The organism is Burkholderia sp. BCC0044 (genome assembly GCF_902832955.1).
Classification (GTDB): domain Bacteria; phylum Pseudomonadota; class Gammaproteobacteria; order Burkholderiales; family Burkholderiaceae; genus Burkholderia.
In genome coordinates, this window is the sequence record NZ_CADFDO010000007.1 from 227,947 (window position 1) to 275,029 (window position 47,083).

Genomic DNA, 47,083 nt, shown 5'->3' on the forward strand with positions numbered 1-47,083 from the left:
AACTACTACAAGGTCGTCAGCGAACGCGGCAATCTTTACCTGATGGGCCTCGTGACGGTGGACGAAGGCAATCGCGGCGCGGAAGCCGCGAGCCAGGTGCCGGGCGTCGAGAAGGTCGTGAAGGTGTTCCAGTACGTGAAGCCGCAGGACGCGCAGGCGCTGCAGGACGCGTCGCCCGCAAGCGGCGCATCCGGCGCGCAGGCGGCTGCCGCACCGGCAGACAGCGCGACGGTCGGCGCGGTACCCGACGCGTCGGTGCAGTCCGCGCCGCTGCAGCCGCCCGCGCCGATCTCGAATTCGTCGAACGTGCATCCGGGCAATCCGAAGGCGAAGGCGCAATAACGGGCAGGCAGATGAAGCAGATGAAACGATGGATGGTGCAGGGCGCCGCGGCCGCGGCGCTCGCGGCCGGCACGCTGGGCGCCGCGCACGCGGACGTCGGCGACGGCCTGAAGGTCGCGCGCAGCAACGCGTGCATGGGCTGCCACGCGGTCGACCGCAAGCTCGTCGGCCCGTCGTTCAAGGATATCGCCGCGCGCTACCAGTCCGATCCGCAGGCCGTCACGAAGCTGTCGAAGAAGGTGAAGGACGGTGGCTCGGGTGTCTGGGGCGCGATTCCGATGCCCGCGCATCCGCGCATGAGCGACGCCGACGTCCGGTCGGTGGTCGAATGGGTGCTGGCCGGCGCGCCGTCGAAGTAAGGTTTCAGGGGCGATTCAACCCCCTATTGCCAAGCGCAGAAATGCGTGTGTATGATGCTTGACTGATGGGGCGGTAGCTCAGCTGGGAGAGCGTCGCGTTCGCAATGCGAAGGTCGGGAGTTCGATCCTCCTCCGCTCCACCAACGGAATTTGAAAGGCCTGATCGCGAGATCAGGCCTTTTTGTTTTTGACGCGCCAGATTCCCGGATTTATCTCGAAATACAAACGTATACATTTGCATACGGACGCACTATGCTTTGAGCAAGCGACTCGAAGGATGAACGTCATGCAAACCGTATCGGTAAGAATTCCGGAGGACGATCTCGCGTGGCTGGTCGAACTGCAATTGCCGGATGCGACGAGCCCCAGCGACAAGATTCGCGCGCTGATTGCCGACGCGCGCCGCCGAGTCAAGGGCGCCCATGATTTCGTCCGATGCGCCGCGCTGTTCAGGGAGCAGGTGCGGCCGGTGCTCGACGCGATCGACGCGTACGAACACGCCACGCATCACCGCTCTGAAATTGTGACGCTGCTCGCGTCGCAACTCCCGGAACTCATGGCCAGCCTTGTGACGGCGGCGCCACCGGGCAAGCCGATCGGCGAAGCCGCTGCCGAGCTCGAAGCGCGGCTGACCGCGAAGAGCATGCGCCTGCTGCTCGGCCTGCTTCGTCTTGCCGTAACCGGCAATCCTCCCGCCTATCATCCGGCCGTGCTCGATGCGTACGTGCACGAGGTCAAGGAATTGGCGAATCTCATTCAACCGGCTCAGGCCAATCCGTAATCGGCCCGCGAATCCGGCGTCTGGCGGCTGGCCCGCTTGAATCCCTGAAGGAGTGACACGTCGTGACGACAGAACATTTCGGTATCCGAGTCAAAAGGTTGCTGACTGCAAACGTGCATGCTTTGATCGGTTCGCTCGAAAGCCGCATGCCGCAAGCCATCCTCGAGCAGTACCTGCGCGAATTCGACGAGGTGATCGCACAAGCGCGGGTTGCGCTGGGGCGGCACGAAGCGGCACGGCACCAGGCGGCCAAGGCGATCGCGCGCATCAACAACGAGATAGAGCGGTTGAACGACCTGCTTGGCACCGCGCTGGCCCGCAACGACGATGCGGCCGTGCGTGCCGGCGCGGAGCGGCAGATCGAGCTCGAGGATCAGCTCGGCGTGCTCCAGCAATCGCTTCACGAGGCGAGCGAGCGCGCGCAGGCAGCCGAGGCCGACCTGCTGGGCCTGCGCGCGAAACGCGTGGAGATGGAAGCGGGGCTGCGCGAACTGATCGCGGCGCGTACGGCCCGTGACGGCGAGCGTCCGGCGGAAGGCGCCGCGAGCGCCGATCCGCGGGCGGAGCAGCTCGAACAGGGTTTCAACCGGACGATGGCCGGCGCGACCGGCACGGCAGGGTTGGGCACCAGCCCCTCGTCGGCGGACCCGTCGCTGCTGTATCGTCTGGAAACGCTGCACAAGGAGCAACGAATCGAGGAACGAGTCGCCCGCCTGAAGTCACGATCGGGAACGTTGGCGGACGACATGTCGTGATGATTCGCTCCCGAACCTGAGAGCAAGACAACAATGACTTCTTCACTGATGCTGCCGGGCAATGCACCGTTCGTCGTCGCGATCGGGTTGATGATCGTCATCGGCGTGCTGGAATGTGTGTCGATGCTGATGGGGCTGAGCCTGACCGAGCATGCAGGCAACCTGCTCGTCATGCATTTCGGGCTCGACCACGCGGACGCCGGCCCCGATGCCGGCGTCTTCGGCCAGTTTCTCGGCTGGCTGCATGTGGGCCGGGTTCCGCTGCTGATCCTGCTGATCCTCTTCCTGCTCGGCTTTTCGGTGGTCGGGCTCGCCTTGCAGACCTCGCTGCAGGCGTTGGCCGGCTTCATGATGCCCACGGCGCTGGCCGTAGGGCTGTCCGCGGTCGCGGCACTGCCGTTCGTCCGCCACACCGGCAAGTTCGTCGCTCATTTTCTCCCGCAAAGCGAAACGACGGCGGTGTCCGAAGCCGATTTCATCGGCCGTACGGCGCGGATCGTCACGGGCGAAGCGTCGTTCGGCAATCCGGCCGAAGCGCGGCTCGTCGACGAGCACGGTCAGCAGCACTACGTCCGGGTGGAGCCGGACGAGGCCGGACGGACGTTCGCGAAAGGCACGACGGTCCTGCTCGTGTCACGCGTTTCGGGTTCGCGCTATCACGCCATCGAAAATCCCCGGCCCGAATTGCTCTGAATCCCGTTTCACCAGCCGGCCGCCGTTCCGGGCGACGCGGGTTGGCGCACGTTGCTGTCACCATCCGTACACAGGAGTCGAACAAACATCATGATGAATGCACTCTCATTCTGGGGCGCTGTCGCATTGGCAGTGGTGGTGGGTATCTGCGTGATCGGCATGATATTCGCGCGTCTTTACGTGCGAGCATCCGCAGAGCGCGCGTTTGTCCGTACCGGTCTCGGCGGACAGAAGGTGATCATGAGCGGCGGCGCGGTGGTGCTGCCGGTGTTTCACGAGGTGATCCCGATCAACATGAACACGCTGAAGCTCGAAGTGAGCCGGGCGACGCGTGACAGCCTGATCACGAAGGACCGGATGCGTGTCGACGTGGTCGTGGCGTTCTTCGTGCGGGTCGCGCCGACCGAAGAGGGCGTGTCGACTGCGGCGCAGACGCTGGGTCAGCGCACGCTTGCACCGGAAAACCTGCGTGCCCTCGTCGATGACAAGTTCGTCGATGCGCTGCGCTCGACTGCGGCGCAGATGACGATGCAGGATCTGCAGGACGCCCGCGAAAAATTCGTGCAGGGCGTGCAGAACACGGTCGCGGAAGACCTGACGAAGAACGGGCTGGAGCTGGAAAGCGTGTCGCTGACCAATTTCAACCAGACGTCGAAGGAATACTTCGATCCGAACAACGCGTTCGACGCGGAAGGCCTGACGAAGCTCACGCAGGAAACCGAGCGGCGCCGCAAGGAGCGCAACGAGGTCGAGCAGGACACCGAGGTGGCCGTGCGTGAAAAGAACCGTGACGCGCTGTCCCGCAAGCTCGAGATCGACCAGCAGGAAGCGTTCATGAAGCTCGAGCAGGAGCAGCAGGTCAAGACGCGCACGGCCGAGCAGAACGCGCGGATCGCCGCGTACGAGGCCGAGCGGCACCAGGAGGCCGAGCAGAGCCGGATCGGCGCCGAGCGGCAGATCCAGGAATCCGAGATCGAGCGCGAGCAGGCGGTGCGCACCCGCAAGGTGGAGGCGGAGCGCGAGGTGCGCGTGAAGGAGATCGAACAGACGCGCGTCACGCAGATGGCGGCGATCGAGCAGGCGAAAGTGACCGAAATCGCGCAGCAGGAAAAGGCTATCGTGATCGCAGAGAAGTCCGAGGCACAGTCCCAGGCGCAGGCGCGCGCGAGCGAGTCGCTCGCGGATGCGGTGCGGGCCGAGCAGCAGGTCGAGACGACGCGCCGCACCGCGGAAGCCGATCGGGCGAAGCAGGTCGCGCTGATCGAGGCGGCGCAGGAGGCGGAAACGCAAGCCGTCCACATCACGACGCAGGCACGGGCGGAACGCGATGCGGCCCAGATGCAGGCGGCCGCGATGGTCGAGCTGGCCGAGGCGGCGCGCAAGAAGGGGCTCGCCGAAGCGGAAGCGCAACGTGCGCTGAACGACGCGATCAACGCACTGTCGTCCGACCAGACGAGCCTCAAGTTCAAGCTGGCGCTGCTGCAGGCCCTGCCGGCCGTGATCCAGCAGACGGTCGAGCCGATGAAGGCGATCGACGGCATCAAGATCATCCAGGTCGACGGGCTCAACCGCGGCGGTAGCGCCGTGGACGGCGCTGCGCCTCCTGCGAACGGTAGCAATCTGGCCGAGCAGGCGATGTCGGCGGCGTTGTCCTATCGCGCACATGCGCCGTTGATCGATTCGCTGCTCGGTGAGATCGGGTTGTCCGGCGGCTCGCTGCAAGGGCTGGTGCCGGGTGTCGGAACGGAGATGGCGGCACCGCTGCACGCACCGGCACCCGCACCGATCACCGTCCACTCGGTCGGCGGTGCATTACCCAAAGCCGACGGCGCAGTGGTTTAACGCGTGGGGTATGGGGCACGCCGTCCCCGCCCGGTAGCAGCGGGTTGGATGCAGATGGCGCAGCGTGATGAAGCATCGTCGCGCATGCCTTGAGTTCCCGCCGGCGCCGGACAGGCCCGATCGAGCGATCGGGCCTGTTTGGTTTCAGGGCCCGTCCGCGACGGCGGCAAGCTTCACGTTCTTTGCACCGGCTAGCTCAGCAACTCGTGGGCGGCCTTGAGCGTCGGCACCGATAACGCAGCAAATGCCACCATGATGGCCACCAGAATTGCGGGTCTTTTCCGCAGCAGCAAGCCGATCCCGATTCCCAGCAGATAGAACACCAGCGTCAGCACGATCGTGAGCCAGAGCCATGCGTAACCGGCGCCGCCCTCGAAGTGCGAAATGTCGCGCGTCTTCACGAGCGCGGCGTAGCCCGCGACGGTGATGCTCGCAGGCAGGCACAGCAGCGAGTAGGGGACGAGGACGATGACCTGTCGCAGGCTTGGATCGGGAGACGTCATGGCGAGCGGTTGTTGTTCTGTCGGACGGAGGCGTGCCGAACCGGTTGCAGTGCGGCCGGATTCGGGCAGCCGCAGGATGCGGCCGTTTTCCGCGTTTGGCAACCATCGTCCGCCGCCAGCGGTCCCCTCACCCCCGCCCCAAACTCGGCCGCTTCGGATCATAAGTCCACCCCGGCACCAGATACCGCATCGCCACCGCATCGTCGCGCGCCGTACCACCCACCGCGTTGTACAGCGCATGCGCAGCCTCGACCTGCGCCATGTCCAGCTCGATCCCAAGCCCCGGCAGTTCCGGCACGGCCACCTTGCCTTCGACGATCGCGAGCGGTTCGCGCGTGAGCCGCGCGTCGCCTTCCTGCCAGATCCAGTGCGTGTCGATCGCGGTGATCGTGCCGGGCGCGGCCGCCGCCGCATGCGTGAACATCGCGAGCGACACGTCGAAGTGATTGTTCGAGTGCGAGCCCCACGTGAGCCCCCAGTCGCGGCACAGCTGCGCGAGCCGCACCGAGCCCTGCATCGTCCAGAAATGCGGATCGGCGAGCGGAATGTCGACCGCCTGCAGCCGCACCGCGTGATCCATCTGCCGCCAGTCGGTCGCGATCATGTTGGTCGCGGTCGGAATCCCCGTCGCGCGGCGGAATTCGGCCATCACCTCGCGGCCCGAATAGCCGCCTTCCGGCCCGCACGGATCTTCCGCGTACGCGAGCAGGTGGCCTTGCCCGCGGCACAGCGCGATGGCCTCGTCGAGCGACCACGCGCCGTTCGGGTCGAGCGTCGTGCGCGCGTCGGGAAAGCGCGCCTTGATCGCCGCGATCGCTTCCATCTCGTCGGCGCCCGCCATCACGCCGCCCTTCAGCTTGAAATCGGCGAAGCCGTAGCGCTCGACCGCGGCTTCGGCCTGCCGCGCGATCGCGGCCGGCGTCAGCGCCGCCTCGTTGCGCAACCGGAACCAGGCGTCCGACGCGTGCGCCTCGTCGCGATACGGCAGATCGGTGCGGCGCCGGTCGCCGATATAGAACAGGTACGCGAGCATCGGCACCGCGTCGCGCTGCTGGCCTTCGCCGAGCAGCGCCGCGACCGGCACGTCGAGGTGCTGGCCGAGCAGGTCGAGCAGCGCGGCTTCGATCGCGGTGATCACGTTGTCGAGCCGCAGGTTGATCTCGTGCGGCTGGCGCAGCACGGCCGCCTCGCCGGCCGACGTCACTTCGTGGCGGATCGTACGGCCGCCGCCGGCACCCGCACCGGACAGCGCCGCGCGCACCGCGTTGAGCGTCGCCTGGTAGCGCCCGATCGACTGGCCGACCACGAGATCCGTCATGCGCTCGAGCGCGTGGCGGATGCCTTCGCCGCCCGGCACTTCGCCGACGCCCGTGTGCCCGCTGCTGTCGTCGAGGATCACGAGGTTGCGCGTGAAGTACGGTGCGTGCGCGCCGCACAGGTTGAGCAGCATGCTGTCGCGGCCGGCGACGGGAATCACCTGCATGCGCGTGACGCGCGGGGTGCCGGCACGGCGGGGTTCGGACATCGGTTCGCTCCTGGTTCCGTTGGCGTGCGGGCCGCCGGACGCGCCGGCGCGGCCCGCGCCGTTCATTGAAGCTCGACGCGGCGGATCTCGCCGACGACGAACAGGTAGCAGATCACGGCGACGAGCGCGTGCGCGACGACATAGACGAGCGCGCCGTTGAACGAGCCGCTGCGGTCGACGATATAGCCGATCGCGATCGGCGTCGTGATGCTGGAAAGATTGCCGCACGTGTTGAGCAGCGCGCCGCTCAGGCCGGCGATCTGGCGCGGCGCGGTGTCGGCGTTGACGGCCCAGCCGAGCGCGCCGAGCCCCTTCCCGAAGAACGACAGCGCCATGAACAGCACGACGAGCACGTGCGAATCGGTGTAGTTGCAGACGATCATCGACATCGACAGCAGCATGCCGATCACGATCGGCACCTTGCGCGCGACCGACAGCGAGCGGCCCTGCTTGAGCAGCGCATCGGACACGACGCCGCCGAGAATCCCGCCGAGAAAGCCGCACACGGCCGGGATCGACGCGACGAGCCCCGCGTTGAGGATCGACATCCCGCGCGCCTGCACCAGATAGACGGGGAACCACGTGATGAAGAAGTAGGTGAGCGCGTTGATGCAGTACTGCGCGACGTACACGCCGACCAGCATCCGGTTTCGCAGCAGCGCCTTCACGTGGCGCATCGACGGGCCGCCGTCGCGCCCGCCGGTCGCCTGGTCGATGTTGACGAGCGCACCGCCTTCGGCGAGGTAGTCGAGTTCCGCGCGGTTGATGGTCGGGTGCGCCTTCGGGTCGTACATCGTGCGGTTCCACACCAGCACGAACGCGAAGCCGAGCACGCCCATCACCGCGAACACCGACTGCCAGCCGAACGCGTGCACGAGCCAGCCCATCAGCGGCGCGAACACGACGGTCGCCGCGTACTGCGCGGCGTTGAAGATCGCCGACGCGGTGCCGCGCTCCGAGGCCGGGAACCACGCGGACACGATCCGGCTGTTGGCGGGGAACGACGGCGCCTCGGCCGCGCCGACCAGGAAGCGCAGCCCGAACAGCAGCGCGAACGCGGCCGCGCCGCCGAAGAAGCCGATCCCGCCCTGCAGCAGCGTGAACAGCGACCAGAAGAAGATGCTGAATGCGTAGACGATGCGCGATCCGTAGCGGTCGAGCAGCCAGCCGCCCGGCAATTGCGCGATCACGTACGACCAGCCGAACGCGGAAAAGATGAAGCCCATCTGCACATGGCTGAGGTGCAGCGCGCGGGCGAGGCTCGGGCCGGCGATCGCGATCGCCGCGCGATCCGCGTAGTTGATCGTCGTGACCGCGAACAGGACGGTCAGCACCAGCCAGCGTACGCGGGTGCGCCGGGCCGTTGCCGACGCGGACGCCGGCAGCGCGTGAAGCGGATTCATGACTTGTCTCCTCCGAAGGGCGGAAGGTGCCGCCGGGCGGCTGGCGCATCGGGTGCGCGCATGTTGTGTGTTGATGCCGCCGGCGGGGGCCGGGCACCGGACGCCGAGGCAGGCAGGGCGTCCGGGCCATTCTGTCATGTCGATATTTGCGCTTTCATGCCAATTGCTGACTTGATCGATTCAGCATTTGAATCGATCGAACGCAATGCGCGGTCATGCGTGTGCGTCGTCCGCGCCGCTGCCGTGATCGCGCGCGACGTGCTGCGCGAGAAACTCGACGGCGGCGCGCACGCCGGGCAACTGGCCGCGCCGGTGCGGCATCAGCAGCGTCGTCGTGACGGTGCCGGCGCACCAGCCGGGCAGCACGCGCACGAGCGCGCCGGACGCGAGCGCGGTGCCCGCGATCCAGTCAGGCAGGCACGCGAGGCCGAGGCCGGCCGTCGCTGCCTGCAGGAGCAGTGTCGATTCGTCGGCCTGCAGCCGCAGGCGCGGCGTCACGTCGACGGCGTCGCCGCCGCGCTGCAGCCGCCATGGCTGCGGGCCCGGGTGGAGCCCGTCGTGCTGCGCGAGATCGGCCGGCGTGTCGGGCGTGCCGGCCCGCGCGAGATAGGCCGGCGCGGCCACGACGACGATCGGCGACGCCGCGAGCGGCCGTTGCACGAGCGCGGAATCGGGCAGCGGCGCGAAATGGCTGCGCACCGCGATGTCGAAGCCTTCCTGCGCGATGTCGACGAGGCGGTCGCTCGCATGAATCTGCAGCAGCAGCTTCGGATGCGCGATCGCCAGCGCCGGCAGGCACGGCGCGAGGATGTGCTGCGCAACCGGCACCGAGCTCGTGATCCGCACGACGCCGGCCGGCTCGGCGGCCTGCCGCAGCACCGCGTCGCGCGCGCTTTCGGCCTCGATCACGGCGGCGCGCGCATGCTCGAAGAATTCGGCGCCGACCGGCGTGAGCCGGAAGCTGCGCGACGTGCGATGTACGAGCCGCGCGCCGAGCGTGCGCTCGAGCTCGGCCACGCGCTTGCTGACCGTCGATTTCGGCAGGTCGAGCCGGCGCGCGGCCGCCGACATGCTGCCGGCGTCGACGGCCTGCACGAACAGGTAGAGATCGTTCAGGTTCACTTCCAGCGTCCATATGGGGAAACGACGAGTTTCGATTTTAGCGGCTACTGCGTCATCGTTCGTCGTGGGAGCATGACTGCTCGTTCAACTTCCTCGGAATTCCCCGATGTCCCCGATCCTTCTCTACGGTATTCCCGCCGGCTGCTCGTTCGGCTCGATCGTCGCGCTCGAATGGGCCGGCCGCCCGTACCGGCTGTCGCGCATCACGATGCCGGGCGCCGTGACGAGCGATGCGTTCCTCGTGCTGAACCCCGTCGCCGAGACGCCGGCGTTTGTCACCGCGGCCGGCGACGTGCTGACCGAAAGCATCGCGATCCTCGGCCATATCGGCGCGCAGGCGCTCGATAGCGGCCTCGCGTTTCGCCAGGGCAGCGCGGATTTCGACCGGCTGAACCGGATGCTGGCGTGGCTGAACACGACGTTCTTCAACGCGTTCGGCGCGCTCTGGTACGTGTACGAACACGACACCGAAGGCGCGGAGAAAGCGGCGCTGCAGGCGTACGGCCGCGGCAAGGTGCTGAAGGCGCACCGGCAGCTCGAAGCGCTGCTCGAGCGCGGCGAAGGCCCGTGGCTGCTGGGCGCGCGACGCACGCTGGCCGACGCGTACTTCACGGGAATCGCGCGCTGGGCCGACTATCACGGGGTGTTCGAGCGCGATGCGTTCCCGCGCGTCGCCGCGCTGCGCGCGCGGCTCGCCGACGATGCCGGCGTGCAGTTCGCGCACGCGATCGAGGAGAACCTGCCGCCGCCGGCGTCGTCGGCGTTCGAAGGGCATGTGTCGCTCGACGACGCGCTGGCCAGTGCGCGCGGGATCGTGGCGCCGGCGCGGGCGATCTGATTGGCCGCCATGGTCGCGCCCGCAGGAGGAAATTCGATGAAGATGGCGACAATTTTTACCCGGATAATATTGACATCCAATTAATACCCGGATAAAAATAGCGTCATTCCGATTCCAGCCTGCGGGCGACCACGATGACTTCTTCCACGCTTCTCCCTTCGTACACGGCCTTCGACGGCCATCGGCGGCTCGCATCGGGCCCGCTCGCGACGGTCGCGCTCGCGGTCCGGCAGGCGGCCGGCGACGCGACGCCCGGCACGATCCTGATCTTCGACGACGCGACCGGCCGCTCGATCGACCTCGACCTGCGCGGCACGGCCGACGACATTCGCGCGCGCTATGCGGCTGCTCAGGGCGACGCGTCCGGGACTGCCGGCGAACCGGCCGGCGCGGGCGCAGGCGCGGGCGAACAGCGCGGCCGCGGCCGGCCGAAGCTCGGCGTGGTGTCGCGCGAGGTCACGCTGCTGCCGCGTCACTGGGAATGGCTCGGCGCGCAGCCGGGCGGCGCGTCGGTCGCGCTGCGCAAGCTCGTCGAGGACGCGCGGCGCACGCACGCGGCGGCCGACCGGCACCGCGACGCGCAGGCGCGCGCGTACCACTTCATGTCGGCGATGGCGGGCGACCTGCCCGGTTTCGAGGAAGCGGCGCGGGCGCTGTATGCGAACGATCCGGCACGGCTGGCCGAGCTGATCGCCGATTGGCCCGACGACGTACGCGACCATGCGCTCGCCTTGGCGCGCGGCGACCTGCCGCCGTCCGCCGACGACTGCTGACGGAGCACCGACGCGATGACCGTATTCGACCTGAACCGCGGCGCGCTCGCGCCGGTCGCCGACGAAGTCGACATCGTCGACCTGCGCGTAACGGGCGCCATTCCGCGCGAACTCGACGGCACGTTGCTGCGCAACGGCCCGAACCCGCCGGGCGGCCGCTTCGAAGGCAACGACATGCTGTCGTGGTGGCCGGAGGCCGCGATGCTGCATGCGATCGCGTTCGAAAACGGCCGCGCGGCCGGCTACCGGAACCGCTGGGCGCGCACGCGGCGCTGGGCCGCGGTCCACGCGCCTGGGCAGGCGGCGGATTTGCCGGACACCAATCCGAACGTGAACGTGCTGCAGCATGCGGGCGAACTGCTCGCGCTGGCCGAAGGCGGCGCGCCGCTCGCGATCACCGCCGCGCTCGATTCGTTCGGCGTGCCCGCGCGGCACGCGGGCTTCGGCGGCGCGATGACCGCGCATCCGAAGGTCGACCCGGTGACCGGCGAGCTGATCACGTTCCGCGCGGACTGGCGGGCGCCGTGGCTGCGCTACGGCGTCGCGGATGCGCAGGGCGTGCCGCGCGTCGATCTCGAGATCGACCTGAGCGCGCCGTCGATGATGCACGACCTCGCGATCACCGAAACCCGCAGCCTGCTGCTCGACCTGAACGTCGGCTACGACTTCTCGCTGCTGAAGCAGGGCCACCGGATGCCGCTGCGCTGGCACGACGACCGGCCCGCGCGCATCGGCGTGCTGCCGCGCCACGGCGGCGACGTGCGCTGGTTCGGCGTCGAGCCGTGCTTCATCCAGCACGTCGTGAACGCATACGACTGCGACGCGTCGTGCATCGTGCTCGACGCGGTGCGCTATCCGTCGTTCCTGCGGCTCGACGCGCGCACGGGCCGCTTCGCCGCCAACCCGGTCGGCGAGCTGTGGCGCTACGTGATCGACACGGCGAACGGACTGATCGACGAAGGGCCGCTCGCCGACGGCGGCATCGAACTGCCGCGCATCAACGAAAGCCGGACCGGGCGCGGCTACCGCTACCTGTATGCGGTCGAGCAGCCGAACAACGCGGAAATGCGCGGCGTGATGCGCTTCGACCACGCGCGCGGCACGACGATGCACTACGCGGTGCCGGCCGGCGACCAGAACGGCGAGCCGGTGTTCGTGCCGCGCCCGGGCGGCGCCGACGAGGACGACGGCTGGCTGCTGGTGGTGGTCTACCGCGCGGCGACGGATACGAGCGACGTCGTGATCCTCGATGCGCGCGCGATCGACGCGGGGCCGGTCGCGACCGTGCACCTGCCGCGCCGCGTGCCGGCCGGGTTCCACGGCGCGTGGGTGCCGCGCGAAGGTTGAACGCGAGCGGCGGCGGCGCGCGTCACTGCGCGCGCAGCGCGTCGACGATCTTCAGCCGCGCGGCGCGCATCGCCGGCAGGAACCCGCCGACGAGCCCCATCACGAGCGAGAACACGAGCGTCTTCACGACGATCGCGGGCGTCAGCACGAAGCGGAACGACAGGTCCGAGAAGGTCTGGAAGTTGGTCGTCGAGAACGACGCGAACTGCATCAGCGACGCGCACGCGAGCCCCGCGACGCCGCCGACGAAGCCGAGCAGCAGCGCCTCCAGCAGGAACGCGGCGAGCACGTTGGTGCGCTTGAAGCCGAGCGCGCGCAGCGTGCCGATCTCGGCCACGCGGTTCGCGACCGATGCATACATCGTGATCATCGCGCCGATCATCGCGGCGATCGAGAAGATCGTCGACAGCGTGATGCCGAGGATGTTGATGAACGTCGACAGCGCCTTCGACTGGTCGCCGTAGAACGTCTGTTCGCGTTTCGCCTCGTCGGTCAGCCGCGGGTCGACGTCGATGTCGGCCTTGAAGCGCGTGAAGCCGTCCGCGCTCGGGATGCGCAGCACCATCGACGAATAGCTGGTGCGCCGGAACGACTGCATCAACTGGTCGACGTCGCCCCAGATCTCCGAATCGAAGCCGCTGCCGCCCGCGTCGAAGATGCCGACGATGGTCCAGTCGCGCTGCGCGAAATGCAGGCTGTCGCCGAGCTGGGTGCCGCTGAAGCCTTTCGCGATCGCGCTGCCGACGACGATCTCCGACGAGCCGGGCGCGAACATTCGGCCGGCCACGAGCTTCACGTGCGGCCGCAGCGCGAGGCCGGCCGGCGACACGCCGCGGATCACGACGTTCGACGGCTTGCCGGTCGACGTCTTCACGAGCGAGATCAGCACGACGGCTTCCTTCGACACGAGCGGCCGGCCGTCGGGGCCGAGCGCGACGGCCGGATGCATCTCCAGCGCATTGGCCTGCTGATGGTCGATCGAACTCTGGATCTCGGTCTCGGCGCCCTTGCGGATCACCACCGCGTTGTTGGGTTCGCCGGTCGACACGAGCGTTTTCGTGAGGCCGGCATCGAGCATCTGCACCGTCGCGAACACGAAGATCACGAGCGCCATCCCGCCGGCGGTCAACGCGGTGGTGAGCCGCCGGGTCCACAGGTTGCGTGCGATGTAGGTGAGCGGAATCGCCATGCGCGTCTCTCTACCCGATCGCCCGCAGGCCTTCGACCACACGTACGCGCGCCGCCTGCCACGCCGGCACCAGCGCGGCCGCGAAGCCGACCGCGACCGAGCACGCGGCCTGCAGCGCGACCGTCTCGGTCGACACCTTGAACACCGGGAAGATGCCGCCGGCCGCCTGCTTGAACAGGCTCGCGGCGGGCGGCGTCGCGAGAATCCCGAGCCCGCCGCCGGCCACCGCGATCACGACCGATTCGCCGAACACGATCAGCGCGAGGAAGCCGGGGCCGAAGCCGAGCGCCTTCAGCGTCGCGTATTCGGCCGTGCGCTCGCGGGCGCTCATCGCCATCGCGTTGGCCATCACGGCCATGATGATCAGGATCACCACGTACGACACGAGGCGGATCGCCGCGATGATCTGGTTCGACATCGCGACGAAGCCGAGCTGGAACGCCTGCTCGGTTTCGGTCAGCGTTTCGGCGAGCGAGTTCTTGAACACCGCGTCGACGTTGCGCGCGATCGACGCGCCGTCGTCCGGGTTCGCGACGCCGAGCACGAACACACCGACCTGGTCGGCCTGCTTCGGCGTGCGCTTGCGCACCGTCTCGTTCAGGTAATCCCAGTGGAACACCAGTTGGCGCGTGATCGTCGAATCGTCGCGGCCGTCGAGAATCCCGCGCACGACGAAATCCCACGTGCCCGGATAGATCGTGCCCTTCAGCGGGATCACGTCGCCGACCTTGAAGCCGAACTGCGTCGCGAGCTGGCGGCCGACGAGGCAGCCGCGGCGGTCGCGGTCGTAGTCGGCGCGCTGCTGCGCCGGCAGGATGAATTCGGGATACAGGTCGAGATAGTTGTCCGACACCGCGAAGCTCGCGAAGAAGTTCTTCGGGTCGCGATAGATGCCGCCGAACCAGTTCGAGCGGACCACGGCCGTCACGCCGTCGACGCCGCGGATCCGGTTCTCGTAGCTGACCGGTAGCGGAAACACCAGCGAGATCGCGTTGCGCGTGACGAGCCGGCCGCTGGAGGCTGCCGCCGCGCCCGCGTACCACGCGTCGACCACCGTATGCAGCAGCCCGAACGCAAGCACTGCGATGGTCAGCCCGAGCACGGTCAGCAGCGTGCGCAGCCGGTGCCGCAGCGCGTTGCGCGCGATCAGCTTCAGCACGAACATCGCGCGCGCTCCCGCCGCCGCTCAGCCGGCGTGCCCATCGATCAGTTCCCCTTTTTCCAGATGGACGAGCGAGCGCGCGGCGCCGGCCGCATGCGCATCGTGCGTCACCATGATGATCGTCTTGCCGAGCTCGGCGTTCATCCGCTGCAGCATCGCGAGCACGTCGGTGGCCGACGCGCGGTCGAGGTCGCCGGTCGGCTCGTCGGCGACGATCAGCACGGGATCGGTGATCAGCGCGCGCGATCGCGACACGCTGCTGCTGGCCGCCCGATAGCTCGGACGGGTAATGGCTCGTGCGGTCGCCGAGATTCACCATGTCGAGCACGAGCTCGACGCGCTCGCGCCGCTCGCGGCGCGACAGGTGCGTGAGCATCAGCGGCAGCTCGACGTTCTCGAACGCGGTGAGCACCGGCATCAGGTTGTAGAACTGGAAGATGAAGCCGACGTTCGCCGCGCGCCATTCGGCCAGTTGCGCCTCGGCGAGCTGCGAGATGTCGAGGCCGCCGACGCGCAGCTCGCCGCTGTCGGGCCGGTCGATGCCGGCCACGAGGTTCAGCAGCGTGCTCTTGCCGGAGCCCGACGGTCCCATCAGCGCGACGAAGTCGCCTTCGCCGATGTCGAGCGTGATGTCGGTCAGCACGGGCACGATCTGGTTGCCGCGCCGGTACGACTTCGCGACGTGGCTGAGTTCGACGAGGGGCGGCGGGGAGTCGTTCACGCGCGCTACTTCTTCGCGACGGTCACTTTCGCGCCGTCCTTCAGCTTCGCGCCCGGCGCGAGCACGACCGTGTCGCCGGGCGTCACGCCGCGCACCGCGACGAGCTCGCCGATCCGCGCGCCCTTCGTCACGGCCACCGCATGCACGGCGTCGTCCTTCACGACGAACACGACCGGCCGGCCGTCGCGCTCCACGACAGCGCTCGCCTGCACGGCGGTCACCGGCTGCCGGTCCTGCGCGGTCGCGGGCTTCGACAGGAACGCGATCTTCGCGCTCATGTCGGGCAGCACGCGCTCGTCGCGGTCGACGAAGCGCACCTTCACGAGCACGGTGGCCTTCGAGCGGTCGACGGTCGGCACGATGCGCGACACGCGGCCCGCGAAGCGCAGGTCGGGCAGCGCGTCGAGCTGGATCTCGCACGGCTGCTCGGCGCGGATCTTCGCGATGTTCGATTCGGCGACGTCGGCTTCGACCTCGAGCGTCTCCATGTCGGCGATCGTCACGACCGCGCCCTTGCTGTCCGACGCGGACGAGAACGGCGTGATGTTGTCGCCGACGTTCGCATGCTTCGCGAGCACGATGCCGTCGAACGGCGCGCGGATTACCGTCTGGTCGACCGCGACCTGCGCGGCCTGCGCGTTCGCCTCGGCCGACACGATCGCGGCCTGGTCGCTGTCGAGCGTCGCGCGCGCCTTGTTCACGCGCGCCGTGTCGGTGTCGAGCTGCGCGGCCGGTACCGCGCCTTTCGGCGCGAGCGCGGACGTGCGGCGCAGCGCGATCTCGGCGTCCTTCAGTTCCGCCTGTGCGACGCCGAGGTTCGCGCGGGACACCTGCACCTGCGCGCGCGCCTGGGCGAGCGACGCTCGCACGTCGCTGCTTTCGAGCCGCGCGATGATCTCGTCCTGCTTCACGCGCGTGCCTTCGAGCACGCCGAGCCATTCGACGCGCCCCTGGCCCTTCGACGCGACTGCGGCCTTGCGCTGCGGCACGACGTAGCCGGTCGCGTTGAGTTGCGTGTCGTTCTGGTACGGGTAGGCGGACGTGACAGACGTGGTGTCGACGGTCGGCCGGCCGGTGAGCGCGAGGCCGGCGACGATCGCGACGACGACGAACGCGGCGGCGACCGCATAGCGCGCCCAGCGGCGCCGGCGCGGCACCGGGGCGATCGGACGCCGGTCGATTTTCAGTTTGTCCAGATTGTGATCGGGCAATTTGAGCGCCTCGAGACGGCGGCGGTCGTGCGACCGGCCGCGATCCGGTTTCCGGGGAAGGGGACGGATGGACGCCAGTATAAGCGTCGCCCCGGCGCCGCGCGAGCCGGTTTGCGGGGCCGGGCGGCGGCGGCCTGTCCGGCCTGCCGGCGCCGGCTGACGCGCCGGCCCCCGGGGAAACCCGAGGATGCAAGCAACGTGTCAACTTGCCGCGAACGCGGTGCGTTATGGAACCAGTGCGTCAGGTTTTGTCGCGACGGAACGGCGAAAGCCGGCCTCGCGGCCTGGGGCTCCGGTGCGAATGCCTCGCATCTTTGATTACCGGTACGTTTGATTTTTTCTCCGCTAAAGGAAGAACAATGAAGAAGACGCTCGCTTCGATCATCGCCGCGGCATTCGCGCTCGCATCGGTTTCGGCATTCGCACAGGCGTCCGCGCCGGCAGCCGACACGTCGGCCGCCGCGCCGGCACCGGCCAAGAAGGATCACAGCAAGCCGAAGCATGCGCTGAAGCACCACGGTTCGAAGAAAGGCCAGGCGAAGGCTGCAGCCGCATCGGCCGCCGGCACGAACGACGCAGGCACGCAGAACTAAGCGGTTCTGCCGCCACGGCCGGCGTTGCCGGCCATCGGTCGGCCGACCCCGCATGCTCCGGCATGCGGGGTTTTGTCTTTTCAGCCGCCGAATTCGTCGGGTCCGCCCGGTTCGTCGACCCGCACGGGCGGCGGCATGCGCATCGCGTCGACCGCCGCGCGCATGCGCCGCCAGTGCGAGCCTTCCCAGAACACGCGCCGGCACACGTCGCACGCGGCGAAGCGCCGGTGCCGCTGCCGGACGCCGGCCGGCACGCGCGGCGCGGCGGCGGCCGCGTCAAGCGGATGCAGCGGCGCGTTGCAGCGCAGGCACAGCCGGAACGGCCGCATGTGCGGCGCGAGATCGAGCCGCTCGAACAGTTCGCGCAACTGCTCGGCCGGCTGCAGCGCATGCAGATAGCAGCCGCGCACGACCGCGCGCCGCTTGAGCAGCTCGCGGTCGCGCGTCAGCACGATCCGGTGCTCTCGTTCGGCGAGCGCGGCGAGTTCGTCGTCGCGGTAGTGGTTGTCGTAGCAGGTGTCGAAGCCGGCGAGGCGCAGCAGTTGCGCGAGGCCGCCGAGATGCGCGTCGGCGACGAAGCGCCATGACGCCGGTGGCCGCCCGCTCGCCCCGTCGGCTGCGGCCCGTACGCGTTCGGGAAAGACTTCGACGCGGTCGCCGTCGTCGAGCGGCCGGTCGAGCGCGGCCGGCGCGTCGTTGACGCACAGCCGGCCGATTTCGGTATGCGGGACGCCGAGCGCCTCGATCGCATGCTTGACCGTCGCATCGCGGGCGCACGCATGCGCGAACGCCCGGTCGCGCTGCGGACGCGCGAGAAAGGCGTTCAGTTCGCCGTGAAAGCGGAAGGTCGCGGTCGCCATCCGGGCAGTATCGCACCGCGCCCGGCCGGCGGCAGGCGCTGCAGCGCGCCGGCATCTGTGTTTAACTCGCGGCTTCACGGAGCGAAGGAGCAGGACATGGATCTCGGGTTTATCGGGCTGGGCGAAATGGGGCAGGCGATCGCGACGAACCTGCTGAAGGCGGGCCACACGGTGCGGGTCTGGAACCGGTCGCGCGAGCGGGCCGAGCCGCTCGCGGCATTCGGCGCGCAGGTCGTCGACACGCCGGCCGACGCGTTTCGCGGCGACGCGGTGTTCTCGATGCTCGGCGACGATGCGGCCGCGCGCGCGGTGTTCGACGACGCGCTGCTGGCCCAGGCGCCGCGCGGGCTGATCCACGTGAACATGGCGACGGTGTCGGTCGCGCTCGCCGAATCGCTCGCGCACGCGCACGCGTCGCGCGGCATCGACTATGTCGCCGCACCCGTGATGGGGCGGCCCGACGTCGCGGCCGCCGCGCGCCTGACGATCATGGCGGGCGGCCCGGCCGAGGCGATCGACCGCGTGCAGCCGCTGTTCGACGCGATCGGCCAGAAGACCTGGCGGTTCGGCTCGCTGCCGCAGCACGCGAACGTCGCGAAGATCGCCGCGAACTTCACGCTCGCGTCCGCGATCGAGACGCTCGGCGAGGCGTCCGCGCTGCTCGGCGCGCACGGCGTCGCGATGCGCGATTTCCTCGACGTGATCACCGGCAGCGTGTTTCCGGGGCCCGTCTACGAAGGCTACGGCGCGATGATCGCCGAGCGGCGCTACGAGCCCGCGCGCTTCAAGGCGCGGCTCGGGCTGAAGGACGTCCGGCTCGCGCTGGAGGCCGGCGACGCGACGTCGGTGCCGCTGCCGGTGGCGAGCGTCGTGCGCGACAGCCTGCTCGACGCGCTCGCGCACGGCGGCGGCGACCAGGATTTCGCGGTGCTCGGCGAGGTCGCGCTGCGCCGCGCGGGCCGCTGACACGCGACAGAAGGGCGACCCGCACGGCATAATCGGCGGTTCGTTTTCCCTACATTTCCAGGCAGAGGCAGGCATGAACTTGCATACGTGGTGGCTTTTCGTGGCGACGGTGTTCGTCGTGTCGGCGATTCCGGGCCCGAACATGCTGCTCGTGATGACGCACGGCGCACGGCACGGGCTGCGGCGCTCGTCCGCGACGATGGCCGGCTGCCTGAGCGCGCTGGTGCTGATGCTCGCGGTTTCCGCGGCAGGGCTCGGCGCGGTGCTCGAAGCGTGGCCGGCGACGTTCAATGCGCTGCGCTTCGCGGGCGCGGCCTACCTGATCTATCTCGGCGTGAAGGCGTGGCGCGCCCGCGTGGACGACGCGCCGGCGGCCGACGTCGAGGCGGTGTCGTCGCAAGCGGCATCGGCCTCGCGCGTCGCGCTGTTCCGCAACGGCTTCCTGGTCGCGGGCAGCAACCCGAAGGCGATCCTGTTCGCGGCCGCGCTGCTGCCGCAGTTCATCAACGCGGCCGAGCCGACGCTGCCGCAGTTCGGCATCCTCGTCGTCACGTTCGCGGTGATCGAGGTGAGCTGGTATCTCGTCTACGCGGCGTTCGGCACGCGCATCGGCGCCACGCTGAAGAGTCAGAGCGTCGCGAAGCTGTTCAACCGGCTGACGGGCGGGCTGTTCGTCGGCTTCGGCGCGATGATGGCGCTGGTTCGTCACTGATTCCGACGCGACGCCGGCGCTCCGAACGCCCCGTCCCTCGCGAGAGGGCGGGGCGTTCGGCTTTTTGGCGCTGATTCATCGTCGCTTCACCGCCGCTTGCATCACGCGCGCTCATGCCCGCTCATGTTTGCTCACGCACCCGGCCGATCCCACGCCGCCGCGCCGGCCCCGCGTCCCCCCACCAGCCCGAACACGGCCGCCGCGCCGGCGAACGCGAACCCGACGCCGCATACCGCGCTCCATCCGCCCCACGCCCAGGCGCTGCCCGCGAGCGCCGCACCGAGCGCGCCGCCGACGAAGAACAGCCCGACGAACAGCCCGTTCAGGCGTCCGCGCGCGGCGGGGTTCAGCAGGTTGATCGCGCGGCGGCCGATCGTCTGGTCGACGATCACGCCCGCGTCGAGCAGCGCCGCGCCGCCGGCCAGCAGCGCGAGCGCGACGCCGCGATGCGCATGCGCATCGAAGCCGAACCAGCCGGCGCCGGCGACGCCGAGCACGACGAGCGCCGCGAGCATCGTGCCGTGCGCGAGCCGCTGTGCGGCCGGGCCGTGGCCGCGGTCGCCCGCGCGGCCGGCGAGCGGCGTGACGATCGCGCCGCTCGCGCCGGCGAACGCGAACAGCGCGATGCCGTGCAGGTCGAGCGCGAACGGCGGCTGCGCGAGCCGCAGCCCGACGGCGGTCCAGAACGCGCTGAACGCGGCCATCGCGAGCGCGGCCGACAGCGCATGCCGGCGCAGCACTGGCTCGTCGGCGAGCAGCCGCCCCATCGACGCGAGCAGCGCGCGGTAGCTGGCCGTGATCGACGGCGTGCGCGCCGGCAGGCGCAGCGCGAGCACCACGGCGATCGCCGCGTTCGCGAGCGCGGCGAGCAGATAGAACGCGCGCCAGCCGGCCGACCCGGCGATCAGGCTCGCGAGCGGCCGCGACAGCAGGATCCCGAGCATCAGCCCGCTCATCACGTTGCCGACCGCGCGGCCGCGCTGCGCTTCGGGCGCCATCGATGCGGCCATCGGTACCAGCATCTGGATCACGCTCGACGCGGCGCCGGCCAAGAGCGTCGCGAGCAGGAACACGGTGCCGGACTGCGTGAAGGCGGGCAGCGCGAGCGCGGCCGCGCAGACGGCGAGCGTCGCGACGATCAGGCGGCGGTTCTCGAGCAGGTCGACCAGCGGCACGAGCAACGCGAGCCCGGCCGCGTAGCCGAGCTGCGGCAGCATCGCGACCAGGCCGGCGAGGCCGGGCGGCAGGTGCAGGTCCGCGCTGATCGGCCCGGTCAACGGCTGCGCGGCGAACAGGTCCATCACGATCACGCCGACCGTCGCGGCGAAGAACAGCGTCATGCCGGTGCTCAGTGCGGGCGGCGCGGGCGCGGTGATGGTCGGGGAAACGGGGGCGGAGCAACGATTGGCAGGGCAGTTCATCGGAAATCTGGAGTGGCGATCGAAGGAACTCCCATCGTAGGTGTCCGATGTTTATGCGACAATTGAAATATGTCTAACATGATTATGCGAGTTTGTTTTGAATACGCGTGATCTCCAGGCGTTCGTCGCGGTCGTCGACAGCGGGTCGATGGTCGCCGCGGCCGCGAAGCTCCACCTGACGCAGCCGGGTCTGACGCGGCGCGTGCAGAACCTCGAAACGCTGCTCGGCGTGCCGCTGCTCGAACGGCAGAGCAAGCCGCTGAAGCCGACCGCGGCCGGGCGCGACGTCTACGCGCTCGCGCGCAACGTGCTCGGCGCGGTCGACGAACTGATGGCGGCGGGCGCGCCGGACAGCGAGCCGTCGGGCGAGTTGCGCATCGGCGTGCCGCCGTTCCTGTCCGAACTCGCGCTGGAGCGGCCGATCGACCGGCTGCGCGACGCGTTTCCGCGCCTCACGCTGCGGGTGACGGCCGGCTGGTCGCCGGCGCTGGTGCAGGGCATCGAGCGCGGCGCGCTCGACGTCGCGACCGTGATGGCGCCGGCGAGCGCGGCGCTGCCCGACACGCTCACGGCGACGCTGCTCGCCACGCAGCCGACGGTGCTCGTGGCCGCGCGCGATTTCCCGCTGCCGGACGGCCCGTTGTCGCTCGACACGCTGTCGGGTTTTCCGTGGGTGCTGAGCCAGGACGGCTGCGGGATGCGTTCGGCGCTGAGCCGCGCGCTCGGCGCGGCCGGGCTGCCGTTCGACGTCGCGGTCGAGGCATTCGGCTCGGAGTTGCAGTTGTCGCTCGTCGCGCGCGGCGCCGGCATCGGGATCGCGCCGCCGAACGCGCTGGCGCGCAGCGCGCATCGCGATGCGCTGAGGGTGGTGGAAACGGCGGGGCTGGAAACGCGGATCAACGTGTGGATCGTGCACGGCACGTTGCCGGGCCGGCTGATGCGGCCGGTCGCGCTGCTGCGCGACGCGCTGGGCGAGGTGCTCGACCGGGAGAACGGAAAGGGGTCAGGTGCCGCGACGGCGAACTAGAGGTTGCGTTCGAGGGAAAATCCTTATTTTCTCTACGGAAATGTTGCATTGCGGAAACCGATTCGATATGATTGCACCTGTCTCCTCCATGTCTCCTCTGATATGGATTCAGCCCGCCGGTTAGGCGGGCTTTTTTTTGCCTGCGATTTTGTCGCGGCCATCCATTCGCCGGCTGCCGCCGCGCTCAGAACTTGTACGTCATCCCGACGTAGCTGATGATCGGGTCCGCCTTCAGGTCCGATTTCGACTCGGCGAGCACCGAGCCGTCGGCCGCCTTGATCGTCACCGTCGACGTCGTCTTCAGCGGGATGTAGGTGACCGACGCGACCAGACCGAAGTGTTCCGTCAGGTTGTACTGCAGGCCCGCGTTGAACACCGGCTGCCACGACGACGACGCCTTCGCTTCCACCGACGTGGTCCCCGGCTTGCCCGCGCCCGCCGCGAGAATCGCGCCGAGGTTGTCCTGCGTCTGCTTGATGAAGTTCGTGTTGAGCTGCAGGTCGCTGAACCAGTTGTACGACACGCCGAGGCCGAGGAACGGCCGGAACTTCGCATTCGCCGCCCCGAAGTAGTACTGCAGGATCGCCGCCGGGCTCCACTGCCGCACGCTCTTCACGATCGGGTTGACCGAGGCCAGCCCGATGTTCTGCGTGCCGAGCGCGCCGGCAGGGCCCGGCGGCTTGATCGTGCCCTGGCCCGACACCTTGAATACCGGTGGCACGCCGGCCACCGACGTGACCGCGATGTGATCGGTCAGGAAGTGGCTGACCGTCAGGCCGACGGTGTCGGCGCCGCTCGTGTGCAGCCCGGTGCCCGCCGACGTGAACGACGGCGGCAGCCGCAGCGGCGTGTTGATCGGCGTCGGTGCGACGTTGGTCGTCATCGGCGTGCTGCTCTGCTGCGGCATGATGTGGAACCAGCCCAGCGTGACGACGTTGCTGCCGGCGCTCTGCGCGTGCGCCGCGAGCGGCGCCACGGCGGCGGCGCCGGCCGCCGCGCAGAGAAGGGTTTTTTTCATCACGGCTTTTCCCCTCCGCTTACTGGACGAATGCGCCGATCGTGAAATACGGCGTCGATCCCGCGTTGTCGAGGAAACCGAACACGCCACCCGAGAAGATGAACTTGCCGGTCGGCGACGTGCTGCTCGAACCCGTGTGGATCGTCGTGACCGTGCCCGGCACCTTCTGCGTGTAGTCGAGGTCGAGCACTCTCGTGAGCGACGCCTGCGACGGCTGGAACGGATCGAGCAGCGTGGCCTGCTTGTCGATCAGCGCAGTGGTCCGGTAATCGAACTGGCTGTCGACGCCGATGTATTCACCGTTCTGCGAGCCGGCCGCGATCGCCGTCTGCGGCGCGAGGATCGAGATGCTCGATTCGTCGTCGGCGGTCAGGCCCGGCACGCCGTTGCTGTCCGGCGTCGGGTTCGGGTTCGCGACCCCCGTGCGCACGAGGATCGGCACGAGCTGGTTGCGCAGCTTGCCGACGACCATGAAGCCCTTGCCCTGCGGCGTGGCCGACAGCGTCGGCTTCAACTGGCTCGCGTAGTTGTTCGACTGGAACGCGCCGCTGCCGTCGGCCGACTGCACGAAATTCGTGCCCTGCTGCGTGCACGCGCCGCCGGCGAACTGGCCGGTCGTGTCGCACTTGGTCCACGTGCCGTCCGCGTTGATCGTCACCTTCGCGTCGATCGACGCCGGCCCGAATTTCTGCGACGGCACTTCGCCGAAGCCGATGTGGCTGTACGTGCCCGCGACCTTCGTGATGTCGGTTTCGATCGACGAGAAGCCGATGAACGGGTAGTACGGGAATTTCGTATCGGGCACCGCGGCCTGGCCGAGCACGCCGTCGAACTGGATCTCCTTGCCGGGAATCGTGCCGCCCGCGACGCCGAAGCCGACGAAGATGCGCGCCGGACGCGACGCATCGAGGCTCGCGCCGTTCAGGCGGAATGCGCACTGGTTCAGCTTGTTGGTCGGCAGCAGCGTTTCCTGCGTGAGCGTGCCGCTGTCGACGGTGCCCGCGCGGGTCGGCGTGACGGTGCCGGTCTTTTGCGGCACCGCCGATTCGACGTAGGTGACCTGCCAGGTCATCTTGGTCGTGTCGAGCTGGACCTTCGCGAGTTCGCCGCTGCCCGCACCGCCCGTAAACACGGTGTTGTAGTCGAGCGTGGCGGGGCAAAGCCGGTCTTCGACGAGCGGGGGCGGGTTGTCGCTGCCGCCGCCGCATGCGGAAAGAAGGGGGGCGGCAAGGGCCGCCGCCAGAATGAGGTTGCGCTTCATGTTGCTCCTCCAGATTTGTCTTTGTGCGGCGGCCAGCTCCCTGTCGGCCGCTTCTGTTGGTTGTGCTCGTGCTGCTTGCGCCGTGCCGAGCGCCGTCATGCGTTTCCTGCGTCACGCGGCGGCAGGGCGGCCGCCGCGTCCTCGATCGCTACTTGCTGATTTGCGCGCCCACGCCGAAGTACGGGGTCGACGACGTCGTCGAATTCGCCGACGTCGACGTGACGCCGCCGTTCACCGTGCCCTGGATCAACGCCGCGTACAGCCCGCCCGTCGCGATCACCACGCCCGACGCGGACGGGTAGCTCGCGCCGCTCGGCGGGGCGGTCTTCGCGTTCAGCAGGCCCGGCGTCGTCTGGCCGTAGTCGAGCGTGAAGCCGTCTTCCTCGGCCTGCGTGGACGGGTTGATGAACGACGCGTTGCCGCCGCGGATCAGCGCGGCCGTGTACTTGAAGTTCGAGTCCGCGCCCGCGTAGCCGCCGTCGATCGTGCCCGACGTGATCGCCGTCGCCGCGCCGAGCACCGCGATGCCCGATTCGTCGTCGACCTGCGCGTCGAGGTGCAGCGGCGGCGTGCCGAGGTTGACGTTGCCCGTGCGCACGATCACCGGCACCGTCGCGCCGTTGAGCTGGCCGATCACCATGTGCGCGGTCGCCGACTTGCCGGTCGCGCCGACGATCGGCAGTTGCGTCTGCGGCAGCGTCTGCGGCGCCTTCGTGCTGTCGAAGTAGCCGCCGTTCGCGCTCGTCTTCCACGGATCGCCGGTGGTCTGGCAGCCGCCCGCGCCGCTCGACGTGCACGCGCCGTTCGCGTCGAACGTCTCGCTCGAGTTCGTGCCCTTCGTCGCGTAGTTGCCCGACGGCACGAGGTGGTAGAGCAGCGCGTTGTACGTGCCCGGCAGCTTCGACAGGTCGGTCGTCGTGTTCGCGAAGCCGAGGAACGGATAGAAGTCGAAGTGACGGTTCGGCACCTGGCCGACGTTCTGCACGACGCCCGGGATGATCGTCAGCCCGTCGTACTGGATCGTCGCGCCGGGAATGCCGCCGCCCGCCACGCCCATGCCGACCAGCAGCATCGGCGGGTTCGCCTGGTTGAAGTCGGCGGCCGTCGAATAGGTCGAGCCGTCCGGCGCGGGGCCGGTGCCCGGCGTGAGGACGAACGCGCAGCGCGTCTGCTCGGCGGTCGGCAGCGTGCCGGTCGGCGGATGGATGACCTTGCCGGTGATGGTCGTGCCGACGCGGCTCGGCGTGACGGTGCCCGTCTTCAGCGGAATCGGCGATTCGAGCCACTTGAGCGTGTACGTCATCGCCACTGCGTCGATGTTGACGCTGACGATCTCGCCGCTACCCGCGCCGCCGAGATACGTGCTCTTCACGATATCCGCGTTGGCCGGGCACAGTGCGCCGTTGATGGGCTGCGAAGGCGGCTGCCCTTGCGTGCCGCAACTCGAGCCGGAACATTGGGGCGCGTTGATCGGCGCGAGCGCGCCGCCGGAGTCCCCCCCACCACATGCAACCAGGAAAGGGGCAATGGCAAAGGCCGTTGCCACCCCCTTCGATAAGGCGTGCGACATGCCGCTGTCTCCAATCGTTTAATTGTGCGAGCTAATGTCGCTGCCTGGGTTTTTGCTGTCAATTGATGAACCCGTCTAAAAAAGGCGATTGAAACGGGATCCGCGATTTGAATCCTTGCCCGATAAGGCAATGAGTAAGAATTTAAACGCGAGACAGGCTGCCGAAAGCTGCCGGAGTGGGGGATGCGTGACGCCCGGCACGTTCTCGCAGCGCCTTCCTGCGTATAACGGCAGCGTTTAAATCGACGGGTATCCGGTTTATCCCTATTCGGGATTGACTGGATAAGGAAGGGGGTGGATTAATTCGCCTGTAATCTCGCAATGGAAAGCTTGTAAATATTTGTAAATGCGCGAGCCGGCGTTTTTCTATATTGCCTGATACGGATAAATAAAAAGCCGGCCAATGGCCGGCTTTGCATGGCGTGCGATGTTGAATCAGCGTTTGAGGCCCGCGTCCTCGGCCGCGCCGATGTTGAGGTTCATGCACTGGATCGCGGCGCCCGACGCGCCCTTGCCGAGGTTGTCGAGGCGCGCGACCGTGACGAAGCGCTCCGCGTTGCCGAACACGAACAGGTCGACGCGGTTCGTGTCGTTGTTCGCCTGCACGTCGAAGAAGCCGCCGTCGAGGTTCGCTTCCGCGTCGAACGGTGCGACGCGCACGAACGCTTCGTCCGCGTAGTACTCGGCGAACACGCGCTGCACGTCCTGCGGCGTCGCCCGCTTCGCGAGCTGCTCGGGCGTGAAGTAGGTCGTCACCGCGAGGCCCTTCAGGAACGGGCCGACGATCGGCGTGAAGATCGGTGCGTGCGCGAGGCCCGTGTGCGCGGCCATTTCCGGCAGGTGCTTGTGCGCGAGGCCGAGCGCGTACGGGCGCGGGCTCGCGAGCTTGCCGCCCGGCGCCGCGCTTTCGTACTCGGCGATCATCGACTTGCCGCCGCCGCTGTAGCCGGTGATCGAGTAGCTGTGCGCGGCGAACGTCGGCGCGACGATGCCCGCGTCGACGAGCGGACGCATCGCGAGCACGAACGCCGATGCGTGGCAGCCGGGCACCGCGATGCGCTTCGACGTACGAATCTTCTCGCGCTGCGCGCGGGTCAGCTCGGGCAGGCCGTAGGCCCAGTCGGCGCTGGTGCGGAACGCGGTGCTCGCGTCGATCAGCGTGGTGTTCGGGTTCTCGACGAGCGAGGCGGATTCGCGCGACGCGACGTCCGGCAGGCACAGGAACGTGACGTCCGACGCGTTGATCAGGCGGCGGCGCTCGTCGACGTCCTTGCGCTTCGCTTCATCGATGCGCAGGATCTCGATGTCGCTGCGCGCCGACAGGTATTCGAAGATCTTGAGGCCGGTGGTGCCTTCCTGGCCGTCGACAAAAACTTTGGTGCTCATTTCGCTCTCACTGAATGAAACGGGAGCCGCGGCGCCCTGAAACCGCCATTTTAAGACGTCATCCGGCGGCACTGCACCGCGCGGGGCGAAAAAAGACGGCCCGCGGGCCGTCCTTGTGCCCCTTCGACGCCCGCCGGTACGCGCGCGGGCCGCGGGAGAGGGCGTGCTCAGCGGGCGCCGGCGTCCCAGCGGGCGGTCGCTTCGGCCACGCGCCGGCCGAATGCCTTGCCGGTTTCGAGGTCGCCCGGCAGCGGCCCTTCGTCGGGCGTCGCATCGGCCGGCGACTGCGCGAGCAGGCCCGTCGAGCCGCCGAGGTAGTTGATGTCGTTGCGCGTGGCCGCCTTCGAGTTCGCCGGCATCAGGCTCGTGCCGACCCACACCATCCCATGCTGCATCGCCAGCGTGACGAAATATTGAATCGTCGAGAACTTGTCGCCGTTCATCGTCGCCGAGTTCGTGAAGCCCGCGGCGATCTTGTCCTTCCACTTCTGCGTGAACCACGCTTTCGACGTGGCATCGGCGAATTGCTTGAACTGCGCCGACGGGCCGCCCATGTAGGTCGGCGCGCCGAAGACGATCGCGTCGGCTGCGTCGAGCGCGGCCCAGCCTGCGTCGTCGAGGTCGCCGACGGCGATCAGGCGCACGTTCGCGCCGGCATCCTGCGCGCCGGCATGCACGGCCTCGGCCAGTTTCTGCGTGTGACCGTAGCCGCTGTGATAGACGATGACGATGTTCGACATGAAGCGTTCTCCGGAAAGGGACGGGAACGGCGGGCCGCCGCGGCTCGCCGCGTCATGCGTCGCCGGCAGGCGGCGCGACGGTCGGGCGGCAGCTCATGAGCTCATGCCGCGACCGGTGCCGACGAGTCTAGCAAGCCGAAATGACGACACGACGTGCGCGCGCGGCGCACTGAAATGCGCGGCGGCCGGCAATCGCGGCGCTGCCGCCGGGCGGGACGCGGCGCGGCTACTGCCCGTAATTGACCGTGAGTTGCGCGCTGCCGATCGCGAGCGTGCCGATCTCGTGCTCGAACATCGGCGCGGGGCGGCCCTGCGAGACGCGCAGGTCGGTGCCTTTCAGCGCGTAGACGGTGATCACGTAGCGATGCGGCTTGCCGGGCGGCGGGCACGGGCCGCCGTAGCCGTCGGTCCCGAAATCGTTGCGCGCCTCGCTCGCGCCGATGCGGCGCAGGAAGCCGGATGCGCTCGCGTCGGCCGGCAGGCTCGTGACGGTCGCCGGGATGCCCGCGACGGCCCAGTGCCACCAGCCATGCCCGGGCGCATCGGGATCGAAGATCGTGACCGCGTAGCCGCGCGTGCCGGGCGGCGGGTTGTGCCACGTGAGTTGCGGCGAGCGGTTTCCGCCTTTGCAGTCGCCGCGGTCGAACACGTTCGCGGCCCGCACGCGCGCGCCGGGCGTCAGGTCGTCGCTCGTCACGGTGAACGGGCCTTCCGCATGGGCGGGCAGCGCTGCGAAGACGGCGGCGCACAGGAGGGCGGGGAGGAGGAACGGAGACGGGCGACCCGATGGCGCAGGCGGAGTGATCCGGCGATCCACACGCATATGGCGCTTCTCCCGTCACGTGGGCCGGGCCGAGCTGCCCGGCGTTGTTGGCGTTGTGTGTTGCCCGCGCCGCCGATGGCGACGATGGATCAAGTCTAGCATTAGGGTTCGATGAGCGACGCACGCCGGCGCCCGCGATTGCGATCGGTCGGCGCGCCGGTCGACGGACGAAAAAAAGCCGCCTGCGATGAAGCAGGCGGCTCTTCAGCCAGCGTGCCGGCGCGTGCGCCGGCGTGGCGTCATTCCTTCGGGGCCGTCGCGCCGCCGTGCGCGGCCGACCATTCGGCCGGTGCGTGCAGGAATTTCTCGACTTCGTCGAGCGTCTTCGTCTCGAAGTAGCCCGAGGCCTTCGCGACGCGCAGCACGTCCCACCACGTGGCGAGCGCATGCAGGTCGACGTCGATGTCCTTCAGGACCGACACGCTTTCCTTGAAGATGTCGTAGTGGAACAGCACGAAGCAGTGGTTCACCGTCGCGCCCGCGGTGCGCAGCGCGTTGACGAAGTTGATCTTGCTGCGGCTGTCGGTCGTCAGGTCTTCCACCAGCAGCACGCGCGAGCCTTCTTCCAGATGGCCTTCGATCTGCGCGTTGCGGCCGAAACCCTTCGGCTTCTTGCGCACGTACTGCATCGGCACCATCATGCGGTCCGCGATCCATGCCGCGAACGGAATGCCGGCCGTCTCGCCGCCCGCCACCGCGTCGATCTGCTCGAAGCCGATGTCGCGCGTGATCGTGGTTTCCGCCATTTCCATCAGCGCACGGCGCACGCGCGGATACGAGATCAGCTTGCGGCAGTCGATATAGACGGGGCTTGCCCAGCCGGACGTGAAGATGAACGGTTTTTCGGCATTGAAGTGCACCGCCTGCACTTCGAGCAGGATTTTGGCGGTCGTATCCGAGATCGACTGACGATCGTAGCCTGTCATGGGCATTCCTTGGGTGATGAGCGAAGAGCGGGCGCGGGCCCGGTGGCGCAGCAAGGGGAACCTGCCCGAAGGGCCGGGGCGCGATCGGCGGACCAATCGCATCGCTGCGCGCGTAGCCCGCTATTTTACCCGATCCAGGCCGGTTTTCGGCGGAATTCGCGCGTGCCGCCGCACCGCGCACCACCGGCGAAACAAACGGGGCGCGACCCGTCCGATCCTGATGCCGGGGATGCGGCGGTGCACCAACGGAGGTCATTTAGGGGGTGTACACTAGGCGACCCTAAGAAATCGTTCAGTACTTTGTACTTTCCTCTTGCCACCCGCCAAGGTTCGCTGGCGTGCCCATCCGGCGCGTCGCGGGCCGTCTCGCAGTCGACCATCCCCTCGATTCAAGCAGACGCGGCCGAAGGTGCTGTGTACTGAGTCGTCAATATTTCGCATGTCTCTCGCAGGTCAATCATGGACGAACAACTGAAGCAGGCCGCTCTCGCTTATCACCTGAACCCGAAACCCGGCAAGATTTCGGTCACCCCGACCAAGCCGCTGTCGAACCAGCTCGATCTGTCGCTCGCGTATTCGCCGGGCGTCGCCGCCGCGTGCGAGGCGATCCACGCCGATCCGCTCGACGCGCAGAAGTACACGTCGCGCGGCAACCTCGTCGGCGTCATCACGAACGGCACGGCCGTGCTCGGTCTCGGCAACATCGGCCCGCTCGCCGCGAAGCCGGTGATGGAAGGCAAGGGCTGCCTCTTCAAGAAATTCGCGGGCATCGACGTGTTCGACATCGAACTGTCGGAGTCCGACCCTGACAAGCTCGTCGAGGCGATCGCGATGCTCGAGCCGACGCTCGGCGGCATCAACCTCGAGGACATCAAGGCGCCGGAATGCTTCTACATCGAGCAGAAGCTGCGCGAGCGCATGAAGATCCCGGTCTTCCACGACGACCAGCACGGCACCGCGATCATCGCGTCGGCCGCGATCCTGAACGGCCTGAAGGTCGTCGGCAAGCAGCTGTCGGAAGTGAAGCTCGTGTGTTCGGGCGCGGGCGCCGCAGCGATCGCGTGTCTGGACCTGCTGGTGAACCTCGGCCTGACGAAGTCGAACATCCTCGTCACCGATTCGAAGGGCGTGATCTACGAAGGGCGCGGCAACCTCGATCCGTCGAAGCAGCGCTATGCGGCGAACACCGACGCGCGCACGCTCGCCGACGCGATCGTCGGCGCGGACGTGTTCCTCGGCTGCTCGAGCGCGGGCGTGCTGAAGCAGGACATGGTCAAGACGATGGGCGAGCGCCCGCTGATCCTGGCGCTCGCGAACCCGGAACCGGAAATCCGCCCGGAAGACGCGAAGGCCGTGCGCCCGGACGCGATCGTCGCGACCGGCCGTTCGGACTACCCGAACCAGGTCAACAACGTGCTGTGCTTTCCGTTCATCTTCCGCGGCGCGCTCGACGTCGGCGCGACGACGATCACGGAAGAAATGAAGCTCGCGTGCGTGCGCGCGATCGCCGAGCTGGCCCAGGAAACCGACCAGAGCGAGGAAGTCGCGAAGGCGTATGAAGGCCATTCGCTCGAATTCGGGCCGGACTACCTGATTCCGAAGCCGTTCGACCCGCGCCTGATCATCAAGATCGCGCCGGCCGTCGCTCAAGCCGCGATGGATTCGGGCGTCGCCACGCGCCCGATCCAGGACATGGACGCGTACCGCGAGCAGCTCGGCGCGACCGTCTACCGCACCGGCATGGTGATGCGCCCGGTGTTCGCGACCGCGAAGCAGAAGGAAGCCCGCATCGTGTTCGCCGAGGGCGAGGACGAGCGCGTGCTGCGCGCCGCGCAGTTCGTGCTGCTGGAAAAGATCGCGAAGCCGATCATCATCGGCCGTCCGTCGGTCGTCGACATGCGCCTCGCGAAGATCGGCTCGAAGCTGAAGGCCGGCACCGATTTCGAGATCGTCGATCCGGAAGATGACGCGCGCTACCACCGCTACTGGCAGGCGTATCAGGAGATCGGCGCGCGCGACGGCGTCACGCCGGAAGTCGCGAAGGCCGCGATGCGCAAGTTCAACACGCTGATCGGCGCGATGCTCGTGCACCTGGGCGACGCGGACGGGATGATCTGCGGGATGATCGACACGTTCCACAGCCACCTGAAGTTCATCGAGCAGGTGCTGGGCCGCGCGAAGGGCGCCGAGCACTTCGCCGCGATGAACCTGCTGATGCTGCCGGGCCGCAACCTGTTCGTGTGCGACACGTACGTGAACGAGCTGCCGAGCGCCGAACAGCTCGCCGACATGACGATCCAGGCCGCGGCCGAGATCGAACGCTTCGGCATCACGCCGAAGGCCGCGCTGCTGTCGAACTCGAACTTCGGCAGCGCGCCGTCGGCGTCGTCGCGCCGGATGGCCGAGGCCCGCAAGCTGATCGTCGAACGTGCGCCGAACCTCGAAGTCGACGGCGAAATGCACGGCGACGCGGCGCTGTCGGAACTGATCCGCAAGCAGGCGTTCCCGGGCACGACGCTGTCGGGCGAAGCGAACCTGCTGATCATGCCGAACGTCGAAGCGGCGAACATCGCGTACAACCTGCTGAAGATGGTCGGCGGCGAAGGCGTGACGGTCGGCCCGTTCCTGCTCGGCGCGGCCAAGCCGGTCCACATCCTGACGCCGGCCGCGACCGTGCGCCGGATCATCAACATGACGGCCGTTGCCGCCGCGAACGTGAACACGAAGTAAGTCCACGCCCGCGTGTGCCGCGCGTCACGCGCGGCGCAATGAAAAACGCCACGGAACCTGCGTTCCGTGGCGTTTTTTTTGCGTGAACCGTAAGGGGCGGCGGCGCGTCCGGAGCAGAATCGTCCGGACCGCGACCACCCGCCGCGCGCGCCGTTGCTTACGCGACCTGCTGCTGCGACTGCCCGCCTGCCGGCGAACGCCACTTCGCGAGCAGCGTGTCCCACTTCTGCCGTACCGCGCGCAGGTTGTTCTCCTTCACGTGGCCGTAGCCGCGAATGCCGTCCGGCAGCACCGCGAGCTCGAGCGCGAGCGGGCGGTTGGCCGCGTTCAGCTTGGCCAGCAGCTCGCCGATCAGCGCTTCGTACTCGCCGATCAGCGCGCGCTCGGTGCGGCGCTCCGCAGTGCGGCCGAACGGATCGAGCCCCGTGCCGCGCAGGAACTTCGCCTTCGCGAGCAGCCGGAACGCCGACATCATCCACGGGCCATACGCCTTCTTCACGAGATGGCCGTGGGCGTCGGTCTTCGCGAACAGCGGCGGCGCGAGGTGGAATTTCAGCTTCCAGTCGCCTTCGAACTGCGCGGTGAGGCGCGCGAGGAACGCGGGATCGGACTGCAGCCGCGCGACCTCGTATTCGTCCTTGTACGCCATCAGCTTGAACAGGTTGCGCGCGACCGCTTCGGTCAGCGGCTCCTGCGCGGTGTCGCCGTCCGCCAGCGCGCGTTCGGCGGCGCGCACTTTGTCGACGAATGCCGCATAGCGCGACGCGTACGCGGCGTTTTGGTACGCGGTCAGGAATTCCACGCGCTTCGCGATCAGCGCGTCGACCGCCTTCTTCGTGTGCAGCGAGATCACCGTCGCGCCTTGCGCGGGGCGGGCGTCGCCGGCCGCGGCTTGCTTCACGCTGGCCAGGTCGTACGCGGCGCGGCGGCCCCAGTCGAACGCCGCGCGGTTCTTGTCGACCGACACCGCGTTCAGCTCGATCGCGCGTTCGAGCGACGCGAGCGTCAGCGGCAGCCAGCCCTTCTGCCACGCGTAGCCGAGCACGAACGGGTTCGTGTAGATCGCGTCGCCGAGCAGCGCGACCGCGAAGCGGTTCGCGTCGATGAAGTCGACCGCAACGCCTGCCGCCGCACGGATGTCGTTCTCGGCGGACACGCCGGGGAACGCCCAGTTCGGGTTCTTGATGAACTCGGCGGTCGGCGTCTGCGCGCTGTTGACGACCACGCGCGTCGTGTCGTGACGCATCCGCGACGTGCATTCGTCGCCGGCCGTGACGATCGCGTCGCAGCCGATCACGAGATCGGCTTCGCCCATCGCGATCCGCGTGGCATGGATGTCGGTCGGCGCGTGCGAGATCTGCACGTGGCTCATCACCGCGCCACCTTTCTGCGCGAGGCCGGTGACATCGAGCACGGTCACGCCCTTGTTCTCGAGGTGCGCGGCCATCCCGAGCAGCGCGCCGATCGTGACGACGCCCGTACCGCCCACGCCGGTGACGAGCACGCCGTACGCGCGGTCGATGTCCGGCAGCGTCGGTTCGGGAATCGGCGGCAGCGCACCGCCGTCGACCGCCACCGCCTTCGGCTTCTTCAACTGGCCGCCCTCGACCGTGACGAAGCTCGGGCAGAAGCCCTTCACGCACGAAAAGTCCTTGTTGCAGCTCGACTGATTGATCTGGCGCTTCGTGCCGAATTCGGTTTCGAGCGGCTCGACCGACAGGCAGTTCGACTGCACCGAGCAGTCGCCGCAGCCTTCGCACACCGCGTCGTTGATCACGACGCGCTTGGCCGGATCCGGATACGTGCCGCGCTTGCGGCGGCGGCGCTTCTCGGTCGCGCAGGTCTGGTCGTAGATCAGGATCGTCGTGCCTTCGATCTCGCGCAGCTCGCGCTGCACGTCGTCGAGCTGATCGCGATGATGGATCGTCACGCCCGGCGCGAGCAGCGCCTTCTGGCTGTCGTACTTCTCCGGCTCGTCGGTGACGATCACGATCTTCTTCGCGCCTTCGGACGCGAGCTGGTGCGTGATCTGCGGCACCGTCAGCACGCCGTCGACCGGCTGGCCGCCGGTCATCGCGACCGCGTCGTTGTAGAGGATCTTGTAGGTGATGTTCGCCTTCGACGAAATCGCCGCGCGCACCGCCAGCAGGCCCGAGTGGAAATAGGTGCCATCGCCGAGGTTCGCGAACACGTGCTTTTCTTCGGTGAACGGCGCCTGGCCGATCCACGGCACGCCTTCGCCGCCCATCTGGCTGAACGTGCTCGTGCTGCGATCCATCCACACGGTCATGTAGTGGCAACCGATGCCGGCGATCGCACGCGAGCCTTCCGGCACGTTGGTCGACGTGTTGTGCGGGCAGCCCGAGCAGAACCACGGCTTGCGCTCGGTCTGCACGTGCGGCTTCGCGAGCGCCATTTCCTTCGCGTTGATCACCGCGAGCCGTGCGGCGATGCGCGCGCGCACGTCGGACGGCAATTCGAACTTGTCGAGCCGCGTCGCGATCGCCTTCGCGATGATCGCGGGCGACAGCTCGTAGTGCGCGGGCAGCAGCCAGTTGCCCATCGGCACCGACCATTCGCCGCCGGCGCCGTCCTTCTCGTCGAACTTGCCGAACACGCGCGGGCGTTGCCCGTCGGGCCAGTTGTACAGCTCTTCCTTGATCGCGTATTCGAGGATCTGGCGCTTTTCCTCGACCACCAGGATTTCGTCGAGGCCGCGCGCGAACGCCTGCGCGCCCTGCGCTTCGAGCGGCCACACGCAGCCGACCTTGTAGAGCCGGATGCCGATCCGCGCGCAGGTTTCGTCGTCGAGGCCGAGGTCGATCAGCGCCTGGCGCACGTCGAGGTACGCCTTGCCGCCGGTCATGATCCCGAAGCGCGCATGCGGCGAATCGATCTCGATCCGGTCGAGCTTGTTCGCACGCACATAGGCGAGCGCCGCGTACCACTTGTAGTCGAGCAGCCGCGCTTCCTGCACGAGCGGCGGGTCGGGCCAGCGGATGTTCAGCCCGCCTTCCGGCAGGATGAAATCGGTCGGCAGCACGATCTCGGTACGATGCGGGTCGATGTCGACCGAGGCCGACGATTCGACCACGTCCGTCACGCACTTGAGCGCGACCCACAGGCCCGAGTAGCGGCTCATCGCCCAGCCGTGCAGGCCGAAATCGAGATATTCCTGCACGTTCGACGGGAACAGCACCGGCAGCCCGCAGGCCTTGAAGATGTGTTCGGACTGGTGCGCGAGCGTCGACGATTTCGCCGCGTGGTCGTCGCCGGCGAGCACCAGCACGCCGCCGTGCTGCGACGAGCCGGCCGAGTTCGCGTGCTTGAAGACGTCGCCGGTGCGGTCGACGCCCGGGCCCTTGCCGTACCACATGCCGAACACGCCGTCGTGTTTCGCGCCGGGGTACAGGTTCACTTGCTGGGAGCCCCACACGGCGGTGGCGGCGAGATCTTCGTTGAGGCCGGGCTGGAAGACGATCTGGTGGGCGGCCAGGTGCTGCTTGGCTTTCCACAGCGACAGATCGAGGCCGCCGAGCGGCGAGCCGCGGTAGCCGGAGATGAAGCCGGCCGTATTGAGACCGGCGGCGCGGTCGCGTTCCTGCTGGAGCATCGGCAGGCGCACGAGCGCCTGGATGCCGCTCATGTACGCGCGGCCGCGTTCGAGCGTGTATTTGTCGTCAAGCGTGACGGACTTCAGCGCGGCTTCTAGCGACGCGCGTTGGTCTGCGTCTAGCGGGGCATTCATTAACTGTCTCCTCCACCCGGTCTGGGATCACCAAAACTTCGGTTGCGTCGGCATCTTTTGGACGCGTCTGCAGTGGCCGGCATGTTCGCCGGTTTTAAGCGATGGTAGCACTGGGGCAAACCCGCCGCCCATCGGTCGCAACGCGGGGGAGGCGGGCGGCCGCGCATTGAGAAACAGGGCGAGATGATGCGTTACATCATGTAAAAGCATGTAAAGCCGCGTTGATCTGCCGGCAAATGCCGTTAATCTTGTCGGCCTGCCGGAGGTGCCCGGCCGCGTGGGTTCGTTCCGACGCAGTCGGGGAGGCGCCGGCAGTTTTACAGGAGGTGCAATGAACACACGTCATATCCAGAGTTTCCTGATCGTGTCCGCCGCGTTTTTCTCGATGACCGGCCCGGTGCACGCGCGAGGCGCGAGCGCACTGGCGGCAGCCGGCGCGCAGATGCAGCAGATCGTGCCGGCTCAGGGCGCCGCAGCCCAGCCGTCGGCCGAGCGTGCAGCCGAGTCGAAGGCGAGCGTGCGTTGATGCGATCGCGCGGCCTGCGGGCTGCGCCGGCATGCAAAAAGGGCGGGAATCCTCGGATTCCCGCCCTTTTTCTTTGTGCCGCCGGATCGTGCAGCCGCCCCGGCCCGGTTGCCCGGAGCCAGCCGCCGCCGCGCGGCGCAAGCGTCAGGCCTTGTCCTGCACGACGCCGCGGCGGATCTGGTCGAGTTCGATCGATTCGAACAGCGCCTTGAAGTTGCCTTCGCCGAAGCCCTGGTTGCCCTTGCGCTGGATGATCTCGAAGAAGATCGGCCCGATCTGGTTCTCGGTGAAGATCTGCAGCAGCAGGTCGTCGCGCGCGCCGTCGATCAGGATCTTGCGCTTCTTCAGCTCGTCCAGCGATTCGCCGTGGTTCGGCACGCGGCGGTCGACCAGCTCGTAATACGTGTCGATCGTGTCGAGCAGCTTCACTTCCTTGCTGCGCAGCCCGTCGACCGCCTGGTAGATGTCGCTCGCGCCGAGCGCGATGTGCTGGATGCCTTCGCCGTGATACGCGTCGAGGTACTCCTGGATCTGGCCGGCCGTGTCCGAGCCTTCCTCGTTGATCGGGATGCGGATCTTGCCGCACGGCGACGTCATCGCCTTCGACTTCACGCCCGTCACCTTGCCTTCGATGTCGAAATAGCGCACTTCGCGGAAGTTGAACAGACGCTCGTAGAACTCGGCCCATTCCTGCATGCGGCCGCGATGCACGTTGTGCGTCAGGTGGTCGATATAGGTGAGGCCGTGGCCGACCGGGTTCGGGTTCGCGCCGGGAATCGGCTCGAAGTCGACGTCGTAGATGCTGATGTCGCCGATCGCGCCCGGCTGCGCGCCGTTCTTGCCGCGCCAGCGGTCGACGAAGTAGATCAGCGAATCGCCGATCCCCTTGATCGCCGGGATGTTCAGCTCCATCGGGCCCGTCTTGTTGTCGAAGCCCCATGCGCCGAGTTCCAGCGCGTGCCGGTATGCCTTGCCGGCGTCCTGCACGCGGAACGCGATCGCGCAGATCGACGGGCCGTGCAGCCGCGCGAAGCGTTGCGCGAACGAATCGGGTTCGGCGTTGATGATGAAGTTGATGTCGCCCTGGCGGTACACCGTCACGTCTTTGTGGCGGTGGCGCGCGATCGCGGTGAAACCCATCCGTTCGAACAGTTGTCCGAGTGCTTTCGGGTCCGGTGCCGTGTATTCGATGAATTCGAAGCCGTCGGTGCCGACGGGGTTGTCCCAGGTGGGGATCTGCATGTCGTGTCTCCTGTGCGGGGCGATCGGCCGGGGCGGCGTGCGCGCGCCCGGCGTGGTTCGATGTCGACGGCCGCGCCCGCAATGAGCGTGCGCGGCGAGTCGAGACATGCGACAGAGTGTAGCGGGCGGCCGCGAGCGGAAACTTGCGAACTTAATCGCCCGCGCCTACGATGGCGCAATTTCCAGTCTCGAAATAATCAGTGGAGGGCAGAAGATGGCGCAAGCCGAATTGGATGCCATCGATCGGCGAATTCTCGCGATTCTTCAGGAGAACGGGCGCCTGTCGAACCAGGAGATCGCCGAGCGCGTGAACCTGTCGCCGAGCCCGTGCCTGCGGCGCATCCGGCGGCTCGAGGAAATCGGCGTGATCACCGGCTACGTCGCGCTGCTGAATCCGCAGAAGCTCGGGCTCGATTTGCTCGCCTACGTGAGCGTGCGGCTCGAAAAGCGCGGCGGCCTCGCGCCGGTCCGGGCCGACGAGACGTCGGCGCGCGCGGGCGCGACCCACGCGGAGCTGTTTCGCGCGGCCGTGCAGACCTGGCCGGAAGTGGTCGCGTGCCACGCGATGACGGGGGACATGGATTACCTGCTGCGCGTGCAGGTCGAGGACATGGCGCATTTCTCCCGCTTCGTGCAGGAGCATCTGCTGCATCACCCGTCGGTGATCGACGTGAAAACGAGCTTCTCGCTCGACTGCTTCAAGGAGACGACGGCGTTGCCGATTCGTTCGGTGCGCTAGCGCGGCGGGGAAGGAAAGGTGCCGGGCGCGCGGCAGGCGCGGCCCGGCTGGCCGACGTGATCGACGTCAGGCCGTCAGTGCGGAGGGCATCAGCGATTCGATGAACTTCGTCGTGCGGCGCGCCTGGCGCTTCATCGCGTAGTCGAACACCGCGGCCTGTTCCTGCAGCATCTCGGCGATGATCGTCGAGTGGTCGGCCGGCGGCAGCGACAGGTACGCATCGGCTTCGCCGTACGCATACTCGATCCGCATCCCGGACTTCTTCGCGATGTGCATCATCGTCGCGTTACGCGACAGGCAGTGCATATACAGCATCGTCACGTGCGTGTTGCGGCTGCGGATCGCCGCGCGCTCGAACAGCTTCGAGCCGACGCCGCGGCCGCGCGCGCTTTCGAGCACCGACACGCCGAATTCGGCCGTGCGCGTGTCGCCCTCGGCCGGCAGATAGGCCAGGTGGCCGACGCCGATCAGTTCGAGGTCGTGGTCGAACACGCCGAACACGGTATCGCGACCGAAATCGATCGTGCGGACATAGTTCTCGATCACGTGGTCGGGCACCATCTGGCCGAAGCGCAGCAGGCGGTCCTCTTCGTCGAGCGAGAGAAAGTGGGTGAGCATCTGCTCACGATCTTTGGAAGCCAGTTCCCTGACGAGAACCGGCGCAGTACCGACCTTGCCGACAGCATCGGCACGGCCGTTGAATTGCGTGTTCATCGTGGGTTCCTCAGTGTGGGTGCACAAACCGGTTGTGCAATGCAACAGCATTTTACCCGAGCGGGGTTGGGGAAAACCCGCATTTGACGTTATTTGTGCTGAGGGAGAATTCTAAAACCGCTTAGTTCATTCTATAAGTTATTGATTTTAAGTGAATTTAAAATTCATCATATGAAATGCGCGGCGGGCGGTCGCACTGTGCCCATCGCGCAACGCATGCTGCTGCGCGGCAATCAGGCCGCCGTCGACAGCCCGCGCTCGATCAGGTCGATCACCTGTTCGGCGAAGTCGCGGTAGCCGAGGCGCCCGCCCGGCTTCAGCCACGTGAAGGTCCAGTTGATCATCCCGAACACCATCATCGTCACCGAGGTCTGGTTCTCCTTCGAGATGCGGTCCGGGTACGCGCGCGCGAGCTGCCGCGTGAACGCCGCGACGATGTCGCGCTGGCGATCGAGCACGATTTCTCGCTGCGCATCTTCCAGATACTTCACGTCGTTGAGCAGCGCGACATGGCGGCTGTGCGACGTCTCGTACTCGGCGAGGAACGCGCGCACGAGTTCGGCGAACGCGTCGCGCTCGCTGAGGCCGCGCCGCTGGCTCGCGCCCTCGACCTCGGCGATGATCAGCATCAGCCGTTTCGTGTAGCGGTCGAGCAGGTCGAACAGGATCGCTTCCTTGCTCTCGTAATAGTGATAGAGCCGCGCCTTCGACGTGCCGCTCGCGGTCGCGAGATCGGACATCGACGTGCTCGGGTAGCTCGTCTGCGCGAATTTCTCGGCGGCCAGATCGAGGATCTGCTCGCGCTGGGATTCGTGGTCGGGCGCTCGGGTTCGGGCCATGGTCGAATGCGGAAGATTAGCGGTGCGCGGCGGCGTGGGCGGCGCGCACCTGCGTGGAAGAGAGGGCGTCGGGCGCGTCGTCCTGCAGCTCGAGCCGGCCGGCTGCCGCGAGCTCGCGGCAGCGCCACCACGCGATCGCGTCACTGACGAACAGCCCGCCGCGGTCGGCGGCGGCCATGATGCCGCCGACGAGGCGCCGCGCGGGCTGCCAGTCGGCTTCCGCGCGCGCGACGATCAGGGCGTCGAGATCGGCGTAGTAGCCGCTCTTGATCGTGTTGCTGACCCAATAACGCAGTTCGGCGTTCAGATGCTTCGCCTCCTGCCATTCGAGCGCGAGGCGGCCGATGCGCAGGACCGAGACGGGCGCGGCCGCCGGCCGCTTGCGCGCCAGTTCCGCGGGCGAGAACATCCCGGTCGAGCAGGCCTGGTCGGTGCGCGACAGCGCTGCGCGTTGCGCGGCGTCGAGGTCGGCGGCCGACAGCCGCACCTCGTTCAGGCGCTGCGGCACGTTGCGCAGGTGATACGCGACCCGGCGCAGCAGCAGCTTGTCGCCGACGCTCGGCGCGTGCCACACGACGACCTGGCCGGTGTCCATCGCGAGCTGGTCGAGGCGCGCGAATTCGGCCTCGATTTCCGCGTTCCAGTCGGGAATCTGGTCGCCGAGCACGTGCTGCCAGAACGCGGCGCGCGTGTCGGGCGTCTCGTCGACGCCCTTCAGCGGCCCGACGCCGAGATCGTCGAGCAAACCGACGACGCGCTCGTCGCGTCCGGCTAGCGCAAGGGCCTCGCGCAGCGACGCGGCGGCGGTGCCGCCCTGAATCACATGAATGGTACTCATCGGCCTGTCGTCAACAAAAGAAAACCGCCGGCCGGGCGGACGTTGCGATGTCCAGCCGGCCGGCGGCCCCTAGTGTAAGCGAGATGTGTGACGACGAGAAACCGGTGCGTCGCGACGGTCCGACGCCGCTCAACGCTCGTCGAAGCTCACGACGACCTTGTCGCTGATCGGGTGGCACTGGCACGTGAGCACGAAACCGTCCTTCACTTCATGCTCCTCGAGCGTGTAGTTCTTGTCCATCCGCACCTCGCCTTCGACCACCTTCGCGCGGCACGTGCAGCACACGCCGCCCTTGCACGCGTACGGCAGCGCGAGGCCCGCGCGCAGGCCCACGTCGAGCAGGCTCACGCCTTCGTACGGCAGACGCAGCTTGCGCTTCTTGCCGTCGAGCACGATTTCGAGGTCGGCGGCCGGCGTCTGGTCGGTGATCTCGACGACCGGTGCGCCGGCCTGCGGCAGCGGCGTGCCGAAGCGCTCGACGTGCACCTTCGCCTGCGGCACGCCGGCCGCCTTCAGCGCGGCTTCGGCCGCGTCCATCATCGGCGCCGGGCCGCAGATGAACGCCTCGTCGATCGCGTCGGCCGGCGTCAGCGTCGCGAGGAATTCCGCGCATTTCGCCTGGTCGAGCACGCCGTTGAACAGCTCGACGTCCTGCAGGTCGTCCGACAGCACGTGATAGAGGACGAAGCGGTTCATGTAGCGGTTCTTCAGGTCCTCGAGCTCTTCCGCGAACATGATCGCGTCGACGCTCCGGTTGCCGTAGATCAGCGTGAACGTGCTGCGCGGCTCGAGCTCGAGCGTCGTCTTCACGATCGCGAGCACCGGCGTGATCCCCGAGCCGCCGGAAAACGCGACGTACTGCTTGCCGTGGTCGGCGTTCAGGTGCGTGAAGAAGCGGCCGTCCGGCGTCATCACGTCGATCGTGTGGCCGGGCTGCAGCGTGTCGAACGCGAAGTTCGAGAAGCGGCCGCCGCGCACGCGCTTGATGCCGATGCGCAGTTCGCCGTCGCGGTCGTAGTCCGTCGTGCCGACGCAGATCGAATACGAGCGGCGCGTCTCCTCGCCGTCGATGTGGGTCTTCAGCGTGACGAACTGGCCCTGCGTGAAGCGGTATGCGTCGCGCAGCTCGGGCGGCACGTCGAACGAGACGGTCACGGCGTCGGCGGTCTCGGGCCGCACGTCGCGGATACGCAGCGGATGAAATTGCGGGGTCGCCATATTCAGTAGGGTTTGAAGTAGTCGAAGGGTTCGCGGCAATCGACGCAGCGATACAGCGCCTTGCAGGCCGTGGACGCGAATTGCGCGAGACGTTCGGTGCGCGCCGAGCCGCAGCGCGGGCAGGCGGGCGCCGCAACCGGCCGCGGCACGAAGCGCACGACGTTCTCCCGCGGCGCGGCGCTGCCGCACTGGCCGACCGGCGGCGCGATGCCGTACGCGCGCAGCTTGTCGCGCGCTTCCTGCGTGATCCAGTCGGTGGTCCACGCGGGGGCGAGCACCGTCTCGATCCGGTGCGGCGGCAGATCGGCGGCCTGCAGCGCGGCGGCGATGTCCTCGGCGATCTGCGACATCGCCGGGCAGCCCGAGTAGGTCGGCGTGATCACGACTTCGAGCTGGCCGTCGTCCGCGCGGCGGACGTCGCGCAGGATGCCGAGCTCGCGGATCGACACGACCGGAATCTCCGGATCGGGCACGGCTTCCAGCACGTCCCACGCGCGGGCGAGCAACGGATCGTCGCGGTGCGCGGCGGGGGCAGGGGCGGCGGTCTGGGCGGACATCGTCGGGCTCCGTGGCGTGGGCCGGTTACCAGTTCGCGCCGGGGTGCTGGCGCGCGAGGCTCTGCATTTCGGCGAGCAGGTAGCCCATGTGTTCCGAGTGCTCGCCCTGCTTGCCGGTCGTCACATGCGTCACCGGCGCCGGCAGCGCGAGCGTGGCTTCGGCGAGTGCGTCGTCCACCTCCGCGCGCCACGCGGCTTCGAGCGCGGCCGGTGCGGGGCCGATGCCCGATGCGACGATCGCGTCGTCGATCGCATCGGCGGCGAAGCATTCGCGCGTGTACGGCATCAGGTAGTCGAGCGCGGCCTGCGCGCGGCGGTGCGATTCGTCGGTGCCGTCGCCGAGGCGCACGAGCCACTCGCGCGCATGCTGGACGTGATAGCGGGTTTCCTTCACCGATTTCGCGGCGATCGCGGCCAGTTGCGTGTCGGTCGACGTTTCCAGCGCGCTCCACACGTGCAGCATCAGCGCCGCGTACAGGAAGTTGCGCACGATCGTCACCGCGTAGTCCTTGTCGGCGTGCGCGGTACCGGAGACGGGGCCATAGTGCGGCAGCTCGGCGAGCGTGAAGTTCGCGAATTCGCGCTCGGTGCGGAAGTACGCGTAATCGTCTTCCGTCTTCGCCGCGCCGGTGAGCTGGCGCTCGAGCTCGGCCGCGTGCGTGTACAGCATGCGCGCCTGGCCGATGAGGTCGAGGCTCATGTTGGTGAGCGCGATGTCTTCCTCGAGGATCGGGCCGTGGCCGCACCATTCGGCGTTGCGCTGACCGAGGATCAGCGCGTTGTCCGCGAGGCGCAGCACGTAGGAGAGGTGTTCGGGCGTGATCGTCATGGCGCGGCCGTTACATGTGGTTGACTTCGTCGGGCAGCGTGTAGAACGTCGGGTGACGGTAGATCTTGTCGCCCGCCGGCTCGAACAGTTCGGCCTTCTCGCTCGGATCCGACGCGGTGATCGCCGACGACGGCACCACCCAGATGCTCACGCCTTCCTGGCGGCGCGTGTAGACGTCGCGCGCCATGCGCAGCGCCATCGTCGCGTCGGCGGCGTGCAGGCTGCCGCAATGCTTGTGGTCGAGGCCCTGCTTGCTGCGCACGAACACTTCCCAGATCGGCCATTCCTTGTTCATCGCTTTCTCCTGATTCCTGAATTCGGGGGTTGCCGCTCAGGCGGCGTGCTGTTCGGCGCGGGCGCGGCGCTTCGCTTCGTGCGCGAGCGCGGCTTCGCGCACCCAGGCGCCGTCCTCGTGCGCTTTCACGCGAGTCGCGAGGCGTTCCTTGTTGCACGGGCCGTCGCCGTTGACCACGCGCCAGAATTCGTCCCAGTCGATCGTGCCGTAGTCGTGGTGGCCGCGCGCCTCGTTCCATTTCAGGTCGGGGTCGGGCAGCGTCACGCCGAGCACCTTCGCCTGGTCGACGGTCGCGTCGACGAATTTCTGGCGCAGATCGTCGTTCGAGATCCGCTTGATGCCCCATTTGGCGGACTGGCTGCTGTGGACCGAATCGGCGTCGCTCGGGCCGAACATCATCAGCACCGGCCACCACCAGCGGTCCACCGCCTGCTGGACCATCTCGCGCTGCGCGTCGGTGCCCTTCATCATCGACAGCAGCGCGTCGAAACCCTGGCGCTGATGGAACGACTCTTCCTTGCACACGCGGATCATCGCGCGCGCATACGGGCCATACGTGCAGCGGCACAGCGGGATCTGGTTCATGATCGCGGCGCCGTCGACGAGCCAGCCGATCACGCCGACGTCGGCCCAGGTCGGCGTCGGGTAGTTGAAGATGCTCGAGTATTTCGCCTTGCCGGCGTGCAGCGCGTCGATCAGCGAATCGCGCGATACGCCGAGTGTTTCGGCCGCGCTATACAGATAGAGGCCGTGGCCGGCTTCGTCCTGCACCTTCGCGAGCAGGATCGCCTTGCGCTTCAGGCTCGGCGCGCGCGAGATCCAGTTGCCTTCCGGCAGCATGCCGACGACTTCCGAATGCGCGTGCTGCGAGATCTGGCGTACCAGCGTCTTGCGATACGCGTCGGGCATCCAGTCCTGCGGTTCGATCTTGCCGTCCGCGGCCATCACCGCATCGAACCGCGCCTGCTCGGGCGACTCGGCTGCGGCGTCGAGCGGCGCGACGTTGCCGGGGATGTCGAGGGATTGCGTGTACATGGCGAAAGCTCTCGTCCGGTTGAATGTGTGCGCAGTATAAACCAACCGACCGGTCGGTTAATAAATTTCTTGCGGATTTGCAGCGGGACTCGGGTAAACGAGGGACGTCGGGGCGCGATCGGGCGATCCACGTGCGGCCTCGCACGTGGATCTCGCGTCTTCTGCGGCACAATGCCCGCTTTCCGATGAGGATTTTGCCGATGTCATTTCGAAGCAGTTTCGCCGCGGCCGTGCTGGGCGCGGCCGTTTTCGTGTCGCCGTTTGCGGCGTCGGCCCCGCCGGCCGGGTGGGTCGCCGCGTGGGCGACCGCGCTGCAGCCGATTCCCGATCTCGCCGCACCGCCGCCGCTGTACCGCGCACCCGACGTGGCCGGGCGGACCGTGCGCCAGATCGTCTACCCGACCGTGTCCGGGCGCGCCGCGCGGCTTCGCGTGAGCAACGCATACGGTCGCGCGCCGCTGGTCGTCGAGGCCGCGAGCCTCGCGCGCGCCGGCGAAGGGGCGGCGCTCGCCGGCGGCGCGGCGGCGCCGGTCCGGTTCGGCGGCAAGGCGTCGGTGACGCTCGCGCCGGGCCAGGAGCTCGAAAGCGACCCGGTGGCGATCGACGTGACGGCCGCGCAGCCGTATGCGATCAGTCTCCAGATGGGGCCGAACCAGCGGATGACCGTCTGGCATCGTGTGTCGAACCAGTTCAACTATGTGTCCACGCCGGGCGATCACGTGAGCGATTCGGGTGCGGCTGCGTTCCGTACCCGTTTTACGCAATATGCATGGGTGACCGAGCTGGCCGTCGAGGCGGGTTCCGCGCACGCTAGCGTCGCCGCGATCGGCGATTCGATCACCGACGGGTTGCGCTCCAGCGTGAACCGCAACCGTCGCTGGCCCGATGCGCTCGCGCGCCGGCTGATGGCGTCGGGCGCCGATTCGATCGGCGTCGTGAATCTCGGCATCAGCGGGAACCGGCTGCTCAGCGATTCCGCGTGTTACGGCACCTCGCTGGCGTCGCGATTCGAGCGCGATGCGCTGTCGCGTTCGGGCGTGAAGGCGGCGATCGTGCTGATCGGGATCAACGACATCAATTTCGCGGCGATGCCGCCGCACGCGGGGCTCGATTGCGACCACCCGCATACGCAGGTGACGGCCGCGTCGCTGATCGACGGCTATCGCCGGCTGATCGACGCGGCGCACCGCCAGGGCGTGAAGGTCTTCGGCGCGACGCTCACGCCGGCGGCGTTGCCGGCCGGGCGCGAAGCGATCCGGCTCGAGGTGAACCGGTGGATCCGGAGCGGCGGCGGGTTCGACGGCGTGGTCGACTTCGACGCGGCGCTGCGCGATTCGGCGCGCCCGAGCGTGCTGCAGCGCCGATACGATAGCGGCGACGGTATCCATCCGAGCGATGCCGGTTATACGGCGATGGCCGACGTGGTGCCGGTCGAGCAACTGCAGGCTGCGGTGGGCGGCAAGTGACGCGCTTCTATATATAGAGGGAAAGGTTGCCGACGGCCTGCGGGCCGGCAGCGCGACATCGTTCGTCGAGCCCGAAGCCTCCGTGCGCGTCAGCGCACGGAGGCTTTTTCAAACTTTCTTCACAAAGGGCTTGCACGGATGGGGGCGGGTGCATAGAATCACGCCTCTTTCGCGCTAACGGAAACGCGGCGCGGAAGGAAGGGAAGCGGTGCTGTCGGGGTTCGGTCGTAGCGAGCCTTGGCGGTACAAGAAGTTGAGCCCCGCAGTCGCAACGAAGTGGTTCAGAAAGTTGTTGACGAGCTGCGAAACACGGTTCATAATCTCGTTTCTCTGCTGCTGAAAACGCAGCGCTGCTGAGAAACCTCCGGGTCCTCGCAGAAACGCTCTTTAAAAATTAACAGCCGATAAGTGTGGGCGCTTGATGGCAGCGAGCTGATC

At 68.0% G+C, this 47,083-nt stretch carries 43 protein-coding genes, 1 tRNA gene and 1 pseudogene (1 of these 45 cut by a window edge); 18 read left to right on the plus strand and 27 right to left on the minus strand.

Going from position 1 to position 47,083, the window contains the following annotated elements; translation table 11 throughout:
- The 7 genes from HWX14_RS32815 to HWX14_RS32845 all read left to right on the plus strand — a co-directional run.
- Window positions 1–342: the 3' portion of a BON domain-containing protein gene (locus HWX14_RS32815; RefSeq protein WP_175886314.1), read on the plus strand. The gene continues 459 nt to the left of window position 1, outside the view; 342 of the gene's 801 nt are visible here — the last part of the coding sequence; its start codon lies off the left edge, out of view; the stop codon is at window positions 340–342.
- An 11-nt stretch (window positions 343–353) separates the two neighbouring features.
- A complete protein-coding gene (locus tag HWX14_RS32820; protein ID WP_175886315.1) occupies window positions 354–701 on the plus strand; it encodes a c-type cytochrome in 348 nt (115 codons plus the stop codon).
- A 67-nt stretch (window positions 702–768) separates the two neighbouring features.
- Window positions 769–844, plus strand: a tRNA-Ala gene (locus tag HWX14_RS32825).
- 143 nt (window positions 845–987) lie between these two features.
- Window positions 988–1,482 (plus strand): hypothetical protein, encoded by a 495-nt coding sequence (locus HWX14_RS32830; RefSeq protein ID WP_175886316.1) that lies wholly within the window; start codon window positions 988–990, stop codon window positions 1,480–1,482.
- 113 nt (window positions 1,483–1,595) lie between these two features.
- Window positions 1,596–2,237 (plus strand): PspA/IM30 family protein, encoded by a 642-nt coding sequence (locus tag HWX14_RS32835; protein WP_244130391.1) that lies wholly within the window; start codon window positions 1,596–1,598, stop codon window positions 2,235–2,237.
- Between the two features lie 48 nt (window positions 2,238–2,285).
- A complete protein-coding gene (locus HWX14_RS32840) occupies window positions 2,286–2,930 on the plus strand; it encodes a YqiJ family protein (RefSeq protein ID WP_279611854.1) in 645 nt (214 codons plus the stop codon).
- A gap of 180 nt (window positions 2,931–3,110) precedes the next feature.
- Window positions 3,111–4,772, plus strand: coding sequence for a flotillin family protein (locus HWX14_RS32845; RefSeq protein ID WP_244130393.1), 1,662 nt, complete (start codon window positions 3,111–3,113; stop codon window positions 4,770–4,772).
- Between the two features lie 191 nt (window positions 4,773–4,963).
- Here HWX14_RS32845 and HWX14_RS32850 read toward each other — a convergent pair whose 3' ends face one another.
- The 4 genes from HWX14_RS32850 to HWX14_RS32865 form a co-directional block, all read right to left on the minus strand.
- Window positions 4,964–5,377 carry a hypothetical protein gene (locus HWX14_RS32850; RefSeq protein WP_244130394.1) on the minus strand — a complete coding sequence of 138 codons (414 nt, stop codon included), beginning with the start codon at window positions 5,375–5,377 and terminating at the stop codon, window positions 4,964–4,966.
- A gap of 25 nt (window positions 5,378–5,402) precedes the next feature.
- Window positions 5,403–6,800: an enolase C-terminal domain-like protein gene (locus HWX14_RS32855; RefSeq protein ID WP_175886319.1), complete on the minus strand. Its 1,398-nt coding sequence runs from the start codon at window positions 6,798–6,800 to the stop codon at window positions 5,403–5,405.
- 62 nt (window positions 6,801–6,862) lie between these two features.
- The gene (locus HWX14_RS32860; RefSeq protein WP_175886320.1) at window positions 6,863–8,203 is read right to left on the minus strand and encodes an MFS transporter; all 1,341 of its coding nucleotides are present in this window, start codon (window positions 8,201–8,203) and stop codon (window positions 6,863–6,865) included.
- Between the two features lie 213 nt (window positions 8,204–8,416).
- Entirely contained in the window at window positions 8,417–9,325 is a 909-nt protein-coding gene (locus tag HWX14_RS32865) for a LysR family transcriptional regulator (RefSeq protein ID WP_244130395.1), read from the minus strand.
- A 106-nt stretch (window positions 9,326–9,431) separates the two neighbouring features.
- Between HWX14_RS32865 and HWX14_RS32870 the strand changes: the two genes are divergently transcribed.
- The 3 genes from HWX14_RS32870 (at window position 9,432) to HWX14_RS32880 (ending at window position 12,283) form a co-directional block, all read left to right on the plus strand.
- A complete protein-coding gene (locus HWX14_RS32870; RefSeq protein WP_175886321.1) occupies window positions 9,432–10,163 on the plus strand; it encodes a glutathione S-transferase in 732 nt (243 codons plus the stop codon).
- 134 nt (window positions 10,164–10,297) lie between these two features.
- Window positions 10,298–10,936, plus strand: a complete 639-nt coding sequence (locus HWX14_RS32875; protein ID WP_175886322.1) for a DUF2239 family protein — start codon at window positions 10,298–10,300, stop codon at window positions 10,934–10,936.
- A gap of 15 nt (window positions 10,937–10,951) precedes the next feature.
- Window positions 10,952–12,283, plus strand: a complete 1,332-nt coding sequence (locus HWX14_RS32880) for a carotenoid oxygenase family protein (RefSeq protein ID WP_175886323.1) — start codon at window positions 10,952–10,954, stop codon at window positions 12,281–12,283.
- Window positions 12,284–12,305: 22 nt separating this feature from the next.
- Here the strand turns inward: HWX14_RS32880 and HWX14_RS32885 are convergent, their stop codons facing one another.
- From HWX14_RS32885 to HWX14_RS32900, 4 genes and pseudogenes are all read right to left on the minus strand, one after another.
- Window positions 12,306–13,472, minus strand: coding sequence for an ABC transporter permease (locus tag HWX14_RS32885; protein WP_175886324.1), 1,167 nt, complete (start codon window positions 13,470–13,472; stop codon window positions 12,306–12,308).
- 10 nt (window positions 13,473–13,482) lie between these two features.
- Window positions 13,483–14,637, minus strand: coding sequence for an ABC transporter permease (locus HWX14_RS32890; protein ID WP_175886325.1), 1,155 nt, complete (start codon window positions 14,635–14,637; stop codon window positions 13,483–13,485).
- 21 nt (window positions 14,638–14,658) lie between these two features.
- Window positions 14,659–15,355, minus strand: a pseudogene (locus tag HWX14_RS32895) (ABC transporter ATP-binding protein).
- 5 nt (window positions 15,356–15,360) lie between these two features.
- Entirely contained in the window at window positions 15,361–16,566 is a 1,206-nt protein-coding gene (locus tag HWX14_RS32900) for an efflux RND transporter periplasmic adaptor subunit (RefSeq protein WP_175886326.1), read from the minus strand.
- Between the two features lie 359 nt (window positions 16,567–16,925).
- On the opposite strand from HWX14_RS32900, the gene HWX14_RS32905 reads away from it, so the two are divergent.
- Window positions 16,926–17,159, plus strand: a complete 234-nt coding sequence (locus HWX14_RS32905; protein WP_175886327.1) for a hypothetical protein — start codon at window positions 16,926–16,928, stop codon at window positions 17,157–17,159.
- An 80-nt stretch (window positions 17,160–17,239) separates the two neighbouring features.
- On the opposite strand, the gene HWX14_RS32910 is transcribed toward HWX14_RS32905, so the two are convergent.
- A complete protein-coding gene (locus HWX14_RS32910; protein WP_175886328.1) occupies window positions 17,240–18,019 on the minus strand; it encodes a Mut7-C RNAse domain-containing protein in 780 nt (259 codons plus the stop codon).
- Between HWX14_RS32910 and HWX14_RS32915 the strand changes: the two genes are divergently transcribed.
- Window positions 17,939–18,985: an NAD(P)-dependent oxidoreductase gene (locus HWX14_RS32915; protein WP_279611853.1), complete on the plus strand. Its 1,047-nt coding sequence runs from the start codon at window positions 17,939–17,941 to the stop codon at window positions 18,983–18,985. The two genes, HWX14_RS32910 and HWX14_RS32915, sit on opposite strands and share 81 nt — an antisense overlap.
- A gap of 73 nt (window positions 18,986–19,058) precedes the next feature.
- Window positions 19,059–19,697: a LysE family translocator gene (locus tag HWX14_RS32920; protein WP_175886330.1), complete on the plus strand. Its 639-nt coding sequence runs from the start codon at window positions 19,059–19,061 to the stop codon at window positions 19,695–19,697.
- Window positions 19,698–19,828: 131 nt separating this feature from the next.
- Here HWX14_RS32920 and HWX14_RS32925 read toward each other — a convergent pair whose 3' ends face one another.
- The gene (locus HWX14_RS32925) at window positions 19,829–21,118 is read right to left on the minus strand and encodes an MFS transporter (RefSeq protein WP_175886331.1); all 1,290 of its coding nucleotides are present in this window, start codon (window positions 21,116–21,118) and stop codon (window positions 19,829–19,831) included.
- A 97-nt stretch (window positions 21,119–21,215) separates the two neighbouring features.
- Here HWX14_RS32925 and HWX14_RS32930 point away from each other — a divergent pair, with 97 nt between their 5' ends.
- Window positions 21,216–22,145, plus strand: a complete 930-nt coding sequence (locus HWX14_RS32930; RefSeq protein WP_175886332.1) for a LysR family transcriptional regulator — start codon at window positions 21,216–21,218, stop codon at window positions 22,143–22,145.
- A gap of 184 nt (window positions 22,146–22,329) precedes the next feature.
- On the opposite strand, the gene HWX14_RS32935 is transcribed toward HWX14_RS32930, so the two are convergent.
- The 7 genes from HWX14_RS32935 to HWX14_RS32965 form a co-directional block, all read right to left on the minus strand.
- A complete protein-coding gene (locus tag HWX14_RS32935) occupies window positions 22,330–23,163 on the minus strand; it encodes an OmpW family protein (RefSeq protein WP_175886333.1) in 834 nt (277 codons plus the stop codon).
- 19 nt (window positions 23,164–23,182) lie between these two features.
- Window positions 23,183–24,424, minus strand: a complete 1,242-nt coding sequence (locus HWX14_RS32940; protein ID WP_175886334.1) for a DUF2957 domain-containing protein — start codon at window positions 24,422–24,424, stop codon at window positions 23,183–23,185.
- A gap of 148 nt (window positions 24,425–24,572) precedes the next feature.
- A complete protein-coding gene (locus HWX14_RS32945; RefSeq protein ID WP_175886335.1) occupies window positions 24,573–25,994 on the minus strand; it encodes a DUF2957 domain-containing protein in 1,422 nt (473 codons plus the stop codon).
- 435 nt (window positions 25,995–26,429) lie between these two features.
- Window positions 26,430–27,380, minus strand: a complete 951-nt coding sequence (gene argC / locus HWX14_RS32950; RefSeq protein ID WP_175886336.1) for an N-acetyl-gamma-glutamyl-phosphate reductase — start codon at window positions 27,378–27,380, stop codon at window positions 26,430–26,432.
- Window positions 27,381–27,547: 167 nt separating this feature from the next.
- The gene (locus tag HWX14_RS32955; RefSeq protein ID WP_011546661.1) at window positions 27,548–28,120 is read right to left on the minus strand and encodes a flavodoxin family protein; all 573 of its coding nucleotides are present in this window, start codon (window positions 28,118–28,120) and stop codon (window positions 27,548–27,550) included.
- Window positions 28,121–28,346: 226 nt separating this feature from the next.
- The gene (locus HWX14_RS32960; protein ID WP_175886337.1) at window positions 28,347–28,943 is read right to left on the minus strand and encodes a YbhB/YbcL family Raf kinase inhibitor-like protein; all 597 of its coding nucleotides are present in this window, start codon (window positions 28,941–28,943) and stop codon (window positions 28,347–28,349) included.
- 239 nt (window positions 28,944–29,182) lie between these two features.
- On the minus strand, window positions 29,183–29,869 hold the full coding sequence (locus tag HWX14_RS32965) for an orotate phosphoribosyltransferase (RefSeq protein WP_011546659.1): 687 nt from the start codon (window positions 29,867–29,869) through the stop codon (window positions 29,183–29,185).
- Between the two features lie 459 nt (window positions 29,870–30,328).
- Here HWX14_RS32965 and HWX14_RS32970 point away from each other — a divergent pair, with 459 nt between their 5' ends.
- Window positions 30,329–32,599 (plus strand): NADP-dependent malic enzyme, encoded by a 2,271-nt coding sequence (locus HWX14_RS32970; RefSeq protein ID WP_175886338.1) that lies wholly within the window; start codon window positions 30,329–30,331, stop codon window positions 32,597–32,599.
- Between the two features lie 157 nt (window positions 32,600–32,756).
- Here the strand turns inward: HWX14_RS32970 and HWX14_RS32975 are convergent, their stop codons facing one another.
- On the minus strand, window positions 32,757–36,347 hold the full coding sequence (locus tag HWX14_RS32975; RefSeq protein WP_175886339.1) for an indolepyruvate ferredoxin oxidoreductase family protein: 3,591 nt from the start codon (window positions 36,345–36,347) through the stop codon (window positions 32,757–32,759).
- 331 nt (window positions 36,348–36,678) lie between these two features.
- Between HWX14_RS32975 and HWX14_RS32980 the strand changes: the two genes are divergently transcribed.
- Window positions 36,679–36,873, plus strand: a complete 195-nt coding sequence (locus tag HWX14_RS32980; RefSeq protein ID WP_012327745.1) for a hypothetical protein — start codon at window positions 36,679–36,681, stop codon at window positions 36,871–36,873.
- A gap of 144 nt (window positions 36,874–37,017) precedes the next feature.
- Here HWX14_RS32980 and hppD read toward each other — a convergent pair whose 3' ends face one another.
- Window positions 37,018–38,115, minus strand: coding sequence for a 4-hydroxyphenylpyruvate dioxygenase (hppD, locus tag HWX14_RS32985; protein WP_175886340.1), 1,098 nt, complete (start codon window positions 38,113–38,115; stop codon window positions 37,018–37,020).
- A gap of 214 nt (window positions 38,116–38,329) precedes the next feature.
- On the opposite strand from hppD, the gene HWX14_RS32990 reads away from it, so the two are divergent.
- On the plus strand, window positions 38,330–38,854 hold the full coding sequence (locus HWX14_RS32990; RefSeq protein WP_040143005.1) for an Lrp/AsnC family transcriptional regulator: 525 nt from the start codon (window positions 38,330–38,332) through the stop codon (window positions 38,852–38,854).
- Window positions 38,855–38,920: 66 nt separating this feature from the next.
- On the opposite strand, the gene HWX14_RS32995 is transcribed toward HWX14_RS32990, so the two are convergent.
- From HWX14_RS32995 to paaA, 8 genes are all read right to left on the minus strand, one after another.
- Entirely contained in the window at window positions 38,921–39,568 is a 648-nt protein-coding gene (locus tag HWX14_RS32995) for a GNAT family protein (RefSeq protein WP_060966382.1), read from the minus strand.
- Between the two features lie 233 nt (window positions 39,569–39,801).
- Entirely contained in the window at window positions 39,802–40,407 is a 606-nt protein-coding gene (locus HWX14_RS33000; protein WP_006482923.1) for a TetR/AcrR family transcriptional regulator, read from the minus strand.
- Between the two features lie 16 nt (window positions 40,408–40,423).
- A complete protein-coding gene (locus tag HWX14_RS33005; RefSeq protein WP_175886341.1) occupies window positions 40,424–41,245 on the minus strand; it encodes a DUF1835 domain-containing protein in 822 nt (273 codons plus the stop codon).
- A 129-nt stretch (window positions 41,246–41,374) separates the two neighbouring features.
- On the minus strand, window positions 41,375–42,463 hold the full coding sequence (gene paaE / locus HWX14_RS33010) for a 1,2-phenylacetyl-CoA epoxidase subunit PaaE (protein WP_175886342.1): 1,089 nt from the start codon (window positions 42,461–42,463) through the stop codon (window positions 41,375–41,377).
- A gap of 2 nt (window positions 42,464–42,465) precedes the next feature.
- On the minus strand, window positions 42,466–43,020 hold the full coding sequence (gene paaD, locus HWX14_RS33015; RefSeq protein WP_175886343.1) for a 1,2-phenylacetyl-CoA epoxidase subunit PaaD: 555 nt from the start codon (window positions 43,018–43,020) through the stop codon (window positions 42,466–42,468).
- 25 nt (window positions 43,021–43,045) lie between these two features.
- Window positions 43,046–43,849 (minus strand): 1,2-phenylacetyl-CoA epoxidase subunit PaaC, encoded by an 804-nt coding sequence (gene paaC / locus HWX14_RS33020; RefSeq protein ID WP_175886344.1) that lies wholly within the window; start codon window positions 43,847–43,849, stop codon window positions 43,046–43,048.
- A 10-nt stretch (window positions 43,850–43,859) separates the two neighbouring features.
- Entirely contained in the window at window positions 43,860–44,144 is a 285-nt protein-coding gene (gene paaB / locus HWX14_RS33025) for a 1,2-phenylacetyl-CoA epoxidase subunit PaaB (RefSeq protein WP_006482881.1), read from the minus strand.
- A 36-nt stretch (window positions 44,145–44,180) separates the two neighbouring features.
- Window positions 44,181–45,179: a 1,2-phenylacetyl-CoA epoxidase subunit PaaA gene (gene paaA / locus HWX14_RS33030; RefSeq protein WP_175886345.1), complete on the minus strand. Its 999-nt coding sequence runs from the start codon at window positions 45,177–45,179 to the stop codon at window positions 44,181–44,183.
- A 200-nt stretch (window positions 45,180–45,379) separates the two neighbouring features.
- Here paaA and HWX14_RS33035 point away from each other — a divergent pair, with 200 nt between their 5' ends.
- Window positions 45,380–46,645 carry an SGNH/GDSL hydrolase family protein gene (locus HWX14_RS33035; RefSeq protein ID WP_175886346.1) on the plus strand — a complete coding sequence of 422 codons (1,266 nt, stop codon included), beginning with the start codon at window positions 45,380–45,382 and terminating at the stop codon, window positions 46,643–46,645.
- The last annotated feature ends 438 nt before the right edge of the window (window positions 46,646–47,083 follow it).

What these genes read in the sequence shown, in the direction of transcription:
- HWX14_RS32820 (WP_175886315.1), top strand. Translation starts at nt 354, where the DNA reads ATGAAGCAGATGAAACGATGGATGGTGCAGGGCGCCGCGGCCGCGGCG.
- HWX14_RS32830 (WP_175886316.1), top strand. Translation starts at nt 988, where the DNA reads ATGCAAACCGTATCGGTAAGAATTCCGGAGGACGATCTCGCGTGGCTG.
- HWX14_RS32840 (WP_279611854.1), top strand. Translation starts at nt 2,286, where the DNA reads ATGCTGCCGGGCAATGCACCGTTCGTCGTCGCGATCGGGTTGATGATC.
- HWX14_RS32855 (WP_175886319.1), bottom strand. Translation starts at nt 6,800, where the DNA reads ATGTCCGAACCCCGCCGTGCCGGCACCCCGCGCGTCACGCGCATGCAG.
- HWX14_RS32860 (WP_175886320.1), bottom strand. Translation starts at nt 8,203, where the DNA reads ATGAATCCGCTTCACGCGCTGCCGGCGTCCGCGTCGGCAACGGCCCGG.
- HWX14_RS32870 (WP_175886321.1), top strand. Translation starts at nt 9,432, where the DNA reads ATGTCCCCGATCCTTCTCTACGGTATTCCCGCCGGCTGCTCGTTCGGC.
- HWX14_RS32875 (WP_175886322.1), top strand. Translation starts at nt 10,298, where the DNA reads ATGACTTCTTCCACGCTTCTCCCTTCGTACACGGCCTTCGACGGCCAT.
- HWX14_RS32880 (WP_175886323.1), top strand. Translation starts at nt 10,952, where the DNA reads ATGACCGTATTCGACCTGAACCGCGGCGCGCTCGCGCCGGTCGCCGAC.
- HWX14_RS32885 (WP_175886324.1), bottom strand. Translation starts at nt 13,472, where the DNA reads ATGGCGATTCCGCTCACCTACATCGCACGCAACCTGTGGACCCGGCGG.
- HWX14_RS32890 (WP_175886325.1), bottom strand. Translation starts at nt 14,637, where the DNA reads ATGTTCGTGCTGAAGCTGATCGCGCGCAACGCGCTGCGGCACCGGCTG.
- HWX14_RS32905 (WP_175886327.1), top strand. Translation starts at nt 16,926, where the DNA reads ATGAAGAAGACGCTCGCTTCGATCATCGCCGCGGCATTCGCGCTCGCA.
- HWX14_RS32915 (WP_279611853.1), top strand. Translation starts at nt 17,939, where the DNA reads ATGCGCGAACGCCCGGTCGCGCTGCGGACGCGCGAGAAAGGCGTTCAG.
- HWX14_RS32910 (WP_175886328.1), bottom strand. Translation starts at nt 18,019, where the DNA reads ATGGCGACCGCGACCTTCCGCTTTCACGGCGAACTGAACGCCTTTCTC.
- HWX14_RS32920 (WP_175886330.1), top strand. Translation starts at nt 19,059, where the DNA reads ATGAACTTGCATACGTGGTGGCTTTTCGTGGCGACGGTGTTCGTCGTG.
- HWX14_RS32925 (WP_175886331.1), bottom strand. Translation starts at nt 21,118, where the DNA reads ATGAACTGCCCTGCCAATCGTTGCTCCGCCCCCGTTTCCCCGACCATC.
- HWX14_RS32935 (WP_175886333.1), bottom strand. Translation starts at nt 23,163, where the DNA reads ATGAAAAAAACCCTTCTCTGCGCGGCGGCCGGCGCCGCCGCCGTGGCG.
- HWX14_RS32940 (WP_175886334.1), bottom strand. Translation starts at nt 24,424, where the DNA reads ATGAAGCGCAACCTCATTCTGGCGGCGGCCCTTGCCGCCCCCCTTCTT.
- HWX14_RS32945 (WP_175886335.1), bottom strand. Translation starts at nt 25,994, where the DNA reads ATGTCGCACGCCTTATCGAAGGGGGTGGCAACGGCCTTTGCCATTGCC.
- argC (WP_175886336.1), bottom strand. Translation starts at nt 27,380, where the DNA reads ATGAGCACCAAAGTTTTTGTCGACGGCCAGGAAGGCACCACCGGCCTC.
- HWX14_RS32955 (WP_011546661.1), bottom strand. Translation starts at nt 28,120, where the DNA reads ATGTCGAACATCGTCATCGTCTATCACAGCGGCTACGGTCACACGCAG.
- HWX14_RS32960 (WP_175886337.1), bottom strand. Translation starts at nt 28,943, where the DNA reads ATGCGTGTGGATCGCCGGATCACTCCGCCTGCGCCATCGGGTCGCCCG.
- HWX14_RS32965 (WP_011546659.1), bottom strand. Translation starts at nt 29,869, where the DNA reads ATGACAGGCTACGATCGTCAGTCGATCTCGGATACGACCGCCAAAATC.
- HWX14_RS32970 (WP_175886338.1), top strand. Translation starts at nt 30,329, where the DNA reads ATGGACGAACAACTGAAGCAGGCCGCTCTCGCTTATCACCTGAACCCG.
- HWX14_RS32975 (WP_175886339.1), bottom strand. Translation starts at nt 36,347, where the DNA reads ATGAATGCCCCGCTAGACGCAGACCAACGCGCGTCGCTAGAAGCCGCG.
- HWX14_RS32980 (WP_012327745.1), top strand. Translation starts at nt 36,679, where the DNA reads ATGAACACACGTCATATCCAGAGTTTCCTGATCGTGTCCGCCGCGTTT.
- hppD (WP_175886340.1), bottom strand. Translation starts at nt 38,115, where the DNA reads ATGCAGATCCCCACCTGGGACAACCCCGTCGGCACCGACGGCTTCGAA.
- HWX14_RS32990 (WP_040143005.1), top strand. Translation starts at nt 38,330, where the DNA reads ATGGCGCAAGCCGAATTGGATGCCATCGATCGGCGAATTCTCGCGATT.
- HWX14_RS32995 (WP_060966382.1), bottom strand. Translation starts at nt 39,568, where the DNA reads ATGAACACGCAATTCAACGGCCGTGCCGATGCTGTCGGCAAGGTCGGT.
- HWX14_RS33000 (WP_006482923.1), bottom strand. Translation starts at nt 40,407, where the DNA reads ATGGCCCGAACCCGAGCGCCCGACCACGAATCCCAGCGCGAGCAGATC.
- HWX14_RS33005 (WP_175886341.1), bottom strand. Translation starts at nt 41,245, where the DNA reads ATGAGTACCATTCATGTGATTCAGGGCGGCACCGCCGCCGCGTCGCTG.
- paaE (WP_175886342.1), bottom strand. Translation starts at nt 42,463, where the DNA reads ATGGCGACCCCGCAATTTCATCCGCTGCGTATCCGCGACGTGCGGCCC.
- paaD (WP_175886343.1), bottom strand. Translation starts at nt 43,020, where the DNA reads ATGTCCGCCCAGACCGCCGCCCCTGCCCCCGCCGCGCACCGCGACGAT.
- paaC (WP_175886344.1), bottom strand. Translation starts at nt 43,849, where the DNA reads ATGACGATCACGCCCGAACACCTCTCCTACGTGCTGCGCCTCGCGGAC.
- paaB (WP_006482881.1), bottom strand. Translation starts at nt 44,144, where the DNA reads ATGAACAAGGAATGGCCGATCTGGGAAGTGTTCGTGCGCAGCAAGCAG.
- paaA (WP_175886345.1), bottom strand. Translation starts at nt 45,179, where the DNA reads ATGTACACGCAATCCCTCGACATCCCCGGCAACGTCGCGCCGCTCGAC.
- HWX14_RS33035 (WP_175886346.1), top strand. Translation starts at nt 45,380, where the DNA reads ATGTCATTTCGAAGCAGTTTCGCCGCGGCCGTGCTGGGCGCGGCCGTT.